The organism is Pseudomonas sp. Pseusp49, from assembly GCF_059491875.1.
The window spans coordinates 3797801-3855197 of sequence record NZ_CP168514.1 but is presented as its reverse complement, the minus strand read 5'-3'; the positions used below and the strand labels follow the sequence as shown (position 1 = coordinate 3855197).

The 57397-nt window shown below is 59.5% G+C and carries 53 protein-coding genes (1 of these 53 only partly in view); 38 read left to right on the top strand and 15 right to left on the bottom strand.

The annotated features are described in order from the left end of the window. Both ACEN83_RS17210 and ACEN83_RS17205 read left to right on the top strand, forming a co-directional pair. Positions 1-91, top strand: partial view of an oxygenase gene (locus ACEN83_RS17210; RefSeq protein WP_495577832.1) — the 3' end only. Its footprint begins 938 nt before the window's first position; the window shows 91 of its 1029 coding nt (coding positions 939-1029); the start codon falls outside the window, past its left edge; its stop codon occupies positions 89-91. 23 nt (positions 92-114) lie between these two features. Beyond that, a complete protein-coding gene (locus ACEN83_RS17205) occupies positions 115-894 on the top strand; it encodes an SDR family oxidoreductase (RefSeq protein ID WP_495577831.1) in 780 nt (259 codons plus the stop codon). Here the strand turns inward: ACEN83_RS17205 and ACEN83_RS17200 are convergent. Next, the gene (locus tag ACEN83_RS17200; protein ID WP_495577830.1) at positions 876-1298 is read right to left on the bottom strand and encodes a VOC family protein; all 423 of its coding nucleotides are present in this window, start codon (positions 1296-1298) and stop codon (positions 876-878) included. The two genes, ACEN83_RS17205 and ACEN83_RS17200, sit on opposite strands and share 19 nt — an antisense overlap. Before the next feature lie 194 nt (positions 1299-1492). On the opposite strand from ACEN83_RS17200, the gene ACEN83_RS17195 reads away from it, so the two are divergent. Genes ACEN83_RS17195 through ACEN83_RS17175 form a run of 5 tightly spaced genes read left to right on the top strand, consistent with a single transcriptional unit; the run spans position 1493 to position 7670 of the window. Beyond that, positions 1493-3730, top strand: coding sequence for a CoA transferase (locus ACEN83_RS17195; RefSeq protein ID WP_495577829.1), 2238 nt, complete (start codon positions 1493-1495; stop codon positions 3728-3730). A gap of 51 nt (positions 3731-3781) precedes the next feature. Then, a complete protein-coding gene (locus ACEN83_RS17190; protein WP_495577828.1) occupies positions 3782-4519 on the top strand; it encodes an SDR family NAD(P)-dependent oxidoreductase in 738 nt (245 codons plus the stop codon). A gap of 24 nt (positions 4520-4543) precedes the next feature. Continuing rightward, positions 4544-5839, top strand: a complete 1296-nt coding sequence (locus ACEN83_RS17185) for an acyl-CoA dehydrogenase family protein (RefSeq protein ID WP_495577827.1) — start codon at positions 4544-4546, stop codon at positions 5837-5839. After that, positions 5836-6888, top strand: coding sequence for a phosphotransferase family protein (locus ACEN83_RS17180; protein ID WP_495577826.1), 1053 nt, complete (start codon positions 5836-5838; stop codon positions 6886-6888). The genes ACEN83_RS17185 and ACEN83_RS17180 overlap by 4 nt, the downstream gene beginning before the upstream one ends. Positions 6889-6914: 26 nt before the next feature. Then, positions 6915-7670, top strand: a complete 756-nt coding sequence (locus ACEN83_RS17175) for an SDR family NAD(P)-dependent oxidoreductase (RefSeq protein ID WP_495577825.1) — start codon at positions 6915-6917, stop codon at positions 7668-7670. Between the two features lie 39 nt (positions 7671-7709). Here ACEN83_RS17175 and folE read toward each other — a convergent pair whose 3' ends face one another. After that, positions 7710-8267, bottom strand: a complete 558-nt coding sequence (folE, locus tag ACEN83_RS17170) for a GTP cyclohydrolase I FolE (protein WP_095967353.1) — start codon at positions 8265-8267, stop codon at positions 7710-7712. 61 nt (positions 8268-8328) lie between these two features. Continuing rightward, positions 8329-11892, bottom strand: a complete 3564-nt coding sequence (locus ACEN83_RS17165; RefSeq protein WP_495577824.1) for an indolepyruvate ferredoxin oxidoreductase family protein — start codon at positions 11890-11892, stop codon at positions 8329-8331. Between the two features lie 257 nt (positions 11893-12149). Here ACEN83_RS17165 and ACEN83_RS17160 point away from each other — a divergent pair, with 257 nt between their 5' ends. Together ACEN83_RS17160 and ACEN83_RS17155 are read left to right on the top strand one after the other, a co-directional pair. Then, positions 12150-13076 carry a quinone oxidoreductase family protein gene (locus ACEN83_RS17160; protein ID WP_495577823.1) on the top strand — a complete coding sequence of 309 codons (927 nt, stop codon included), beginning with the start codon at positions 12150-12152 and terminating at the stop codon, positions 13074-13076. 173 nt (positions 13077-13249) lie between these two features. After that, positions 13250-14161 carry a LysR family transcriptional regulator gene (locus ACEN83_RS17155; protein ID WP_095967342.1) on the top strand — a complete coding sequence of 304 codons (912 nt, stop codon included), beginning with the start codon at positions 13250-13252 and terminating at the stop codon, positions 14159-14161. Positions 14162-14331: 170 nt separating this feature from the next. Here ACEN83_RS17155 and ACEN83_RS17150 read toward each other — a convergent pair whose 3' ends face one another. Next, positions 14332-14781, bottom strand: coding sequence for a hypothetical protein (locus tag ACEN83_RS17150; protein ID WP_495577822.1), 450 nt, complete (start codon positions 14779-14781; stop codon positions 14332-14334). A 98-nt stretch (positions 14782-14879) separates the two neighbouring features. Here ACEN83_RS17150 and ACEN83_RS17145 point away from each other — a divergent pair, with 98 nt between their 5' ends. From ACEN83_RS17145 to ACEN83_RS17130, 4 genes are all read left to right on the top strand, one after another. Continuing rightward, positions 14880-15041, top strand: coding sequence for a hypothetical protein (locus ACEN83_RS17145; protein ID WP_495577821.1), 162 nt, complete (start codon positions 14880-14882; stop codon positions 15039-15041). Between the two features lie 143 nt (positions 15042-15184). After that, a complete protein-coding gene (locus tag ACEN83_RS17140) occupies positions 15185-16222 on the top strand; it encodes an amidohydrolase family protein (protein WP_495577820.1) in 1038 nt (345 codons plus the stop codon). Next, a complete protein-coding gene (locus ACEN83_RS17135) occupies positions 16219-17418 on the top strand; it encodes a phosphotransferase (protein ID WP_495577819.1) in 1200 nt (399 codons plus the stop codon). The genes ACEN83_RS17140 and ACEN83_RS17135 overlap by 4 nt, the downstream gene beginning before the upstream one ends. A gap of 2 nt (positions 17419-17420) precedes the next feature. After that, on the top strand, positions 17421-18206 hold the full coding sequence (locus ACEN83_RS17130) for a tyrosine-protein phosphatase (RefSeq protein WP_495577818.1): 786 nt from the start codon (positions 17421-17423) through the stop codon (positions 18204-18206). On the opposite strand, the gene ACEN83_RS17125 is transcribed toward ACEN83_RS17130, so the two are convergent. Both ACEN83_RS17125 and ACEN83_RS17120 read right to left on the bottom strand, forming a co-directional pair. Then, positions 18173-19087 (bottom strand): DMT family transporter, encoded by a 915-nt coding sequence (locus tag ACEN83_RS17125; RefSeq protein ID WP_495577817.1) that lies wholly within the window; start codon positions 19085-19087, stop codon positions 18173-18175. The genes ACEN83_RS17130 and ACEN83_RS17125 overlap by 34 nt on opposite strands. Positions 19088-19179: 92 nt before the next feature. Then, entirely contained in the window at positions 19180-20025 is an 846-nt protein-coding gene (locus ACEN83_RS17120) for an SDR family oxidoreductase (RefSeq protein ID WP_095967337.1), read from the bottom strand. A 421-nt stretch (positions 20026-20446) separates the two neighbouring features. Here ACEN83_RS17120 and ACEN83_RS17115 point away from each other — a divergent pair, with 421 nt between their 5' ends. From ACEN83_RS17115 to ACEN83_RS17080, 8 genes are all read left to right on the top strand, one after another. Continuing rightward, positions 20447-22108 carry a DUF1302 domain-containing protein gene (locus tag ACEN83_RS17115; RefSeq protein ID WP_095967336.1) on the top strand — a complete coding sequence of 554 codons (1662 nt, stop codon included), beginning with the start codon at positions 20447-20449 and terminating at the stop codon, positions 22106-22108. 30 nt (positions 22109-22138) lie between these two features. After that, positions 22139-23497: a DUF1329 domain-containing protein gene (locus ACEN83_RS17110; RefSeq protein WP_095967335.1), complete on the top strand. Its 1359-nt coding sequence runs from the start codon at positions 22139-22141 to the stop codon at positions 23495-23497. A gap of 95 nt (positions 23498-23592) precedes the next feature. Continuing rightward, positions 23593-24726 (top strand): YCF48-related protein, encoded by a 1134-nt coding sequence (locus tag ACEN83_RS17105; protein ID WP_495577816.1) that lies wholly within the window; start codon positions 23593-23595, stop codon positions 24724-24726. 35 nt (positions 24727-24761) lie between these two features. After that, on the top strand, positions 24762-27293 hold the full coding sequence (locus ACEN83_RS17100) for an efflux RND transporter permease subunit (protein WP_495577815.1): 2532 nt from the start codon (positions 24762-24764) through the stop codon (positions 27291-27293). A gap of 51 nt (positions 27294-27344) precedes the next feature. Beyond that, on the top strand, positions 27345-28316 hold the full coding sequence (locus ACEN83_RS17095) for a VOC family protein (RefSeq protein ID WP_095967332.1): 972 nt from the start codon (positions 27345-27347) through the stop codon (positions 28314-28316). Next, complete coding sequence (locus ACEN83_RS17090; RefSeq protein ID WP_095967331.1) at positions 28313-29131, top strand: enoyl-CoA hydratase/isomerase family protein; 819 nt, start codon at positions 28313-28315, stop codon at positions 29129-29131. The genes ACEN83_RS17095 and ACEN83_RS17090 overlap by 4 nt, the downstream gene beginning before the upstream one ends. Before the next feature lie 31 nt (positions 29132-29162). Then, complete coding sequence (locus ACEN83_RS17085) at positions 29163-29984, top strand: SDR family NAD(P)-dependent oxidoreductase (RefSeq protein WP_095967330.1); 822 nt, start codon at positions 29163-29165, stop codon at positions 29982-29984. A gap of 85 nt (positions 29985-30069) precedes the next feature. Further along, the gene (locus ACEN83_RS17080; protein WP_495577814.1) at positions 30070-31674 is read left to right on the top strand and encodes a phytoene desaturase family protein; all 1605 of its coding nucleotides are present in this window, start codon (positions 30070-30072) and stop codon (positions 31672-31674) included. A 135-nt stretch (positions 31675-31809) separates the two neighbouring features. Here ACEN83_RS17080 and ACEN83_RS17075 read toward each other — a convergent pair whose 3' ends face one another. Continuing rightward, positions 31810-32643, bottom strand: coding sequence for a TetR/AcrR family transcriptional regulator (locus tag ACEN83_RS17075; RefSeq protein ID WP_495577813.1), 834 nt, complete (start codon positions 32641-32643; stop codon positions 31810-31812). Between the two features lie 14 nt (positions 32644-32657). On the opposite strand from ACEN83_RS17075, the gene ACEN83_RS17070 reads away from it, so the two are divergent. The 5 genes from ACEN83_RS17070 to ACEN83_RS17050 all read left to right on the top strand — a co-directional run bounded on the left by ACEN83_RS17070 (position 32658) and on the right by ACEN83_RS17050 (position 37689). Further along, entirely contained in the window at positions 32658-33935 is a 1278-nt protein-coding gene (locus ACEN83_RS17070; RefSeq protein WP_172435752.1) for a cytochrome P450, read from the top strand. A 51-nt stretch (positions 33936-33986) separates the two neighbouring features. Then, complete coding sequence (locus ACEN83_RS17065; protein WP_095967328.1) at positions 33987-35018, top strand: hypothetical protein; 1032 nt, start codon at positions 33987-33989, stop codon at positions 35016-35018. 163 nt (positions 35019-35181) lie between these two features. Then, on the top strand, positions 35182-35970 hold the full coding sequence (locus ACEN83_RS17060) for an SDR family NAD(P)-dependent oxidoreductase (RefSeq protein WP_495577812.1): 789 nt from the start codon (positions 35182-35184) through the stop codon (positions 35968-35970). A 44-nt stretch (positions 35971-36014) separates the two neighbouring features. Beyond that, a complete protein-coding gene (locus tag ACEN83_RS17055) occupies positions 36015-37316 on the top strand; it encodes an MFS transporter (RefSeq protein ID WP_495577811.1) in 1302 nt (433 codons plus the stop codon). 22 nt (positions 37317-37338) lie between these two features. Then, entirely contained in the window at positions 37339-37689 is a 351-nt protein-coding gene (locus tag ACEN83_RS17050; protein WP_093224106.1) for a nuclear transport factor 2 family protein, read from the top strand. Positions 37690-37747: 58 nt separating this feature from the next. On the opposite strand, the gene ACEN83_RS17045 is transcribed toward ACEN83_RS17050, so the two are convergent. The 4 genes from ACEN83_RS17045 to ACEN83_RS17030 form a co-directional block, all read right to left on the bottom strand. Continuing rightward, positions 37748-38581 carry an oxidoreductase gene (locus ACEN83_RS17045; protein WP_095967325.1) on the bottom strand — a complete coding sequence of 278 codons (834 nt, stop codon included), beginning with the start codon at positions 38579-38581 and terminating at the stop codon, positions 37748-37750. 74 nt (positions 38582-38655) lie between these two features. After that, positions 38656-39891: an NAD(P)/FAD-dependent oxidoreductase gene (locus ACEN83_RS17040; protein ID WP_095967324.1), complete on the bottom strand. Its 1236-nt coding sequence runs from the start codon at positions 39889-39891 to the stop codon at positions 38656-38658. A 20-nt stretch (positions 39892-39911) separates the two neighbouring features. Next, positions 39912-40232, bottom strand: coding sequence for a 2Fe-2S iron-sulfur cluster-binding protein (locus tag ACEN83_RS17035; RefSeq protein WP_095967323.1), 321 nt, complete (start codon positions 40230-40232; stop codon positions 39912-39914). Between the two features lie 27 nt (positions 40233-40259). Then, positions 40260-41522 carry an MFS transporter gene (locus ACEN83_RS17030; RefSeq protein WP_204928854.1) on the bottom strand — a complete coding sequence of 421 codons (1263 nt, stop codon included), beginning with the start codon at positions 41520-41522 and terminating at the stop codon, positions 40260-40262. Between the two features lie 338 nt (positions 41523-41860). On the opposite strand from ACEN83_RS17030, the gene ACEN83_RS17025 reads away from it, so the two are divergent. The 6 genes from ACEN83_RS17025 (at position 41861) to ACEN83_RS17000 (ending at position 47309) form a co-directional block, all read left to right on the top strand. Then, entirely contained in the window at positions 41861-42097 is a 237-nt protein-coding gene (locus ACEN83_RS17025; RefSeq protein WP_007942510.1) for a ferredoxin, read from the top strand. Positions 42098-42147: 50 nt separating this feature from the next. After that, on the top strand, positions 42148-42906 hold the full coding sequence (locus ACEN83_RS17020) for an SDR family NAD(P)-dependent oxidoreductase (protein WP_095967321.1): 759 nt from the start codon (positions 42148-42150) through the stop codon (positions 42904-42906). A 67-nt stretch (positions 42907-42973) separates the two neighbouring features. Continuing rightward, on the top strand, positions 42974-43924 hold the full coding sequence (locus ACEN83_RS17015; protein WP_095967320.1) for a VOC family protein: 951 nt from the start codon (positions 42974-42976) through the stop codon (positions 43922-43924). A gap of 1 nt (position 43925) precedes the next feature. Further along, positions 43926-44810, top strand: a complete 885-nt coding sequence (locus tag ACEN83_RS17010; RefSeq protein WP_495577810.1) for a fumarylacetoacetate hydrolase family protein — start codon at positions 43926-43928, stop codon at positions 44808-44810. 38 nt (positions 44811-44848) lie between these two features. Beyond that, positions 44849-46435 carry an MFS transporter gene (locus tag ACEN83_RS17005; protein WP_495577809.1) on the top strand — a complete coding sequence of 529 codons (1587 nt, stop codon included), beginning with the start codon at positions 44849-44851 and terminating at the stop codon, positions 46433-46435. A gap of 88 nt (positions 46436-46523) precedes the next feature. Next, on the top strand, positions 46524-47309 hold the full coding sequence (locus tag ACEN83_RS17000; protein WP_495577808.1) for an IclR family transcriptional regulator: 786 nt from the start codon (positions 46524-46526) through the stop codon (positions 47307-47309). 9 nt (positions 47310-47318) lie between these two features. Here ACEN83_RS17000 and ACEN83_RS16995 read toward each other — a convergent pair whose 3' ends face one another. Then, positions 47319-48509 (bottom strand): thiolase family protein, encoded by a 1191-nt coding sequence (locus ACEN83_RS16995; RefSeq protein WP_495577807.1) that lies wholly within the window; start codon positions 48507-48509, stop codon positions 47319-47321. After that, positions 48509-48907 (bottom strand): Zn-ribbon domain-containing OB-fold protein, encoded by a 399-nt coding sequence (locus tag ACEN83_RS16990; RefSeq protein WP_495577806.1) that lies wholly within the window; start codon positions 48905-48907, stop codon positions 48509-48511. Before ACEN83_RS16990 ends, ACEN83_RS16995 begins: the two co-directional genes overlap by 1 nt. A 139-nt stretch (positions 48908-49046) precedes the next feature. On the opposite strand from ACEN83_RS16990, the gene ACEN83_RS16985 reads away from it, so the two are divergent. From ACEN83_RS16985 to ACEN83_RS16970, 4 genes are all read left to right on the top strand, one after another. Next, positions 49047-49748 carry an SDR family NAD(P)-dependent oxidoreductase gene (locus ACEN83_RS16985; RefSeq protein WP_495577805.1) on the top strand — a complete coding sequence of 234 codons (702 nt, stop codon included), beginning with the start codon at positions 49047-49049 and terminating at the stop codon, positions 49746-49748. Next, on the top strand, positions 49745-50743 hold the full coding sequence (locus tag ACEN83_RS16980; RefSeq protein ID WP_495577804.1) for a fumarylacetoacetate hydrolase family protein: 999 nt from the start codon (positions 49745-49747) through the stop codon (positions 50741-50743). Before ACEN83_RS16985 ends, ACEN83_RS16980 begins: the two co-directional genes overlap by 4 nt. A gap of 121 nt (positions 50744-50864) precedes the next feature. Then, complete coding sequence (locus tag ACEN83_RS16975) at positions 50865-52265, top strand: Rieske 2Fe-2S domain-containing protein (RefSeq protein ID WP_204928851.1); 1401 nt, start codon at positions 50865-50867, stop codon at positions 52263-52265. 82 nt (positions 52266-52347) lie between these two features. Continuing rightward, a complete protein-coding gene (locus tag ACEN83_RS16970; RefSeq protein ID WP_095967313.1) occupies positions 52348-52923 on the top strand; it encodes an aromatic-ring-hydroxylating dioxygenase subunit beta in 576 nt (191 codons plus the stop codon). A gap of 83 nt (positions 52924-53006) precedes the next feature. Here ACEN83_RS16970 and ACEN83_RS16965 read toward each other — a convergent pair whose 3' ends face one another. Beyond that, on the bottom strand, positions 53007-53747 hold the full coding sequence (locus tag ACEN83_RS16965) for a DUF2889 domain-containing protein (protein WP_095967312.1): 741 nt from the start codon (positions 53745-53747) through the stop codon (positions 53007-53009). A gap of 102 nt (positions 53748-53849) precedes the next feature. On the opposite strand from ACEN83_RS16965, the gene ACEN83_RS16960 reads away from it, so the two are divergent. Continuing rightward, complete coding sequence (locus ACEN83_RS16960; RefSeq protein WP_095967311.1) at positions 53850-54650, top strand: SDR family NAD(P)-dependent oxidoreductase; 801 nt, start codon at positions 53850-53852, stop codon at positions 54648-54650. A 186-nt stretch (positions 54651-54836) separates the two neighbouring features. Here the strand turns inward: ACEN83_RS16960 and ACEN83_RS16955 are convergent, their stop codons facing one another. Next, on the bottom strand, positions 54837-56468 hold the full coding sequence (locus ACEN83_RS16955; RefSeq protein ID WP_095967310.1) for an ATP-dependent acyl-CoA ligase: 1632 nt from the start codon (positions 56466-56468) through the stop codon (positions 54837-54839). Between the two features lie 183 nt (positions 56469-56651). On the opposite strand from ACEN83_RS16955, the gene ACEN83_RS16950 reads away from it, so the two are divergent. Beyond that, positions 56652-57383 carry a TetR/AcrR family transcriptional regulator gene (locus ACEN83_RS16950; protein ID WP_095967309.1) on the top strand — a complete coding sequence of 244 codons (732 nt, stop codon included), beginning with the start codon at positions 56652-56654 and terminating at the stop codon, positions 57381-57383. Positions 57384-57397: the final 14 nt, after the last annotated feature.

The window sequence follows — 57397 nt, the reverse complement described above, 5'->3', positions numbered from 1 at the left end:
GGCCGAACGCCAACGCGCGGGACAGTTCGCCTACGGCAGCGATGCCGAACCGGGTCGCAATATCAGTGCCTTGCTGGGCATGGATGACTGACGCACATACACGAGGAATATCGAATGGATCTGGGCATAACCGGGCGCACGGCAGTGGTGTGTGCCTCTTCACGAGGGCTGGGCAAAGCGTGTGCGCTGGCCTTGGCGCAGGAGGGTTGTGACGTGCTGATCAATGGTCGCGATGCAGCGACCCTGGCGCAATCCGCCCAAGACATCCTGCGCAGCACCGGTCGACTGCCGCGCACGGTGGTGGCCGATCTGTCCACGGCTGAGGGGCGTGCGGCGCTGCTGGCCGCGTGCCCGCAAGTCGACATTCTGGTGACCAACAACGGCGGGCCTGAGCCTGGGCGTTTTGAAGACTGGGATCATGCGGCCTGGCAGGCTGCCATCGAGGCCAACATGCTCTCGGGCATCTTGCTGATTCAGGCGGTGGTGGGTGGTATGCGTGCGCGAGGTTTTGGTCGCATCGTCAACATCACCTCGGCAATGGTCAAGTCGCCACGCTTGCCCTTGGGGTTGTCCACCGCAGCGCGAGCCGGGTTGACGGCCTTTAGCAAAGCCCTGTCGGTGGAGGTGGTGCGCGACAACGTGACCCTCAACAACTTGCTGCCGGAGCGCATTGAAACCGATCGCATGCGCTACATGACCGAGCAGGTGGCCAAGCACCGCCAACTCAGCATGGAGCAGGCACGGGCAGAAATGTTGAGGCCGATAGCGGCGCGACGATTCGGGCAGCCAAGTGAGTTGGCCGCCGCCTGTGCTTTTCTGTGTTCGGTGCAGGCCGGCTATATCACCGGGCAAAATCTGCAGGTCGATGGCGGCAGTTACGCCGGTTTGATGTAACCGCCTGCACGGGCCTTCCAATCGGCGGGCGGCACTTCGCTGGCGTCGAAATCCAGCTCGACTTCAACCCCGTTGGGGTCCTGCATGAACAACTGCCAAGTGCGCTGATCGCCGGGTGCCCGAATCACCTTGAAGTGCACGCCATGGTGTTCGAGGTGTTCCCACATCGTCAGCAAGCCTTCTGTATGGAACGCCATGTGGTCGAGCACACCCCGTCGCGGCTCTGGCATCTGTGTTACGCCCACCACGTGCAGTACAGGTTGATTGCCCGCGTATAGCCAGAAACCGGGGACCGGAAACGGCGGCCGTGGCCCCTCGACCAAGCCCAGCATGTGAACATAGAAATCACGTGTGGCGTCCAGTCGGTCGGTGACGATGGTGAAGTGGTCCATGCGCAGGATCATCTCGAGGTCCTCGGTGGTGGAAGTGCATATATGAACATATTCTATATAAGTGTTGAATTTAACTTATGATTCTATATTTGGAATACTAATCTAACTATGGAATATTTCCGTCATGGCTTAGGGTGAACCCATGGATGCGTTCTGCAGCTCTGCTGCAGAACGCGATGGGCAGAACAGACACTCGAAGGTACTGCATGAGCCAGGCAATCCTTGAAGGTATCCGCGTCATCAGCCTGTGTTCCGGCATTGCCGGTTCTGCTGCCGGGCTACAGCTGAGTGAAGCTGGCGCTGAAGTGGTGATGGTCGAGCCACTGAACAACCCTGCCAGGGATCACCAGGCATTGTTTGCGGTGCTCAACCGCGGCAAGCGCAGCGTTACGCTCAATCTGGAAAACGTTGCTGACCGCCAACAGTTGCAGAATCTGCTGGCCAGCGCCGATGTGCTGCTGCACGACTTCACGCCTGCGCAGGCGCAAGTCCATGGATTGGCGGACGAGCAGCTCGCGGCGGACTTTCCTCGCCTGGTCATTTCCGCCATCGGTGGCTGGCCGCAACGTCATGCGCTGGCCAATTCGATTCCCCACGAGACATTGATCCTGGCGCGCCTGGGCCTGCTGGACGAGCAACCGGCGCATCGTTTCGGTCCGGCCTTCGTACGCATGCCGTTTGCCAATTGGCTGGCCTGCTGGCTGTGTGTGATCGGGGTGATGGCGCGATTGCTGGCGCGTCAGCGTGATGGCCGGGGTGGCATTGCCCATACGAGCCTGGCCCAGGCCGCTCTGGTGCCCATGACCATGCATTGGAACCGCGCCCAAACGCCGACACCAGCCTTCGCCAAGGGCCTGGATAAACACATTCCGATTCCGTTGCACCAATGCGCCGATGGGCGCTGGTTGCATGTGCACTATTCGCCAGACAAATCACCCTGGATGGCCGCAGCGCTGAGTGAACTCGGAGAAACCGAAGTCGCCCGCCTGAACGCGTTATGGCCCCCCAGCCATGTGGCGCCCAACTTCGGCGCCAATAAGGCAATCATTGCCACTCGGCCTGCGCAGGAGTGGGTCGAGCATTTCTGGCAGCACGATGTTGCCGCACAGATAGCGGCGCCGTTTGGCGAGATCTACTTTGACGAACAAGCCCGCGTGAATGGCTATGTGGTCGAAGTCGACGACGTGCAGATGGGCAAGACCCTTCAGCCAGGGGCGGCCTGGAAGGTCCAGCCACCTGCGCGAACCGGCGCCAGTGCGCCGCTGATGGGAGAAGGGAACGCCGAACTGTTCGATGCAGTTGTTGAGCATCAGGCGCCGCAGTCCGGGGCGAGTCCCGCCCCCTTGCCACCCTTGCATGGCCTCAAGGTGCTGGACCTCGGCGCGTACCTGGCCGGCCCGTTTGCTTGCATGTTGCTGGCAGACCTGGGGGCTGAAGTGATCAAGGTCGAGGCGCCCAAAGGTGATGCGATGCGACGCCTGGAACGGATTTTCAGCGGCACCCAGCGCGGCAAGCTGGGCGTGGCGTTGCAGTTGGGTGATCGGCAAACCGAGCCCGCTGTGGAAGCGTTGGTGCGTTGGGCCGATGTAGTGCACCACAACATGCGTCTGCCGGCCGCGCGAAAACTCAAGGTCGATTACGACAGCCTCAAAGCGCTTAACCCGCAACTGCTTTATTGCCATGTCAGTGCTTATGGGCCGACCGGCCCGCGTGCCGATTGGCCCGGCTTTGACCAACTGATGCAAGCCGCCTGCGGGTGGGAAGTGGAGCAGGGTGGTGAGGGCCAGGCGCCGATGTGGCTGCGCTTTGGTGTGGGTGATTTTTTTGCCGGCCTGTCCTCGCTCTATGCCTTGCTGCTGGGCTTGTACGAGCGCAACCACAGTGGCGTCGGGCAGATGGTCAGCTCGTCATTATTGGGCGCCACGCTGCTGTCGATGAGCGAGGCCGTGGTGCTGGAGGACGGCAGCCTCACGCCGGTCGCCCACATGGATGCCCGTCAGACCGGGTTGAGTGACACCCACCGCCTGTACCGATGCAGCGATGCCTGGTTGGTGGTGGTCGCGCTGCAACTGGACGAAGTGCAGCGTTTCCGGGCGCTGACGAGTGGCCAGCCTCAAGCCTACTTTGCAGACCTCACCCGGGAGGCGGCGCTCGCAGCGTTAGCCATCGAGAGGGTCCCGGCGCAGCCGGTGCTTGAAGCGCAAATGGATGCCTTTCTCGACAGCCCGGAACATGCCGCCGCCGGCCTGCATGCCCATTACAACCACGCCGTCTACGGCGACTTGCAGCAGATCGGCGTGTTCTGGGATTTCGGCAATTTGCCGTTGTCGCTGCGTCGTCCACCGCCTGCCCTCGGCCAACATACAAGGCAAGTGTTGGAAAGCCTCGGCTTTGCCGGCAGCGAGCTTGAGCGCCTGGCCGCGGCAGGATTGGTGGCGCTGTAGCCGCCGATTTTTTTGATGGGCAGCCTTCATTGATACGCACAAGGAACACCTATGAACGAGTTGGATTTCAGCGGCAAGACCGTACTGGTCATCGGCGGTTCCAGCGGTATCGGCAACGGCATCGCACAGAGCTTCCGCCAACGCGGCGCCGAGGTTTACGTGTGGGGCACGCGTGCCACTGCAGCGGCGTACGAGGACTCTGCCGACTCTGACCTTGAGGGGTTGCATTACGCTCAGGTCGATGTCGCAAACGCGGCGCAGATCGAGGCTGTCAGCGTGCCTTTCACGCGACTGGATGTGTTGGTGCAGGCACAGGGCACGGTGCTCTACGACCGGCAGGAATTTCTCACCGAAGGCTTCAAGCGCGTGCTCGACGTTAACCTCACCAGCCTGATGGTGTGTGCGCAGAAGTTTCATCCGCTGCTGATGCAGGCGAAGGGTTCGATGATCACGGTCAGCTCGGCAGCCGCGTTCCACTCGACGCGTGGCAACCCCGCCTATAACGCTTCAAAAACCGGTGCGTTCGGGCTGACTCGCACCCTGGCCGAAGCCTGGGCCCGGGACGGTATCCGGGTGAACGGCATTGCCCCGGGACTGGTGGAAACCAAGCTCACACGGGTGACCACCAGCAACCCCAAGCGCCTGGAAGGGGCGCTGCGCGCCATCCCGCAAGGGCGTCTGGGAACGCCCCGGGACATGGCCAACGTTGCCTTGTTTCTCGCCTCGCCGCTGGCCGGCTATGTGCTCGGCCAAACCCTGTTGGTCGACGGCGGCATGCTGCTGGCCTGATCGCTATTTGTTAGGAGTACCACCATGGCCTGGGACTTTCAGACTGACCCTGAATTTCAAGTGGAGCTGGACTGGATCGATCGGTTCGTCCGCACCGAAGTCGAACCCCTCGATCATGTGCTGGGCAGCCCGTGGAACATCCATGATCCGCTGTTCAAGCAGTTGGTCAAACCGCTGCAGGCGCAGGTCAAGGCGCGCAAATTGTGGGCGTGTCATTTGGGGCCGGAACTGGGGGGCGCCGGTTATGGCCAGGTGCGCCTGGCCTTGATCAATGAGATTCTCGGGCGCTCGCTGTTCGGTCCGATTGTATTTGGCTGCCAGGCGCCGGACTCGGGTAACGGCGAAATCCTTGCGCACTACGGCACCCCGGCGCAGAAGCAGCGTTACCTGCAACCCTTGCTCGACGGTGACATCGTGTCCTGCTTCGCCATGACCGAACCCCAGGGAGGTGCGGACCCGGCCGTTTTTACCACTCAAGCGGTGCGCGATGGGGATGACTGGGTGCTCAGCGGCGAAAAATGGTTTGCCTCCAATGCCCGCTATGCCGCGTTTCTCATCGTGATGGCGGTCACGGATAAGTCGGTCTCGGTCTACGAAGGCATGTCGATGTTTATCGTTCCCGCCGACGCCCCCGGGGTTCACATTATCCGCAACGTGGGTATCGCCGATGATCCGGCGGCAACCCACGCCTACCTGTCATTCGATAACGTGCGAGTACCTGCAACCGACATGCTCGGTGCGCCGGGACAGGCGTTTGTTGTGGCCCAGGTACGTCTGGGTGGCGGTCGCGTGCACCATGCCATGCGAGTGATCGGTCAGGCACAGAAAGCCCTCGATGCGCTGTGTGAGCGGTCCCTTTCGCGCAGTACCCAGGGCAGCCGCTTGGCGGACAAGCAAATGGTCCAGGAAAAAATTGCCGACTCATGGATCGAGCTGGAGCAGTTTCGCTTGTTGGTGATGCGTACAGCCTGGCGTATCGACCACTATCAGGATTACAAGCGGGTGCGCAAAGACATCGCTGCGGTGAAGTCCATCATGCCCAAGGTGCTGCATGACATCGCCGCCCGCGCCCTGCACGTGCACGGCTCGTTGGGGGTCAGTGAAGAAATGCCGTTTACCGGGTACATCGTCCGCTCCTTCCAGATGGGCCTGGCCGACGGACCGACCGAGGTGCACAAAGTCACGGTGGCCAAGCAGTTGTTGCGTGATTATCAGCCCTGCGATGAGCTGTTCCCTGATTATCACCGACCTACCGCGGCAGCCCGTGCCCGGGAAAAGTACGCCGACGTGTTGGCCAGCCTGAGTGAGCTGGAGCCATGAGCGACTGGCAGCCACTGGTAGACCTTGAGCGTCTGGCGCAGTGGATGGACACGATGGGCCTGGAAAGCGGACCCATCGAGGCGCCCCGGCGCTTGACGGGAGGCACGCAAAATCTGCTGCTGCGCTTTCGTCGGGGCCAGCGTGACTTTGTGCTGCGTCGGCCTTCTGCGGAGCTGCGCGAAGTCGGCAGCAAAACCATTGCACGCGAAGCTCGTTTGCTCAGGGCTTTGGCCGGTTCCCGAGTGCCCCATGCCGGATTGATTGCCGATTGCGCCGACCAGAGCGTTCTAGGCGCGAGCTTCTACTTGATGGAGCCGGTGCAGGGCTTCAACCCCAATGATGCCGCCGGTTTGCCTGCGCCACACAGCGAACAACCGGCACTGCGCCGACGCATGGGCCTGGCCATGGTAGATGCGCTGTTACGCCTCAGCGAGATTGATTACGAGGCGGTGGGGCTGGCGGATTTCGGGCGGCCAGAGGGTTTTCATCAGCGCCAGGTGTCACGTTGGCTGGCTCAGCTGGACAGCGTCAAAGACTACCCGGGTTGGCCTGGTGCGGCCGGACTACCGGGCCTCGAACGCTTGGCCAACTGGTTGGACGAGCATTGCCCGCAACAGTTTCAGGTCGGCATCCAGCACGGTGACTTTCACCTGTCCAACGTGATGTTCCAATCCGGCAGTGGGGAGCTGGCGGCAATCGTCGATTGGGAACTGGCGACCATCGGCGACCCTTTGCTCGACTTGGCCTGGCTGGTGGTCACCTGGCCCGGTGCCGATGGTCGAGGCGCCGGCACAATCGAAGTGCACCCGTGGGACGGCTTTTGCAGCAGCGAAGAACTGATCGCCCACTATCGCGCCGGTAGTTCGCGTTCGTTGGCGGACTTTAACTGGTACCTGGTATTGGCCGGCTTCAAGCTCGGCATCTTCCTTGAAGTCAGCTATGCCCGTGCCTGTGCGGGCAAAGCCCCGAAGATCACCGGTGAAAAACATCATGCCTCGGCGCTACTCCTTTTCGAGGCAGCGTTGCAGCGCATTGATCAAACAGCCTGACAAAACCCAAACAAAAGGAACAGCACATGCAACTGGCCGGTAAGCGGATCATCGTCACGGGGGGCGCCCGCGGTATTGGCGCGGCAGTGGTCAAGGCCTTTGTGGAGGAGGGTGCCTATGTTGTCAGTCTCGACCTGGGCGAGACAGCCTCGATAACGGGTGACGGTGGTGGCTGGGCGCACACGCGAGTCTGCGACATCGCTGACAGCCAATCGGTGGACGCTGCCTTTGCCTGGGCCAACGAACAGCTCAACGGGCTGGATGTGCTGGTGCATGCCGCGGGCATCGCACCCAATGCCAGCGCCGACAGCATCACGCTGGACGAGTGGGAAAAGGTCTTTGCGGTCAATACCCGTGGCACCTTCCTGACCAACCGAGCGGCCTATGAACTGCTCAAGGGCAGCGGCGGACGGATCATCAATTTCGCCTCTGCCGCAGGCGTACTCGGACAGCCGGGCAAAGCCCATTACGCCGCCAGCAAGGGCGCGGTGCTGGCCTGGACGCGCACGGTGGCGCGGGAATGGGGCCCATTGGGCATTACCGTCAACGCGATCGCTCCGGCGATGTGGACGCCAATGTACGACGCCACCCGCGCGAGTATGAGCGCCGAGCAATTGCAGCAACACGATGCGTACATGGCCGGCCAAGTGCCAATCGGCGGAAAGCTGGGTGAACCGGCCCGGGACCTGGCGCCCGTGCTGGTGTTTCTTGCCGGCGATGGTTCGCGGTTTGTCACCGGTCAGACGTTGGTGATTGACGGCGGGATGATGATGCTCAGTTGAATGACAAGCGGTGTGCCTGGGTGAACCCGGCACACGTGCCTAGCGACCGCGGATCAGCTGCAAAAACTCCTGGCGGGTGTTGTACGATTCGCGGAACGCCCCGAGCATCACCGAGGTGCTCATCACCGAATTCTGCTTTTCCACACCGCGCATCATCATGCACATGTGTTTTGCCTCGATCACCACCGCCACCCCGGCGGCATCGGTCACCTGGGCAATGGCGTCGGCAATCTGGCGTGTCAGGTTTTCCTGAATCTGCAAACGGCGGGCGAACATATCGACAATCCGCGCGATTTTCGATAGCCCCAGGACTTTGCCCGTCGGTATATAGGCGACATGGGCCTTGCCAATAAACGGCAGCAAATGGTGTTCGCACAGGGAGTAAAGTTCGATGTCCCGGACGATGACCATCTCATCGTTGTCCGATTCAAACAGTGCGCCATTGACGATCTGTTCGAGGCTTTGCTGGTAGCCATGACACAGGTACTGCATGGCTTTTGCCGCGCGCTTTGGTGTGTCCAGCAAACCTTCACGTTCTGGATTTTCACCTACGCCGTGGAGAATCTCACGGTAATTTCTGGCCAGTTCTTCGTTCATGGTTTGACCTTGTTGAATTAACCAACATCCCGGGCTGCACAATGTGCAGCCCGGGCAAGGCTTACAGTTGAGTGACGGCGATTTTGCTGTTGCTCTGGCTGGCATCATGGAACTGAGCGGTTTTGCCATTACGCCACTGCACCAGCAACTGCGCCTGACGCTGTTGTGCGTGGTCGAGGAACCGCTCTTTCACCGGACCATACCCGCGAACGCTTTCAGGCAGCTCTACCAACTCTTGAGCCAGGGCCTGCTTTTCGGCAGTCAAACCCGTCAGCACTAGGTCGAGGATGCATTCGTAGTTCGCCAACCAGTTGCGTTCCACCTTGCGCTCATGGGTATGGCCGAACGGATCGAGCCAGGTGTTGCGCAAGAACTTGAGCTTGGCCAGCAGCTTGAAGCCTTGCAGCATCCATGGACCGAAACTGCGTTTTTTCGGTTCGCGGCCGGAGCCGTTATCGTTCAGCAGCGGCGGCGCCAGATGGAAGCGCAGGCGGTAATCGCCCTCGAAGCTGGCCTGGATTTTTTCCAGAAACTGTCCGTCGGTAAACAGACGGGCTACTTCATATTCATCCTTGATGGCCAGCACTTTGAAGTAGTAACGGGCAACACTCGCCGACAGCTTGCCGGGTTGTCCGAACAGTGCGGTTTCCGCCTTGATGAATTGCTCGACACGATACCGGTAGCGTTGGGCATAGGCGTAGTTCTGGTACGCAGTGAGAAACTCCACGCGCCGTGCCAGCGTTTCTTCCAGGCTTTGTGACAGTAAGCGGTCCGGGCTTTGCACCTTGCCGGCTTCCAGATTGCGTAATACCCGCGGCAGGTCATGGGCGCTGCACCGGCCCCAGTCAAAGGCAGAGAGGTTGAAGGGCACTGCCGTGCCGTTCAGTTCTATGGCCTGTAGCAGCGCTGCTTTACCCACCGGTAACCAACCTTTCTGGTAGGCATAGCCAAGCATGAAGGTGTTGGTGGCAATCGAGTCGCCCATCAACGCCGTGGCAATTTTGCTTGCGTCGATAAAGTCCGCCTGGTCCGAGCCCACCGCTTCGGCAATTTGTGCCGACATGCTTTGGGTCTGGAATTTCGGATCTGGGTGCTTCAGCAAATCACCGCTTTCCGCTTGCTGAGCGAAGGTGCGCACAAAGGCGCTGGTGATGCTTTCCTCGCTGTTGATCAATGCATGGGTAACACCGTGACGCAGCTTGGACAGGGTTTCGGTGTTGGCGCTGACCACCAGGTCGCAGCCCAGTAGCAAGGCCGCTTCACCTTCGGCAATCCGGGGTGCAAACAACTGTTCCTGGTGCGCGGCAATGCGAATGTGCGACCACACCGCACCGCCTTTTTGTGCCATGCCGGCCATGTCCAGATTGAGCGTGCCTTTGCCTTCGATGAACGCCGCCATCCCCAGCAGTGCGCCGATGGTCACCACGCCCGTACCACCCACGCCAGTGACCAAGATGCTGTAAGGCTCATCCAGCGCTACGGTCGCGGGCGTCGGCAAATCCCACGCGTCATCCTTCGCTGCCGCCAGGGCTTGGGGTTTGCGCAAGGAGCCACCTTCGACCGTGACAAAACTCGGGCAAAAACCGTTGAGGCAGGTGAAGTCTTTGTTGCAAGAGGACTGGTCAATTTCACGCTTGCGGCCGTACTCGGTTTCCACCGCCACGACCGACATGCAGTTGGACTTGCTGCTGCAATCGCCACAGCCTTCACACACTGCCTCGTTGATCACCACCCGGCGTGCCGGGTCCGGGAATTTGCCGCGTTTACGACGCCGACGTTTTTCCGCAGCACAGGTCTGGTCATAGATGATTGCCGACACGCCCTTGAACTGGCGCAACTGTTCCTGCACTTCGTCCATCTTGTCGCGACGCAGCACCGGCACGCCGTCTGCCAGATCACGGATGTGCTGGTATTTCTCGACATCGTCACTGACCACCACCAGACGCTGCACGCCCTCGGCCGCAAGCTGTCGACTGATTTGCGCCACGCTGAGGCTGCCGTCCACCGGTTGTCCACCGGTCATGGCCACGGCATCGTTGTAGAGAATCTTGTAGGTGATTTGCACCTTGGCCGCGATGGCGGCCCGGATCGCGAGAATGCCGGAATGGAAATAGGTGCCATCGCCGAGGTTGGCAAAAACATGCTCGGTCTTGGTAAACGGCGCCTGTCCGATCCACGCCACGCCTTCGCCGCCCATTTGGCTGAACGTCTGGGTCTGTGGATAGATCCATGCCGCCATGTAGTGGCAGCCAATACCGGCCAACGCACGGCTGCCCGCCGGGACTTTGGTCGAGGTGTTGTGTGGGCAACCGGAGCAGTAGTGGGGCACGCGCTCCATCAGGTTACTGAACTGGCCTTTACTGGCCAGTTGTGCGTCCAGCACCGCCAGGCTCACTTGCAGCGGACCGTTCTGATGCAGGCGCAAAATACGCTTGGCCAAAGCACGGGCGATCATTGCCGGCGTCAGGTCGTTTACCGCTGGCAGCAGCCAACCGGTGTGCGGCAGGCTCCACTCGCCCTTGTCGTCAAACTTGCCGACGATGCGCGGACGCACGTCTTCACGCCAGTTGTAGAGTTCTTCCTTCAGCTGGTACTCGATCATGTGGCGTTTTTCTTCCACCACCACAATCTCTTCCAGGCCTTCGGCGAACTGCCGCACACCTTCAGCTTCCAGCGGCCAGACCATACCGACCTTGTACACACGCAGGCCGATTTGCTGCGCCAGGGCTTCGTCGATACCGAGAATTTTCAGCGCCTGACAGACGTCGAGGTAGGACTTCCCGGACGTGATAATGCCGATTCGCGCTTTCGGTGAATCCATCACGATGCGGTCGATCCGGTTGGCGCGTGCGTAGGCGAGGGCGGCGTACAGCTTGTGCTCCAGCAGCCGCTGCTCCTGCTCCAAGGGAGGATCTGGCCAGCGAATATTCAGGCCGCCTTCCGGCAGCGGGATATCCGGGATAATGGGCTGAATGCGATGGATGTCGATATCGACAACGGCCGCGCTCTCCACTGTATCCGCGACTGCCTTGAGGGCGACCCAGCAGCCGGAATAACGCGACATGGCCCAGCCGTGCATGCCGTAGTCGAGATATTCCTGAACGCCGGACGGTGCCAGCACCGGCATCATCACCGCTTTGAAAATATGCTCGGTCTGGTGCGGCAGCGAGGAAGAGCGAGCGCCATGGTCATCGCCGGCAATCGCCAATACACCGCCAAATTGCGACGTGCCGGCAGCGTTGGCGTGACGGAACACATCGCCGCAGCGATCGACGCCCGGACCCTTGCCGTACCACATGCCGAATACGCCGTCGTAGGTGGCTCCTTCGAAGATGTTGACCTGCTGCGTGCCCCAGATCGACGTGGCGGCAAGGTCTTCGTTCATGCCCGGATGGAACACCGTGTGGTGTTCCTTGAGATAGTCACGGGCCTTCCATAGTGCCTGGTCGAATCCACCCAGTGGCGAACCACGATAGCCGGATATGAACCCGGCGGTGTTCAAGCCATTGGCCAGGTCGCGTTGGCGCTGCATCATGGGCAGGCGCACCAGCGCCTGAATCCCGGTGAGTAAAACTTTTCCGCTGTGCTGGATGTATTTGTCATCCAGGGACGGGGACGCACTCATGCTCATCCTCCAGGCTTTATTGTCGTGGCGGCGCCGGGAGAGTGGCGTTGCCTAGTTATTGAGCCGAGTCTAGGGATCGGTTTTGCCATCGTAAAATCACAAAAACTGCGTTTCGGTATTGGTTATTCAGATAAGGCTTTTCATGTTTGCAGGACAGTTCAAGCGCCTGTCAGAGTAATAATGTGGACATTTTCGTAAAATATGTTCAACTATTGTTCTGGGTGCAGCCTTAAAATAAAACAGACAAGGAGAATGCCATGCGTGCCGCAATCATTTCCGAGCGCAATGCGCCGCCAGTAGTCGGCGAGTTTCGCGAGCCGAAGCCGCAAGACGGCGCAGTACTGATCGATGTTGATACCGCTGGTCTGGGCGGCTGGGATGTACTGGGCGCCTACCGTCTGGGTGTTGAATATCCCTGTGTCATTCGCGGCGAAGGCGTCGGCCGTGCGCCGGATGGCCGCCGGGTGTACTTCGGCGAGCGCTCGGTATTGCCCTTTGGTGCCTTCGCGGAGCGAACCCTGGTGCCGCAAGCCGAAGTGTGGGATGTGCCCGACGATGTAGACGATAAAACCGCAATCAGCATGGGCATTGCCGCAACCGGTGCCATCGTTCCCCTGGAAAAAGCCGCGATCCAGAAGGGTGAAAAAGTCCTGATTCTGGGCGCCACCGGCACCCTCGGGCAGATCGCCTTGCAACTGGCCCGCGGCATGGGAGCGGGCAAGGTGGTTGGTGCGGCTCGGTCGGCTGATGCGCTGGGGCGCCTGAAATCTCGGGGCCTTGCCGACGCTGTAGTGACCTTGGGTGGCGCTGATGATGTGGCTGCACTCAAGGACGCCGCCGATGGCGGATTTGATGTGGTGTTGGACCTGGTGTGCGGTCAACCCATGTTGACGGCTCTGAAAGCCACCAGCTGGGGCGCGCGTATCATGACCATTGGCACCGGTGCCGGTCGCCAGCTCAATCTGGACATTGCCGATCTTCTATTCCGCAACCTGTCGTGCATCGGCACAGGCCAGCGTTCGCCCGCAGATCGTGAGCAGATCTGGCTGCGTCTGCTGAAGATCGCCAGGGAGCAGCAGATCGAGGTGGATTACCTGGATTTCACCCTGGACCAGGCAGCTGAAGCCTGGGCCGCTCAGGTCAATGGGCCCCACGCAAAAATTACCGCCTCGATTCGTCGTTAAACAGGGCAACACGCAAGGGCGCCCTTGCCGGGGGGGCCTTTCAGCATTGGTGCTGCGGGTGAAAATCCCCAGCCCAGATGCCCATTGCTTTGTGGCGTGCGGCACCGAAAGCGACGATTTTTTTGCGGCCCGCCACCTGCTTGATCAACCTGCGCCAGGTATCACCCAATCAGATGACAAAAGGCAAAGATATTTCAATGCGCCAGCTGCGTTATTTTGTGGCCGCCGCCGATGCCGGGCAGTTTTCCCAGGCGGCATTGAAGGCGCATGTCTCGCAGTCGGCGATCACCGCGGCGGTGTTGCACCTGGAACACTCCATGGGTGTCAGCCTGTTCGATCGCCTGCCCCACGGCGTGACCCTGACCGCTGAAGGCAACAAGTTTTCCCAGCATGCGCGGCACATCCTCGACACACTGCAGGACGCGCTCAGCGAGCCGCTGTTTCTGGGCCATGCCATGCAGGGGACTGTGCGCGTGGGGGCCTCCTACACCGTGCTTGGCTATTTTCTGCCGGCACTGCTGGCCCGTTTCAAACGCAGTTACCCGCAGGTCGAGATTGACCTCGTCGACATGGACCGCCAGAGCATTGAAGAAGCCCTGGGCAATGGCGATCTTGACCTGGGCCTGACGATTGTCTCCAACACACCGAACCTGGAGGGGCTGGCCCATCAGGTGCTGATTCGCTCCCGTCGTCAGCTCTGGCTGGCCAGCCAGCACCCGCTGATGTCGGCGCCCTCGATCAATCTCGAAGACGTCGCCGAGCATGCCTATATCCTCGCCACGGTCGACGAGGGAGAAATTTCCACGTCGCGCTATTGGGAGTCCCGTGGCCTGGCGCCCAAAGTGGCCTTTCGCACCTCTTCCATGGAGGCATTGCGCGGCCTGGTGGGCCATGGCTTTGGCGTGACCATTCTCTCGGACATGCTTTATCGGGCCTGGTCACTGGAAGGCAAGAAAATTGAAATCCGCCCGCTGGTGGATGTGATCCCGCCCATGGAGCTCGGACTGATCTGGTTGCCCGATACCCGTTTGTCCGCACCGGCCCAGGCATTTCGGCAGTTCATGATCATGGCTTGCGCTTCGTAGTCTTGCCCGCCGGCCAGGCGCACGGCATTGCCGGTTATTGGCCGGAATCGAGGGAGGAGGGGTCGTTAAATCAAGCGAAGTAGGCAGTGGTATTGGATATTCAGATACTGAAAGACACGGTGGTTCTTGTGACTTCGCAGAAGGGGCTGTCTACGCGTGGTACATCAATTTCAATTCACGGGTTGCTTGATATCTCCGCAGAAAATATCGACGTTGCCATCAGCCGGTGTCGTGGTCACGACCACTGAATACTCTGCGGAAAACAGCGCTGACATGGCCACAGGCGCACTTCGTGAATAGGTCCATCCACGGGTACCGGAAATGCGGCTGGTGTTGATCCGGTCATTCATCGTGTAGGCCACGGGACCGGGCTGTTTGCAGCTGCCTTTATGGATCGACGTGTAGAGATTCAAGGGACTGAGGGTGCCGCTTGGAACCCCACTGATGATGAAGGTAAAGGCGGTCTCCTGGCCTTGGCTGGCCAACGTCACATTGGCAATCTCGCCGGTGTTGCGGGGCGTAGCCAGCAGAGGAATGGTCACTGTCTGGCTTGATGAATGCGTACAGCCAAACATCATCACCGTGACCATCAGCGCCGCCGACCGGTTTCTCATGTTCATGATCAACCTCCTGCTCAACAAATGTAGTACGGGGGGATTTTGGTATAGCGCATCGAGCGCTATTGGGGGGAGATACTGACGGGAGGGCGGTGCCGTTTTTGCGGTTGTTGCTTGAACTGCCGGATCACCGTTCGAGCGTTCCGGCCGTTCCGATCATGGCTCGCGACCCTTTCCAGGGCCGGGCGATACATGTGGTCCAGCAGAAGTTCATGCGTGCGCTGTGGAGGGGAGCAGGGCATGGCGTTGACTGGATCATTTGAAATCGTGGATTCGCTCCTTAAATAACTGAACAGTAATTAAAAATATGTTTATATTTGCGCTGGGGCATTCCTACCTCAATTCAAGCCAATCACCCGCCAATCGGTGATTCGGCACGCTGGCTAATGACAATAAGGAGAACGCCATGCTGATTGATGTCCACGCTCATTTGCTGACCGAAGGCATGCTGAACCGCCACGAGTTCTGGGGACCTTTCATGAAGGTGCAGGGGCTGACCGTGGGGCACTTTTCCCTCGGCACCAAGCAACCGGCCAAGGCCGCGACAGATGCCGAAGCGCAGGCCAACATCCTGGCGCGCATGAGCCACGCCAGCCGTCGCAAGCTGATGGCCGAGCGGGGCGTCGATAAACTGGTGATGTCCACGCCGTCCCACTGCTTCATGTATTGGGCGGGCGATTTCGCCAATGAATATGCACGCATCTGCAACGACGAGTTGTCGGCATTCTGCCGAGCCGATCCCGACCATTTCGATTTCTGGTGCCACGCCAACCTGGCGGATCCTCAAAATGCTGCCAAGGAAATCGAACGTGCCGTGACCCAGCTGGGCGCCAAGGGTGTGTGCGTGGGTGGGGCCAACTTCAATGGTCTTGAAGCGCATGATGAGCGCTTGTTCCCTGTCTGGGAAAAGCTTACTCAACTCGACGTGCCGATCATGGTGCACGGCTTCAACCAGTCGATTTACTGGGGTGAAAAACACACTGACGACAAATTTGAAACCACGTCGATCGTCGGTGATTGCGTCGATGAAACACTGTTCTTCTGGTACCTGATCTGCGGCGGTGCGCTGGATGTTTTCCCTACCCTGAAAACCTACATCACCCATGCCGGCGGTATGGCGGTGTTCCAGTTGGGACGCTTGAGCGAACTCAACCGGGCCATGGCACCGGACTCTCGTAATAAACGGCCACTGATGGAGTACATGCAGAATTTCTACTTCGACCTCGACGTGCATGCGCCTGGCTTGCGTCGGGGCGTGGCGGAGGTGGTGGGAGCAGATCGCTTGTTGTACGGCACCAACTTCGGGGGCGCCTATGACCATGGCGACCTCACAGAAGGGTTGGGTCTGTCCAGCCATGACCGCGAGCGGATTCGCAGCGGTAACGCCATCGAACTACTCAAATTGAAAGTGCCGGCCAACGCCAATGCGGTGTTGACGCCGTGACGGGCAGCCTGCTGACTGTGCCCACCGGGCGGCCCTATCCGCAGCGTGACGGCCGCCTGCCGCGGCACCTCAGCGAGGTCACCGCGTCGTGGCTGACGCAGCTATTGCAGCCACGCTACCCCGGCATCGAAGTGCTGGCGTTGACAGCGGTGGAGGTGCGAAACGGGCACACCACCAAGTATCGCGTCAAACTGGAACTGAACGAGATCGGAAAGCGCGCGGGTATACCCGCGCATGTTTGCCTGAAGTCGAACTGGTCCGAGGGCTTCGAAAGCGGCGATATCTGTGAGCTCGAATCACGCTTCTATCATTTGGCGAACGGCTGGTCCGGCGCGCCATTGCCAAACACCTGGTTCACTGACTGGGATGCCGATGGCGGTGGCCGGGGTGTGGTGATGATGGAAGACCTGGGGCTTGCCGCCGGGCAGTTCGGCCATAGCACCGATCACCTCGGTGTGGACGGGGTGGCCCGGGGGCTGGAGTCATTGGCCTCGCTGCATGCGGCGACCTGGGGCCTGCGTGGTTTGCAGGCTCAGGGCTGGTTGCCGGTGTCGATGGCCAACCCGGTAGACAGCGACGGCCTGCTGCGCATGTACAACTACATCAAGGTCAATCTGCGCAAACCGGATTACCAGCGACTTCTGCCGAAGTGGATGTATGAGTCACCGGACTTGTTCAGCCATGCCTTCGATGAACTGGCGGCCTTCGAGCGGGAACAGATGTCGCCAGGTTGTGTGATTCATGGCGACTCGCATCAGGGCAACAGCTTCCTGCGCAGCGATGGCCAGCGTATCTGGCTGGACTGGCAACTGGCCCGGCGCGGCCGGCCATGGCGTGATGTAGCGTATTTCATGATTGGCGCACTGACCGTTGCGCAGCGCCAGGCTGACGCCGAGCACCTGCTTCGGGTTTACCGGGAGAAGTTGATCAGCCTGGGTGCCGAAGGTGTACTCGATCAGGACGCTGCGTGGGCGCAACTGCGCCGTTGGCCGGTATGGGGCATGCAGACGTGGATGTCGAACATGGATGAATGGGGGCAGGCAGGGTTGCCGATGGTGGAGCGTTTTTTTGCCGCCGCCGAAGATTTTGATACGGTGCGTTTGCTCACTCACGGTCGCAAGCCGCGCCGAACGCCGATACTGGGGCAGGGGGCACGGCCGTTGACGCAGGCCTATCAACATCTATTGGAGGATTGAGCGTGGTCCATCAGCAAATTTTGCAGCTGCAGGGTGCCGACAACTTTCGCAGCCTCAAAGGCACGGTTGCCCGCTGTGGCCGTCGAATTGGCGGCGACACACTATTACGGGCAGACCAGTTGCACAGTTTGACGGCTGAAGACTGGCAGGCGCTGAAACGTCTGGGGTTGCGCACGGTCTGCGATTTGCGCAGCGCCGGCGAACGCGATCGGTATCCAAATTGCGTACCCGACCCTACCATCGAGCAACTTCACCTGGAGGTGCTTGGCGATGTGCGCGCCGACCCGCGTGTCGCGGCCATGCTGGCAGACGATCCGCAGGCGGAGGACGCACGGGGCATGATGCTGGAGGTCTACCGCCAGTTGCCGGGCTTGCTGGCGCCGTTGTTGCCGACGTTGTTCACACTGTTCACCCAAGGCAACGGCTCGGTGCTGATTCACTGCACAGCCGGCAAGGACCGCACGGGTGTGGCGGTCATGCTGCTGTTGCAGGCCCTGGGTGTCTGTGCTGAACACATCATGGATGACTATTTGCGTTCGGCCCGGCGTTTCAGTGAGCTGAACGCCGGGCGCCAGGAAGCGATCAGTCACGCGGTGAGCCGGATGGCCGGCCGGTCGGTCAGCGAAGCCGCATTGGACGCGGTATTGGATGCCCGACCTGAGTATCTGAATGCCGCCTATTCGGTCATCGAGTCCGAGTACGGCGGGCTGGATCGATATCTGCAACGCTTCAGCGGTTTAAATACAGCGGGCCTTCAAACGTTGCGCGATTCCTTGCTGGTGGCCTGAGTCACTGCGCGGACCTTGGCCCGCGCGGGTTTCCACTGCGCCAAGGCAATCCCCAGCAAAATCAACCCGCCACCCACCGCGTGGTACAGGTGCAGTGTTTCCCCCAGCAGGCCGATGGCCAGGATGGCGGTAAACAGTGGCACCAGGTTCATCAACACCGCGGTTTTTTCTGCGCCGAGGTTTTGCAGGCCGCGCATCCACAGGCCAGGTGCCAGTGCCGAAGCGAACAGGCCGGCGAACAGGACCAGCGGGATGTTCCTGGCCGTCAGGGCAATCGATGGCGCCAGCAGGAAGGGCGGAACCAGCAACAGCGTGCCGCAGAGAATCTGCACATACAGGCTTTCCCAGGTCGGCAGGGGAATCTGCCAGCGTTTCACCAGCACGCAGTACAGCGCATACGACAGCGACGCCAGCAACATCATCAGCTCACCTTGGCCCACGCCCTGCTGCCAGAGCGACGGCAGGTCGCCGGCTGCCAGTAACCAGGCCAGCCCGGCAAACGAGATCAGGGCGCCGATCAGCAACATCGGCGTCGGGCGCGCGTTGAGGACCGGAAACGCCAACAGCACGGTAAGCAGCGGCATGGTTGCCAGAATCAAGCCCATGGAGGTGGCGGTGACGGTGTGCGCGGCAAAATACGCCAGTGACTGGTACAGCGACATGCCAAGCAGACCCAGCAGTAACAGCTTGGACAAATGAGGACGAATCTGGCGCCGTAAACGCCAAACCTTGGGTAATAACACCGGTGACAGGACCAGCAGGGCGGTCAGCCAGCGGTAGAAGGAAATCGCCGCCGGGTCGATAACCCCCACCGACAAGCGATTGACCACCGTGCTGGCGGCCCAGATCAGTGTGGCAAAAATAGGTAGCAGCAGGTTCATCGCAAGGCGCCGACGTGAAGGGTGCGCCGGGCGCACCGGGACCGGCAGCCGCTCACGCGGCCGTCGGGTGAATACCGCGAAGGGTGCGCAGGTTATTTGTCAGCCGCGTTGCGCGCCGCTATGGCTGCCGCAAAGTCACGCTTGAGCGTTGGGAAATAAGCAATCTGCCCGCCCATGCCACCAGCGATGTCGATCGAGGCGGCGCTGATGAAACTGGCGTATTCGCTGGCGAGGAACAGCGCCATGCCGGCGACGTCTTCCGGTTTGCCGTAACGCCCCAGAGGCACGACTTTCATCACCATGGCATCAAACTCTTCCCGACTGACACCCGGCCCCATTTCCTTGTAGTGACGGTCCCACTGACCCGTATCGATCCAGCCCATGTTCAGGCTGTTGACCAGGATATTGTCCTTGGGCAATGACATGCCCAGCGAGCGGGAGAGGGCGATACACGAGGCGCGGTTGATCACCGAGGGGATACCGTCAGGCGTCGGAATCGCCCCGGCCAGCGCGTTGATTTCGATGATTCGCCCCCAGCGTTGTTCACGCATGTGCGGCACCACGGCCTGGACGAAGCGGAAATGCCCCATCTGCAAAATGTTGGCATGTTCGAGAATCGCTTCCGGGGTCAGGGTATCGATGTTACCGCTGCGGCCCTGGCCTGCGTTGTTCACCAGAACATCAACGCCACCCCAAGTGGCCGCCACTTCCGCCACGAACGCCTTGACGCCTTCGCTGTCGGTCACGTCCACAGCCCGGGCAATGACTGCCTGGGCGTGTTCGGCAAGCAGTTCACCCGCTTCGCGGACGGCTGTCTCGCTGCGGGCGCAGATCGCGACCCGTGCCCCTTCAGCGGCGAATGCCCGAGCAATGGCCAGGCCGATGCCCCGCGAAGCGCCCGTGACGATGATGCGTTTGGCGCTCAAATCAATGTTCATGGTGGCTCCTCTTGTTTTTTTTCTAAGGATTTTTAGCGCGTTTTTCCTGCTGAACACCGCGTATTGCGTGGGTGTATGAGGGGCATTGAAAGCCTAAAGGTGAAAATCGTCAAAGTTTATTTGAACAATTATGAGTTATGTGTGCAGTATTAGGCCTGCCGTAACCCCTGATAGGACCTGAAGGGTACAGTTTTAAGGTTTTAATTCTGAATAGAGAATGCAAATCTTTATGTGGAATTTTGATCGATGATCCGCTAGGGTAGCTTTCAGCTGAAGAGGAAGGGGGTCCTGAGAGGGTGTCAGTCCTCGTGAGCGGAGTGTTTGGGCGGGTTTGCAACGATCCTGTGGGATTTCGCAGATCGCTGGAATGGATGTTTGTGTGCACTTAGCGACTGAAAATAAAAATAAAAGGGTAGTGTGTATGAAAAAGAAGACCAAACAGGGCCAGCGGGTACTGACTCAAGGTGCGCTCACACTGTTGATGGTTGGCAGTGCGCAAGGCTTGATGGCAGCCTCGTTCGACATGTCAAACCCAGACTACCGCGTGCGTTGGGACAATACGGTCCGTTACAACCTGGGTATGCGGACCGACAAGCAAGACAACAACATCATGAGAACGACGAACTTCGACGAGTCCGACGGGAAGTTCAACAGAAACGATATTGTGACAAATCGACTCGATGTGTTGAGTGAGTTCGATTTTTCTTACCTGAACGACTGGGGTGCACGCCTCAGTGCTGCTGGCTGGTTTGACCAGGCTTATGCTGACGACGACGTCCGCAGTAATGTCCCAGGCTTCGCGACCAGCTACCACAACAACAAGTACAGCGATGAAGTGGATCGCTACATGCACGGCCCATCGGGTGAAATCCTCGATGCGTTTCTCTGGCGCAACTTCAATATCGGTGACATACCGGTCAACGTGAAGGCCGGCCGACACACCAACTATTGGGGCGAGAGCTTGCTCTTTGGTGCGCATGCCGTGTCTTACTCCCAGGCTCCCAGTGATGGCGTAAAGGCCTCCACCAGCCCGGGTATCGAAACCAAGGAAGTGTTCCTGCCGGTCGGACAAATTTCGGCCAAGGCGCAGGTCACCGATAGCCTTTCGCTTGCTGCTCAATACTTCTATGAATGGGAGCCCACTCGAATTCCTTACGGGGGCACCTATTTCGGTGCGGCGGATCCGTTGTTCGAAGGCCCGGATCAATTGCCACTGGCCGCCAACGGGGCAACTTTGCAGCGTCAGGACTCCAAATTCGGCCGTGATGGCAAGAACTGGGGGGTAATGGGCAAGCTCAACGTCGAGGCAATCGAATCGACTTTCGGTGTTTACTACCGTCAGTTCGACGACTACCAGCCCTGGTTGGCTCCGGAGGTCAAAGCGGCGCTGGGCTCTTATCGGGTCGTCTACCCACGTGGTGTGAAGCTGGCGGGCCTGAGCTTTGCCCGGGTATTCAATACCGTGGCAGTCGGTTCCGAGTTGTCCTATCGCATGAACGGCGCGTTGAACGCCACTGGTGTCAGTGCTCTGGATGATGAAGGTCCTCGTGGCGACACGATCCACTTTATCGCCAACGCTGTGTACGGTGTGCCGCGTAACTTCATTTCGAACAACGCCACACTGGTTGGTGAATTCGCGTATAGCCATCTGGACCGAGTAACCGAGCACGAAGAGTTGTACAAAGGCGTGGGCGAGGCCGGTTGCGTCAATGGCAACACACCACGCATCGCCGGTTCCGGCAATGAGTCCGACGGTTGCTCGACGAGAAATTACTCCGCTGTCGCTGTCAACTACACCCCGCAGTACATTTCAATCTTCCCATCCTGGGATATGGACGTTCCCCTGACAGTTAACTACGGTCTGGACGGTAATGCGGCGACGGCCGGTGGCGGCAGCGAGGGCGCATTGTCGTACTCTGTCGGCGTCAAACTCACCTACGCCCAGCTGTATGAGTTCGGCCTGCGTTATGCCGATACCGATGCGCAAACCAAAACCCTGAATAATGGCACCGTTTCCGGCAACGGCAACGTCGGTGGCACTGACCGTGGCTGGCTGACATTTACCTTCAAGACCTCCTTCTGACAAATCCAATAAGAATCGGAGAACGTGTTCATGAAACGACAACTTGCCTTATCCATTGCCCTGATGAGCATGGCGACCTACACCCTGGCGGCAGGCGGTGATGTCTCTGACCTTGGTAAAACCCTCACCCCGTTCGGGGCAACCAAGGCGGGTAACGCCGACGGCAGCATTCCTGCCTATGAAGGTGGTCTGACCAAGGCGCCGGCCGGCTTCGTACCCGATAGCGGATTTTGGGTCGACCCGTTCAAGGAAGAAAAACCGCTGTTTCGTATCGATGCCAAGAACGTTGATCAATACGCGGACAAGCTCAGTGAAGGGCAGAAAACCCTGATCAAGAAATACCCGACCTATTACATTGACATTTACCCAAGCCACCGTACGGCCGCGTACCCACAGGCCGTACTCGACGCCACCGTGCGCAATGCCAGCAGTTGCCAGATTCAGAAGGACGGCCTGGCGGTCGATCCATCCTGCCGTGGCGGCTTGCCGTTCCCGATTCCAAAGACCGGCAACGAAGTCATGTGGAACCAGCAGGTGCGCTACAAGATCGGCACCGGCTACTCGACCACCTCGTCTTCCAACAGCTGGGTGGTCGATGCCAACGGCTCGATCACCAAGACTGCAGAGCAGGCGACGTTCGAAGAGACGCCGTACTACCAGGTGACCCAGCCGGATCGTGATTCGCTGATGTACGCCCGGGTGTTTTCGCGCAACGACTACCCGGCGCGTCGCTCCGGCGAGGTGGTGGTGCTGACCGACTTCCTCGACCCACTGGCCAAGGCGCGTCGCTCCTTCAGCTACTCCCCGGGTCAGCGTCGGGTCAAGTTAGCGCCGGAATTCGCCTTCGATACCCCGGTGGCCAGCCAGGGTGGCGTCACCCTGTTCGACGAACTGCAAATGTTCTCCGGCAGCCAGGACCGCTTCGACTACAAGCTGGTCGGCAAAAAAGAGATGTACATCCCGTACAACGCCTACAAGTTCTACTTCGGGACCAAGCAAGAAGACCAGTTCATGCCGCACCACGCCAACCCGGCGAACGAGCGTTGGGAACTGCACCGCGTGTGGGTCGTGGAAGCAACGTTGAAGCCGGGCATGCGCCACGTCTACAGCAAGCGCACCTACTACCTGGATGAGGACACCTTCGGCGTTGGCCTGTATGACGCCTGGGACAAGAGCGGCGCCCTGTACCGCTCGATCTTCCTCAGTGGTGTGCAGCTCTACGACAAGAACATTCCCTACAACGTGAAGAACGTCGTCTACGACTTCAACAAGGGCATGTATGCGTTGCTCAACGATGCGCTCAAGGGTGGTTACAAGTTCAACGACAAGCCGCTCAGCGAGCGCGATATGAACCCCGAAGCCATCGTAGCCCGGGTCACCCAGCGCTGACGTTTGCCGCCTGTCCTGCCCGCCGGTTTGCGCATCAAGCCAGGCGGGCCGGGCAGGGCGGTTTTATGCCGCGGGACGGATAAGGAATAAAAAAAATGACTAGCCCTTGCCCTGATTCTGTTTTTTTCTCTGCTTCGCGTCTGATGCTGGCGATCGCCTTGAGCGTTGGTGTGAGTGCATTGGTCACCACGACACCAGCCTTTAGTGCAATCAGCACGCCTGCTGATTCACTGGACGTGGCGGCACCACGGGTTGACGAGCACTTGCCCGCGCCCTTGTTGTCGGTCGCCAGGGCCGGTGAGGCACTGGTCAGTGTCGGGTTGCACGGCTTGATCCAGCGCTCCACCGATGCGGGTAAAACCTGGCAACAGGTCAACAGCCCGGTCTCCAGTGATCTGGTTCAGGTGCGTTTTCGCGATGAGCGCAATGGCTGGATCGTCGGTCACGACGCGATGATTCTGCACACCACCGACGGTGGTCTGAGCTGGCAAGTGCAACTCGATGGGCGCCGTCTGTTGCCACTGCTCAACGCCTACTACGGAGCACGCGCTGAAAAAGGCGATGAGTCTGCGGTAGCGTTACTCAAGGAAGTCGCCACGGCCGTCAGCACCTCGGCGACCCCTGGCGTGATGGCAGCACCCTTTCTCGATGTGATGTTCGATGCCCAAGGCAACGGCTATGCCGTGGGTGCCTTTGGCTTGCTGATGCACAGCACCGACGACGGCCAGCACTGGGAACCGTGGATCGAGCGCAGTGACAACGATCGGCGCATGCACCTGTACGGTCTGGCCGAGCGCGCGGGCACTTTTTATATCAGCGGTGAACAGGGCCTATTGCTGCGCCTCGATGCCCAGCAGCAACGCTTCGTGAAAATCGACACGCCCTATACCGGCACCTACTTCGGTGTTCGAGCCTTCGATCACCTGCTGCTGGCCTACGGGCTGCGCGGCAACCTGTTTGCCAGCCGTGATGACGGTCAGCAATGGCAACCGGTGGAAACCCACCTCAATAGCAGCCTGGTCAGCATTGTCGAGCTGGGCAAGGCGTTGGTCATCGTGAGCCAGGGAGGGCAGTTGGCCAGTTTGGATCGACAGGGTTTACAGGTCACCCCGCTGGCCGATGCGCGAGTGGGTGAGATCTACGCGGCCAGTGCCACCGAACAGGCTGGGAGCCTGGTTGTCACGCGCTTTACCGGCGCCAAGGTCATCGATATTGCCCTGGCCAAATAACGCCGTCGGTACGACTCCTCTACGAGAAAGAAAAAATGGTCGAGCAAAAATTCAACAGCGGGATGCCAGTGATTGCCAACCTTGAGGACTTCGACAAGAACTCCGGGGGCTGGTTTGAACGGGTGATTTTCCGGCATCGCATGTTGGTCGTCATTGCCTGCCTGCTCGCGACCGTGGTGTTGGGCTGTTTTGCGACAAGGCTGCAGGTCAACGCCAGTTTCGAAAAAATGATCCCCAGCTCCAGCCCTTACATCAAGAACTACCTGGCCTACAAAGACCAGCTACCGGGCCTGGGCAACAGCATTCGCGTTGTGGTGGAAAACAAGACCGGCGATATCTACGACGCCGACTACCTGCTGGCGTTGCAGAAGGTCAATGACACGCTGTACCTGATTCCGGGTGTCGACCGTTCCTGGATGAAGTCGCTGTGGATGCCCATCGTCCGCTGGAAAGAGGTGACGGAGGAGGGCATTGATGGCGGTGCGGTGATGCCTTCGGATTACGACGGCAGCGAGAAATCGATCACGGCCTTGCGTCGCAACATCATGCGCGCCGGCATTGTCGGCAACCTGGTGGCCAACGACAGCAAGTCGAGCATGATTGTCGCGCCACTGCTCGATACCAATCCGCAAACCGGCAAGCCGCTGGACTACGGTGATTTTTCCCGGCAGTTGGAACACCAGATCCGTTCGCTGGAAAGCGACAAGGTCGGCATTCATATCGTCGGCTTCAGCAAGCTGGTCGGTGACCTGATCGACGGCCTGTATTCGGTGATGCTGTTCTTCGGCGCCTCGGTAGTGATTGCCGGTCTGTTTGTCTACTTCTATACCCGCTGCCTGCGCAGCACGTTGTTGCTGGTGAGTGTGGCGGTGGCTGGCGTGGTCTGGCTGCTGGGTTTGATGCAAATACTTGGTTACGACCTGGACCCTTACTCGATCCTGGTGCCGTTCCTGATTTTCGCCATCGGTATTTCCCATGGCACCCAGAAGATGAACGGTATCCTTCAGGACATCGGCCGCGGTACCCACAAATACGTGGCGGCGCGTTACACCTTCCGCCGCTTGTTCCTCACCGGGCTGACCGCGCTGCTGACCAACATCGTGGGCTTTGCGGTACTGGTTATCATTGATATTCCGGTGATCCGCGACCTCGCCCTGACCACCAGCATCGGCGTGGCCGTTCTGATTTTCACCAAGCTCCTGTTGATTCCCGTCTCGCTGTCGTACCTGGGCGTCAGTAAAAAAGCCGCGCGTATTGCCATTGCCAAAGATCAGGCCGGTGAAGCCAACCGCGGTGTGCTCGGGCGTATCTGGCACAGCCTCGACCGTTTCACCGAGCGTCCAATGGCCACGGCGGTGATTGGTTTGTCGCTGTTGGTTACGCTGGCGGGCAGCGTGGTGATGATGCACCTCAAGGTGGGCGACCTCGACCCCGGTGCCCCTGAGTTGCGCGCAGACTCACGCTACAACCGTGACAACGCCTATATCACCGCCAACTATGGGCTCTCCAGTGACCAGTTCGTGGTCATCATGAAGACCAACGAAGACAGCTGCCGCCTGTACCAGTCCCTGCAAAGCATGGACAAACTGGCCTGGCGTCTGCGTCAGACTCCAGGTGTTCAAACGACCCAGTCGTTGGCCGAAACCGTGCGCATGATCAGCTCCGGCATGGCCGAAGGCAGCCCGAAATGGTTGAGCATCAGCCGTGACCAGGCCATCACCAACTCGGCGGTGGACGCGGCGATGATCTCCGCTCCGGGGATCACCAACCAGCAATGCTCGGTGACGCCGATCATTGCCTACCTGGCAGACCACAAGGCCGATACGTTGAGCCGGGTGCTGAAAGTCTCCGAAGACTTTGCCAAAGACAACAGCACAGCCGCGAATGCCGAGCAGCCGATGGAGTTCCTGCTGGCAGCGGGCAATGCCGGCATCGAGGCAGCGACCAACATCGAAGTGGAGAAGGGCATCATCACCATGTACCTGGCGGTGTATGGCGCCACGGCCTTGCTCTGCCTGCTGACCTTCCGCAGCTGGCGCGCCACCCTGGTGGCGCTGATTCCACTGTTGATGACCACGATTATCTGCAAGGCGCTGATGGTCTGGCTGGGGATCGGCCTGAAAGTGGCCACCTTGCCGGTGATCGCTGTAGGCGTCGGCGTCGGCGTGGACTACGCGTTGTATCTGCTCAGTGTGCAACTGGCGGTGCAGGAACGCGGTGGCAGCCTGGCCGTCGCGTATCGCCGCTCGCTGGACTTCACCGGTCGCGTTGTCGCGCTGGTCGGCCTGACCATGGCCGCGGGCGTGATTACCTGGGCCTGGTCGCCGATCAAGTTTCAGGCCGACATGGGCATCCTGCTGACCTTCATGTTCCTCTGGAACATGCTCGGCGCGCTCGTACTGATCCCGGCGTTGTCGCATTACCTGCTCAATCCAAAGGGCAACTCCAAGGAAGGGCTGACCCTCGATCTGGAAGACGCCCGCGCGCAGCAAGAGTCGCGCAAGCCGGCCGCCGACACCCCCCATCACGCATTGACTGAGTTTGCCTTACCCCGGCGCGCTCGCTGACTAACGCATAGCCGGGCACAGACCCGGGCTGACAACTGCAAGGAGAGGACGATGTTCGAGTTATTGATGAGTGCCGACATGATGGTTCCGGACCCGGACGGCATGACGGAAATGTTGGTCGACAAGCTCGGGATCTACAAACACGAACGCTGGCGCCAGGCGTTCGACAATCACCCATATATCGCGCACTTTCTGCGCGTACACAAATCCCTCGCGGTGTCGCCAACGCGCATCGAGCCGCAGTGGCACCTGGATCGTCCCAACCCTGGCGACCCGCTGTTCCATGACTTTCTGGAAAGCCTGAAAACCTTCCAGGGTCACCATCGGCCGATGATTACCCATTCCATCGTCCTGGCGCTGCACGGCGACAAGTTCAACGCGCTGGTAGACAAACTGATGCGTCGGCGCTTGCCGTTCCGCATGGCGCAACGCACGCCGGAGATGCCGTTCGACCGCCTGTGGCTGGGCGCGACTCCGGAGAAACCGTACTACCAACCTGACGTGGATGGCGGCCTGTGCATTGAAATCATGCCGACCGAGCCGCTGCAAATGCCGCCGGAAACCTACCAGTTGCCACCGATGCAACCGCGCGATCTCAAACCGGGCGACATGGTCCGCGTGACGGCACGTGGCTTTCTGGTTCGCAACCTCGACGAAACCCTGCGCAAAGTGTCGACCAACCTGGACTGGGAGCCGAGCGGTCCGGTCGAGCACATCCGCAGCGAAGGTTACCGTCGTGCGCGGATGGGTTTCACCGTGCCCAACAGCGCTACCCTGGATGTCATCGAGGCCACTTACTGGAATACCGACGCCGGCCATTACGTCAATAACTGGGGCCCGGGTCCGTACTACATCCGTATCGGCGTCAACGACCTGGCGGCCAAGGCAGAAGACTTGCGTGCCCGCGGTACCCGCTTCCAGTGGATCGAGTCCTCGGAGGCGGTGGGCGGTCGCGCATTGATCAAGATCGACCCGCAGGAACTCAATGGCCAGGTCTTCGAGTTCGAGGAGTGCCCTGCATGAGCACAGCGCAAAACCCGCAACTCCCTGTGGTGATCAACGAGGCCGTGCGCCTGGAGCGCGATGCCAAGGTGGGCTGGGTGGTTCTGACCCGACCCGGGCAGATCAACGCCATCAACGATGATATTCGCCAGGGCGTTCCGCAGGCCCTGGCCCTCTTGCAGAAAGACCCCGAGATTCGCGTAATCGTGATTCGCGGGGAGGGCGAGCGAGGCTTTTGCGCGGGTGCCGATATCAAGGAACGCCGTGGCCCGGAGTCCAGCTTGCAAGTGCGCCAGCGCATGGAAAACGTGCGCTGGATCGAATCGCTGGACCGCATCAGCAAACCGGTGATCGCCGCCATCCACGGCTATTGCATGGGCGGTGGGCTGGAACTGGTACTGGCGTGTGACATTCGTTTCGCCGCCCCTGACGCCGTGTTTGCCTTGCCGGAAACCGGTCTGGGGCTGATCCCCGGGGGGGGCGGTACGCAGCGTCTATCCCGAGTGGTGGCGCCGGGTCAGGCATTGGACATGTTGCTCACCGGTGACCGCATGGGCGCGGAACAAGCGCAACGCATCGGTCTGGTCAGCCGACTGGCCAGTGACAGCGCCAAGTTGCTGGAAGAAGTGCGGGCCTTTGCCCAACGCATCGCCAGCAAACCACCGACCGCATCGGCGTATGTCAAACAGGCGGCTCGCGCGGCACTGGAAATGGACCTGAAAAGAGGCCTGGACCTGGAGCTGGATCTGTTCGCCTTGCTGGCTCCGACCAAGGACGCCCGCGAAGCGGCGCAGGCCTTCAGCGAGCGGCGCGAACCACGTTTTACCGGCGAGTAACACGTCCCCCAAAAAACAATAAGGAACGGACATGAGTACAGGAAAACTGGCAGGACGGGTGGCCATTATTACCGGCTCCGGCGGCGGTCTGGGTGCCGAGTGCGCCCGGGTGTTGGCGTCCCATGGCGCGAGCATTGCGGTGGTCGACATCAATTTCGAGGGCGCCACAGCTGTTGCTCAAGCGCTGATTGCCGAGGGCCATCAGGCCTTGGCGATTGCCACGGACGTGTCTTCGGAAGACGCAGTGCGGGCGATGGTTGCGCAAGTGAAGGAGCGCTTCGGTCGTATCGACATCCTGCACAACAACGCGGCGATCCTGAATGCCGAGCAACGTCAGCTCGATCGTGATTTCGTCAACCTCGACATGCAGGCCTGGGACCGCGCCATCGCCGTCAACCTGCGTGGCGCCGTGCTGTGCACCAAGCATGTCATTCCGGTCATGCTGGAGCACGGCAAGGGCTCGATCATTTACGCCACCTCGGGCCTGGGGATGCAGGGCGATATGTCGCTGACCGGCTACGCCACGTCGAAAGCGGGCCTGATGATGTTGCCGCGCATGGTGGCCTCGCAATACGGCAAGCAAGGTATTCGGGGCAACGCGGTGCAAATCGGTCTGGCGCCTTCAGAGCATGCCATGCCCGAACCTTTGCTCGACATCCTGCGCGATAACCACTGTACCGCCGAGCTCGGTACGCCTCGGCAGATTGCCGATGTGGTGGCGTTCTTGGCGTGCGATGAATCCTCCTTTGTCACCGGCACCACGTTGGTGGCCGACGGTGGTTTCAGCAGCCACACCCCCTCCCTGGTCGCGATGCGCGCGTTGTTCGCGCAGATGGGCCGCACCGGCATGTAACGCTTGCCCCGGTTCGCCGGGGCGTATCTTCGCCACCACAGCCGCTGCGTGCCGCCGTGGTTGAATGACGTCATGGAAGCAAGTGATGAATCAGAACCAAACAGCGGGAAACACTGATTTCGATGTGATCGTGGTCGGTGGTGGCACCAATGGTTTGTCGGCGGCCTGCTACCTGGGCATGGAAGGCAAGAAAGTGTTGGTCGTGGAGGCGCTGGATAAAGTCGGCGGCATGGCGTCATCGGGTTATCTGATACCCGAAGCACCGCAGCACCTGGTTCATCCCTGCGCACTGGACATGATGTCGATGCGTGTCCATTCCCATGTGCCAGCAGAGCTGGGGCTGGAGCGCCACGGCTTCAAGTCGGTGGAGCTGGCACCCGGCTACGTGTATCTGCACCCGGATGGGCAGTCGCTGATTTTCTGGCGTGATCGCGAGAAAACCGCCGCCGAGATCCGCCGCTTCAGCAGCAAGGACGCCGAGGCGTTTCTGGCGTTCATGAAAGTCATCGACATGTTCCTCGACATCGCGTTGCCGATGATGCGCGTTGACCCGGCCAAGTCGAACCTGGGCGTCAAGCTGAAGATGCTCGGTACCGCGATCAAGCACAAAGCCCTGAAACCTGAATTGATGGCGCTGATGACCGGTTCCGCCCTGCAGGCGGCACGCGAACGCTTCGAGCATCCGGTGACCATTTCCGCGATGTGCGCACTGACGGGGTTGGCGGGCGATATCAGCGCCGATGGCGGTGGTATTTATTATGCTTTGTTGGGGTTCCTCCACCGTTTTGGCGTAGGCCGTGTGATCGGTGGCATGCAGCAATTGAGCAATGCCATGCAGTCGCGCCTGGAAGAACTCGGCGGCAAGGTGCTGGTCTCCGCCAGCGTCGGTGAAATCGTCGCCAAAGACGGCCAGATCAAAGGCGTCAAATTGGTCGATGGCCGCCAGTTTACTGCCCGGGCCGTGATCGCCGGGTGCCATCCAAAACCTGCGCTGGACATGGTTACCCGCGGCGAGATTCCCCAGCATTTGCTGACACGCATCGCCATGGCACCGGCCAATGGCAGGGGCTCGGGCCCGCTCAAGATAGACGTTGCCTTGCGTGGGCAGATTTCCCTGCCACGTTTTGCCGCAGCACGCGGTGATGGTGTGGACCTGCGTAAAACCGTGGTGTTGATCGGCACCGAAGAGGCTGTGCTGGAAAACTTCGCCGCCTGCGCCCGTGGCGAAGTACCGAAGCTGCCCTACATCACCGTAGCCGCACCGAGCGCCGCCGACCCCTCACAAGCACCCGCCGGCCAGGACGTGTTGTACATCTATCCGCCGGTGATGCCGGTGAACCCCAATGAGGGTTGGGATGCATTGCGCGAGCAGGTGGCGGATCAGGTGCAGGCGCAGTTGTACGACTATATCGAAGGGATCGAGGGGCAAGTGATCGGCCGCCGTATCGAGGCCGCTCCGGACTTTACTGCGCGCTTGAATACCGTCAATGGCTGCGTGGTGCACATCGACACCACCTCGATGCGCTCAAGCACCATGCGCCCTGCGTATGGTTTGGGCGGCGATACCTTGCCGGTGGCGGGGTTGTACCTGGGCAGCGCCGGCATTCACCCGGGCGGAGGGGTCAACGGCATGGCCGGACGTTTGGCGGCCAAGCGTGTGAGCAAATACCTGGGTAAAAAGGGTAACTGAGCCGGTCTGTAGGAGCTGGCTTGCCAGCGATGGCGGTATATCGCTAAACATCGATGTCGTCTATCTGATTGCTATCGCCGGCAAGCCGGCTCCTACAGATCCGTGGACCGAACCGAAGGAAAACGCCGGTAGCCGTCAAAGCCTGTCGGCGTTTTTTTCTGCACCCAGTGAAATGCTAGCCAAAACAAAATCCGCCGAATACTGGCGCCAGGTGGCCATGCCTTCCGCGGAGTCAGTATCGAGCCCTGCGAGCGCCGACATCGAGTAGCGATTGGTGAACCAGCCCGTGGTGACCAGCGATGCGCTGGCCAGCAACAGGCGCGGGTTGATACCCGCACGAAAATCGCCGCTGGCCGCCCCCCGCAGCAGGATCGCATCGAGTTTGTTGATCAGCGCGGGTGCCATTTCCAGAAAATGGTTGCGGGGTGTCTGGTGCGCGTCGTGATAACGAATGCCTTCCAGCGCCAGGCTGCCGAGAAAAGGGTCAAAGCGGTATTGGTCGAAGAAATGGTTGAGCACGGTCCGCATCGCCAGCGGCGGGGCCAGTTCCTCGACCTTGAGGTTGACCAGCTCCGACATGATATTGCTCGACGACTCATCCAGCACCGCCACGAACAAGCCTTCCTTCGAGCCATAGTAGTGGTAGACCAACTGCTTGGTGACCCCGGCCTCGCGGGCAATTTCTTCCACTCGCGCCCCGGCCAGGCCTTTTTTGGCGAACTCCACGCGCGCAGCCGCGAGCAGGCGATTCATGGTATTGCGCTTGCCCTGTTCGCCACCTTCTCCAGCCTTTACCGCCACCACGTACTCCTCATGCCTGAATGGTTCTGGCAATTCACACCTTGAAGCATTTTCCTGGAAGCCTTCGTTTGACCCCGAGTCAAACGAAGCGGACCACCCGTGCCGACACAACCGCATACCATGGTTTGGCCGCCGGGCAATCTTGGTGTGCAAGCAGAAGAAAAACAAGACTGGAGATCCTGATGAGCAACGAAAGCGCAGCACTGGACCTGGCAACCGCGTATTCCGCCGTATCGGAAATGTACCGTGGTACTGACCTTGATATTCACGCGGTCTGCCGCGAACAGCGCTTGAAATCGCCGATCTATGAGGGCGACTTCATCACCCAGTTCGGCGTTCCGACTAATGCCGGTACCCAGCAGGGCACTCGCCCGACCTACGCCTTGTTCAAATATCAGGACGTGATGACGGTACTGCGTGATGGCGCGACCTACACCAGCGGTTTTATTGCCGAAGGTCTCGGCGCGTTTTTCGATGGCTTGATCATTCTGGCCATGGACGGCGACGAGCACCGCAAGGTGCGTGCCTTGCTGCAACCGGCGTTCATGCCCGAGACCGTGAATAAATGGCGCCCGCAGATCGACCAGGTGATTCGCCAGGAGTACATCCAGCCGATGTTGTCGGCGAAGAAAGCCGACCTGATGAAGTTCGGCCTCGAATTGCCGATTCGCGTCATGTATGCCTTGATGGGTTTCCCTTCGGATGAACCGTCCAAGTACAAGCAATACGCCGCCTGGGCACTGGCCATTGTCGGTGGCAATCAGATTGATCCGGACAAAATGGTCGAGGCACGGCGTCAGGCCGGTATCGCCGTCAAAGGTTTGTACGACGCTCTGGAAGAAGTCGTGGTGCAACGACGCGCCGAAGGCAGCCAGGGTGACGACGTGATCGGCCGCTTGCTGCGCGCCGAATACGAAGGGCGCACGCTGGACGATCACGAAGTCATCACCTTCACCCGCTCGTTGCTGCCGGCCGCAGGCGAAACCACCACGCGCATGTTCGGTTCGGTCATGACCTTGCTGCTCACCACTCCTGGATTGCTGGAGCGAGTGAAGGCTGATCGTTCGCTGATCGGCAAGCTGATGGACGAAACCACGCGCTTTGAACCGGTGGCCACTTTCAAGGTGCGCGAGACCGCCAAGGAAGTGGAGTTTCATGGTGTGAAAATCCCCAAGGGGTCTTTCGTCCAGTGCATGGTGGTGTCTGCCAACCGCGACGAAGACGCCTTCGAAAACCCGGATGTCTTCGACATTGATCGCAAGCCAAAACCGTCCTTCGGTTTCGGTTTCGGTCCGCACATGTGCATTGGCCAGTTTGTGGCCAAGGTAGAAATCAGCTGCGCGGTCAACGCGATTCTCGACCTGTTCCCCAACTTGCGCCTCGACCCGAGCGAGCCCGTGCCGCAGATCGCCGGTGCACAGTTGCGCGGGGTTTCCAGGTTGCCGGTGATTTGGGACTGAGCAGGATTACCACTTCGTTTCCAAGCCTTAACAAAAACAACAGAGGGCACTATGAGAACGTTCAAAACCATTCCAGAACGCGGTGATTTCGGCTTTCAACAACTGGTCGGGCCGCACAAGGTGACCGGCGCTTCGATGTCGGCCGAACGCGGGTTCTTCGGCTTGCACTTGAGCAAAAGTTCGCCGTTCGGATCGGTGCGCGATGAGCAGGGCAACATCTATTCGTTCGTCCGGTCGCTAATGGCGCCCAATGGCACGCCCAACCCGACCAAATTCTTCTACCTGAACAACCACGTCGACAACGTCAATCTGCGCATGGACCATGAAAAAATGGCCAGGCAAGCGCTGACACCGTTGCCCGTGCACAGCCTGGAAGGCGATACCGCGCGTTGGGCGAGCCAACCGGGTGAGGTCGGAAACGCCTGGGAGATCACCGCCAGCAGCGAACGCCTGACCTGGAAAGAAGAAGGCCTGTTCCACCTCGAAGGCCGCCTGCTCGGCCCGGGTTTGCAGTGGTACTTGCCGGGCGTGGAGTGGGGCACGTTCTATGTTTCACAATTGTGGGACATCGCCGGCGTGTGCGAGGGGCGCCCGGTAAAAGGCGCCATGGCGCTGGATCAGTTCTACATGGCTGAAGGCGGCGCCATCCACTTCAAGAAAGACCTGGTGGTGAACAACAACAAGCACGTGATCTGGTGGTCATTTGTCACCGTTTACAAGGATGGCACTTGGGATACCGGATCCTTCATGGTCGGCCACGATCACTTGGGCTACGCCATTTTCAACAATGAAAAAGGCGAAGTGCGGGTCACCACCGATATCGAGGGTCAAACCGAACACAAGGACGGCAGCTACTTCCTGAAGTCGGCAAAAATCGTGCTGGAAGGCAAGGAAGAGTGGGAGTTCTTGCCGGACGAGAAGGGCGAGATGATCGACTTTGTCGGCGGTTTCCCGATCACCGCGCAGCAAGAAGGGCGCTGGCGCCGTGTGGGCGATACCCGCGAGCCATCGCACTGGCTGGGTTGGGGCGAGTCGGACCGGCGTAACGGTTCGGCGCGGAATGTGCCGGGCAAGGATCTCTAAACCAGCCAGGTTTCCTTGTAGGAGCAGCCGGTCGACGCTCGATTGCTCGCGATGGACGTGAACGATAACGCGCCAGGCCTGATACCCAACGGTGCTCTCGGGTTTTTCGCGAGCAAGCTCGCTCCTACAACGACAAAAACAAAAATAACAATGAGGAACCGCGATGAAATTCCGTGACAAAGTTGTGCTGGTCACCGGTGCCGGCCGAGGCATGGGGCGTGCCATCGCTCTGGCCTATGCCCGAGAGGGCGCCAAGGTCGTGGTATCGGCACGCACCGCTCGATATGGCGAAGAAACCATCGAACAAATCAAGGCTCTGGGCGCGCAAGCCTGCCTGGTCGGCGGCGACATCGCCGATCGCGACGCCATCAAGTCAATGGTGCAGGGCGGCGTCAAGCACTTTGGTGGCCTGGACATCGTGGTGCATTGCGCCGCTGATACCAGCCACGGGCTGATCGCCGAAATGGCCGACGACACCTTCGACCATATTGTTCGCAGCAATATTCAATCGTTGTTCTGGCTGGCCAAGGACAGCGCACCGTACCTGTCTAAAGCCGTCGACAAAGGCCGGCTGATCTTCATTTCCTCGGGTGAAGCCAACCGCAAGTACACGCCGCGACTGATTGCCTATGGCTCAACCAAAGCCTTCATGAATGCGTTTGCTCGAGGGCTGGCGGTGGAGTTTGGTGCGATGAATATCCTGGTCAACGTCGTCGAGCCAGGACTCATCGGCACCGACCACATGCTGGAAACACTGGGTAACGAACTGCCGCATAAACTTGCTGCGCATTTCCCGGTCGGGCGTCTGGGTGAGTCCGCGGACATTGCCAATGCCGTGTTGTTTCTGAGCTCCAACGAGGCTTCGTACATCACCGGTACTTCGCTGCTGGTGGACGGTGGCGCCACCATGATCGCGTTGCCCAAGGTCGAAGAAATCCTCAAGGGCCAATAATCATGTCGCGCATCCGCGATGGCGGTTGCGCCGGGAGTTAGGTCATGACAATCGAAACACGCAATGGCAATGAAAGGTCCCACGGGGGCAGTGATTTCTCCGAGTTCAAGCGTGGCTGGCAGGTGGTGCTTCTGGGGTTGTTCGGCATTTGCACCAGCATTACCGCTGCCTTGCTGTATGCCTTCGGCACCCTGGTCATTCCGCTGGAACAAGCCTTTGGCTGGAGCCGAGGCGACTTGCAGGCATCGATCACGTTTCTGTTCGCCGGCGTGGCGATTTCCACGCAACTGGTGGGGCCGCTCTATCGTCGCTACGGCCTGCGCCGGGTGGCGATTGTGTCGATCGTGCTGCAGATCATCGGCTACTTCGCCATTACCCGCATTCAGGGCTCGATTGGCTGGTTGTACCTGGCGTTTTTCAGCATGCCGATTGTCTGTGCAGGCACTATTGCGATTACCTGGACGCAACTGGTCAACCTCTGGTTCGAGCGCAATCGGGGCCTGGCGTTGGCGGTGATCCTGTGTGGCACCGGGCTGATGGCGATGATTCTGCCGCCACTGTTGTCGCGACTGATTGCAGCCTACGGTTGGCAAGCCGGTTTCATTGCCTTGGGCGCGATGCCTTTGCTGTTCACGCTGCCGCTGTCGATGATGTGGCTGCGCATGCCGGCACAGCGCGTCAACACTGACTCGACCGTGCCCAAGGCGCTCCCGGAACTGACCGGCATGTCTTACAGGCAGGCGTTACGTTCTGGCGTGTACTGGGGATTCAACATCGCCTTGATTCTGTCAGTGTCGTTGACCGTGGGCATGGTCACCAACATGGTGCCGATGCTGCAAAGCAAGGGTTTGAGCGCTCAGGAAGCCGCCCAGATCTTCAGCACCTTCGGCATTTCCATCATCGGTGGGCGTTTGCTGGTGGGGTACCTGCTGGACCGCTATTCGCCCTCAGTGGTGGCGTCGGTCAGCCTGGCGCTACCGGCGTTAGGCTGTGCGATTTTTCTGTTCGGTGGCGCGCAGAACACGCCGTTACTGGTGCTCGCCACCTTGTGCATCGGCGCCAGTGCCGGGGCTGAGTTCGATCTGGCAGCCTTCCTGATGGCACGCTACTTCGGCCTGAAAGACTACGCGCGGATCTTCGGTTTGCACCTGTGCCTGATCACCGTTGTTTCCGGTCTGGTGCCCATGCTGTTCGGTCATCTTTACGATGTGTACGGCAGCTACTCGGCGGTACTGGTGTGCTGTTTCTGCTGCGCAATTATCGGCCCGAGCATTCTGTTGTGGTTGAAGATGGAACCGGCCTTTCTGGCACATCAACAATCCCTGCAACCCCAACAACACGCCTGACTTATCCGAGGATGAATGTGCAATGAGCATGGACAAACACGCAATCGAACACTTCCTGCACGGTCAGATCGACTGCTGGAACCGCGGTGACAAAGAAGGGTTTTTTGCTCACTACCGCAGCGTATCGAGCAATGGCTTGAGCATCGAATACGTCGGCAAACCACAGCACGACGCCTGGCAGGTTCTGGAAGGCATGTGGGCGCAGCAGCAACCGAAGATTCGCGTCGAGGTGCGCCAATGCATCGTCAATGGCAATGAAGCGGCGTGCCATCACCTCAATGCCTTTCGCGAGCAGGAAGGCGGCATCGAGACGATTGAGTTGTATCGGTTCGAAGAGGGGAAGTTGTTCGTTCGCTACTTCATCAATCTGTAAGCATCGAAACTTTACATACACAAAGCGCAACCTCCTGGTTGCGCTTTTTTATGAGTCGCTACACACCATCGGTGGAGAAGGACAGATGTCGCCAGAGTTCGATTTCTGCGAGCATCTTGTTGAGCTTGTCGCTGACCTGCTGGTAGGCGTCGGAGCCCGCCAGGTAGCGCAACGGTGGATGTTCACTGTTGGCCAGCTCCACCAGCGCTTGACCCAGCTTCGCCGGATTGCCGGTTTGCTGGTGGTTGTAGGCGGCCGATGCACTTTTGATCTTGGCGGTGAACGCCACGTAATCCTCTAGCTCACGGGTGCCAAAGATCGCAGAGCTGGGGTCGAGGAAGTCGGTACGGAACACGCCGGGCTCCACCAGCGTTACCTTGATGCCGAACTGTGCCACTTCCTGGGCCAGTGACTCGGAAAAACCTTCCACGGCAAATTTCGACGCACAGTACAACGCCGCGCCGCCCATCCCCACCACGCCGCCCATCGACGACACGTTGAACACCTGGCCGCTGCGTTGCTCCCGCATCACGGGCAGTACGGCGCGGCAGACGTTGAATACACCAAACACGTTGGTTGCAAATTGCTGGTCGGCTTCACTGGCGAGATTGTCTTCGAAGGGCGCCAATTGGCCGTAGCCGGCATTGTTGACCAGCACATCGATGCGGCCAAAACGTGCCACCGCGGCCTCTACGGCATTCAGTGCCATGGCTTCGTCGGTCACGTCGAGCGCCACGGCCATGACACGGTCGCCGTATTCGGCGAAAACGTTTTCCAGTGGCTCGATGCGCCGTCCACTGACCACGACCTTGTCTCCGTCGTCCAGGGCGGCTTTGGCAATAGCGGCGCCCAAGCCTCGGGCCGCACCGGTGACAAACCAGACTTTATTCATTGCGTTGCTCCAGTCATTGCAAGAAAAAGCCGCACTCAGTGCTGGTGCGGCTGGCTTGGAGGATTCGTGCAGGGTCAGTCGCGGTTGGCCGCTTCCCAGGCTTTGAGATCGAAGCCTTCCGCTGAGGCTTCGGCTGCGGTCAGCCTGGGCGCGCGGGAGAGAATCTTGCGCGCGGCCATGTGGTCACCCATGCGATTACAGGACTCCACCGCCACCAGTCGATCATTGCGAAAGCACAGGACCGACAGTTGTTTGTCCTGGGCGGAACCCAGGACTACGGTGCTGTCGTAACCGCTGGAGAGTCCGGCAATTTGCAGCTTGAGGTCGCCCTGATCGGTCCAGAACCAGGGCAGCGCACCGTACGGCGCCGGTTTGCCCATCAAACGTGCAGCCACGGCGCGGGCCTGGTCAACGGCGTTCTGCACAGATTCAAGGCGGGTATGTTTTTCATCGTTTTGCAGGCAAGGGAAATTCGCGACATCGCCCAGAGCGGAAATCCGTGGGTCAGAGGTGAGCAGGTTGGCATCCACCTTGATGCCGTTCTCGATGGCCAGGCCTGCTTCTGTCGCCAGTTGCGCATTGGGGATCACGCCGATGCCAAACACCACCAGGTCGGCGGGCAGGGCGCGGCCGTCGGCGGTTTGCACCGCGCAGACTTTGCCGTTGTCGCCATCGATGCGGCTCAATCCCTCGCGGAAGTCAAAGTGCACGCCCCATTGTTCATGTGCTTGGCGGAACAGTTCTGACATCTCCCGGGACACCGCACGCGCCATCGGCCGCTCGGCCAGTTCCAGCACATGTACGTTCGCCCCTAGCGCCGCCGCTACCGCTGCGAACTCCAGGCCAATGAAGCCGGCACCGATCACCACGACATTGCGCGCTGCTTTTGCCAGCGGCGCCAGTGCATCGGCATCGGCTTTGGTCTTGATGCCGAATACTTGCGGCAATTCGGCCCCCGGCACCGGCAAAGGGCGATTGTGTGCGCCGGTGGCCAGGACCAGGTGGTCATAGTGGATGGCATCACCCGAGGCCAGGACCACGCGACGGTTCTGGCGGTCAATCGCGGTTACCTGGTCGTGCAACAAATCAATGCGCTGGGTGGCATAAAAGTCGGCAGGACGGAACAACAGGTTGGTGTCTTGGATTTTTCCGAGCAGGTACGCCTTCGACAGCGGCGGGCGTTGATAGGGCAGGCCGGGCTCATCACCGATCAGGGTGATTTGGCCTTCGTAACCTTCCTGGCGCAGTGAGCTGGCGACCTGGAAACCGGCTTGGCCAGCACCGACAATAACGACTGAGGCGAGGTTCATGACAACTCCTTGGGGCGTATTCAGAATTGCGATGAAGGCAGGTGCAACACCATGCCGTCCATCTCTTCGCTGATGATCAATTGGCAGCTCAATCGACTGTTGTCACGACGCTCGAAGGCGTACTCGAGCATGTCGTTTTCCATGCTCTCTGCGGCTTGTACTTTGCCCAGCCAGGCTTCGTCGACATAGGTGTGGCAAGTGGCGCAACTGCAGGCGCCGCCGCAGTCGGCGGGAATGCCCGGCACCGAGGCAAAGGTAGCGGCTTGCATGACCGATTGGCCGATGTCGCCTTTGACCTGATGGGCGGTGCCGTTGTGTTCGATAAACGTCAGTGTGGGCATGTTCTGCTCCGGTATTGTTGGCGTGGTTCAGGAATGACTGGGCAGCGCCTGCGCGTCGAAGCGCGGGACTCGGCCAAGAGTCAGTAAAAGCAGGGGGCCGATCAGGCAGCAAATAGCGCTGTACACCAGCATCGCGGTGTAGGAACCGGTAGTTGAAAGCAGGTAGGCGAAGAGCAGCGGCGCGAGTGCCGAGGCAACGGTGTTAAGGCCCTGATGCACACCAAACAGACGGCCGTATTCGCGCAGGCCGAAGTAGCGGGCGATCAGGAACGCGGCGATGTCGAACTCCGCCCCGGCACCAAAGCCGACCAGTATGGCTGCGAGCATGAGAGGCGCGAACTCGACGGTTCCGCTGAGGTAGACCAGGCATCCGACGGCCGGCAGTACCAGGCTAATTGCAGACACCGCCGGTGGCCACAGACGGTCCAGCAGATAGCCGATCAGCATTCGCCCAAAGATCAGCGACACGCCAAAGCAGCTGAAAATCGTAGTGGCATCGGCCGCTGAAAGCCCCTTGGCCTGCAGCATGGGAACGGTGCTGGTGACCATGCCGACAATCGACGAAATCACCAGGCCCAATGCCAGGTTGCAGGTCCAGAATTTCAGTGAGCCCATGCCTTCGCGAAAACTCACCCCCGGCAATTCCGTCAGAGCCTTGTCATCGTTGCTGTTGCCGGCTGCGGTGGGCAGTTTGAACCACAGCAGAATCAGCGGTAGCAGCACCAACAGGTTGAGCAACGCGAGGATCACAAAGGCTGCGCGCCAATCCCATTGTTCGATGCCCCAGGCCATCAGCCGTGGAATGGTGGCGGCGGTCACCCCGGTCCCGGACAGACCGATGGCCAGTGCCAGGCCACGATTGCGGTCGAACCACAGACTCAACAGTTGTGTCCAGGTGACGGCCAATGCACCCATGCCGACGATGGGCAGTAAGGTAAAGGCAATGTACATCGACCAAATCGAGTGGGTCAGTTGGGTGGTCGCCAGGTAGCCGAGGGACAGTAGCAGAAGGGAAATGACCGTCACGCGCTTGATGCCGTAGCGCAGGTTGAACCAGCCCACGAGCTGCAATGACACGACCGCACCACCAAACAGGAAGGTAATGCAGGCCTGCAGTTCGCTTTTGCTCCAGCCAAACGCATCGCCCAACGGTACGACCAATGTGCCGAAGCCATAGAGCAGGGCGGCGTTGATGCTGATGGCAACACCGGCGACCGCGAGGATGAGGATCTTCCAGCCCTGTCGGAACTCGTGAAGATCAATGGCCGCTTCGTTTTTTGAAGGGTGCATGGGGTTGGCTTCCTTATAGGTTTTGTTGAGCCAAGCACTGCTGCAAGGGAGGGGAGAGCACCACTTGCAGATTCTTTAAAACAGAATCAGATCTTTTATTCAGAATAAAAATAGGATTTTCGCTTTGTCCAGAACAGCTATCTGACTCATAGACAAACGAATTTCCTGCGTCGAACACACCTTTGAATCAATCTGTTCAACATCCCGTCGCCTCAAGCTCACCAGGGTGTTTTGCAAGCGCCGATGACTGCCAGCATATCCGCGCTAAAAATTAATTGCACATAAAATAAATAAGTGTTCATAATTTGCTGTGACTGGACCTGATAAGGAGAAAAAAAGTGAGTTCAGAAAAAGCGCAATTCAAAGCCGTGGCCGACCGTAGCCGCTGCTGTGGTTATGGCTTGTGTGCCGCGATCTGCCCCAGCCTTTACAAACTTGATGCCGATGGCCTGGTGTACATGGACGATGCCCGTGTACCGCCCGAGTTGGAGGAGGAGGCCCGTGAAGGTGCCGCCGCCTGTCCGGCGGAAGCCATCTGGCTTGAGCCCATTACCCCCGAAGACGAAGCTGTTTGAGGGTGTGAGCACCAGTCGTCACTGATAACCACAGAGTTGAGGATGTGTGGATGGGACGTTTACGTAATAAAGTCGCGTTGATCACCGGTACCGGTGGTGGCCAGGGCCGGGCCGCGGCACTGCGTTTTGCCCGCGAAGGGGCGATTGTGGTCGGTTGCGACTTTAACGCCGAAGGCCATGAAGAGACGGCCGCTTTGATGCGAGCCGAGGGCTTTACCCTGTATGGCTCGGCCCCCGTCGACCTGGGCGATCACGAACAGGCCAAGGCCTGGATCGATGCCGCCGTCGTCGAGCACGGGCGCATCGACATTCTGTACAACAATGCTTCCGCTGCACGTTTCGGGCTGGTCAGCGAACTCTCGATCGAAGACTGGCAGTTCACCATGCGCAATGAAATCGACCTGCTGTTCTACACCACCAAATATGCCTGGAACCATTTGGCCGAGCAGCGCGGGGTGATCATCAACGTGTCCTCCACCGCTGCATGGGGTGGCTCAAAAGTGGCGGGCATCTCCGCGCATTCGGCCGCCAAGGGCGCCGTGGTGTCGTTCACCCGGCAAGTGGCCGTAGAAGGCGCGCCGTTCGGCATTCGAGCGGTCAGCTTGAGTCCCGGGTTTGTCGCCACGCCGGGCACTCGACCGTTTCTGGAAGACCCGAAAATGCGTGCCATGTTGCTGGACGGTGTCTTGATGGACCGTCCGGGCGAGCCTGAAGAAGTGGTGGCGATGGCCGTTTTTATTGCTTCCGACGAAGCGTCATTCATAACCGGTTCGGACATCGTCATCGACGGCGGATTACTGGCGATTTAATACACACGACGTCAGGGCAGGTGCCATTGGCACCTTTTCATCTCGAACAATAACAAGGTGAAATTACGTGGACATCATTGGTATCGGTTACATGGGGTTCGAGACCCCCAACCTCGACGCGTGGCGTGAGTATGGCCCGCAGGTGATGGGCTTCGGCATTGGCAAGAACCCTGAAAGTGACCCTGAGTCGCTGTACTTCAGAATCGACGATCGCCGCCATCGTTTTGCGTTCCATCCAGGCAAAGTGGACAGAATTGCCTACATTGGCTGGGAAGCAGTAGGGCGCATGGCCTTCGAGGACGGTATCAAGAAGCTGGCGGCGGCCAATGTTGAATACACCCGTGGCGACGCGCAATTGTGTGAAAAGCGTGGTGTGCGCGAGTTGGTACGTTTTCGCGATCCGGTGGGCTACCAGCACGAATTGTTCTACGGGCAAAAGTGGTTGCCGCGTTCCTTCCAGCCCGGTCGCCCGCACAGTGGTTTTCTCGCCGATGAACGTGGCGCTGGCCACGTGGTGCTGATTACCCCGGACTACACCCCGGAACTGGAAGACTTCCTGCTCAATGTCATGGGCTTCAGCTGGTATGGCGCTGGCGCAGGCAAGGGTCGCACCGGTTTCTTCCGCTCAAAGCTCAACCATCACACCAGTCATGACATTGCCTATGGTCACGGCCCGGGCCGCATGGGCGTGCAGCATGTCGGACTGTTTGTGCGCAATGTGCGCGACGTCGGTGAAACCTACGACATTGTGCGTCAGCGCCAACTGCCGATGATGATGACCCTCGGTCAGCATGCCCAGGACCCGCACCTGTCCTTCTACCATTTCAACCCGTCCGGATTTGCCTTCGAGACCATTGCTGAAATTGAGCCGTGGCAGGGTGACCCCTACGAGTTGAACCCGGAGAAACTCAGCCTATGGGGTCACGAAATGGTGGGCCCGATTCTCGGTACCAGTGTCAAAACACCGGAAGAAGTGCTCGACCCTGAGTACCTGCCCATCTACCTGGCCAAGCACTGACATGCGCCTGGCACGGGTCGAGGTGGCGGGGCAGGCGTTTTGGGCGTTACTCGACGCGCAAACCGATCGCCTGCGCCGGATCAATGCGCCGTTCGCAAACTGGGCCGGGCTGGGCACGCGGCTGGTGGCGGACGTGCTTGATCTGGACGACGAGTGGTTGCCGCTGTCCGCGGCACGGCTGCTTGCGCCGCTGGAGCCGGGTGCCAGGGTGTTTGGTGTGGGGCTCAATTACCTCAGTCATCTCAAACGCCTGGGCAGCGATGTGCCAGCGCATCCACTGGCTTACATCAAGCCTGAATCTGCGCTGGTCAGTGCAGAGGACGAGATCGAGTTTCCGCCATTGACCCGTCAGCTTGATTACGAAGTGGAGCTGGTGGCCGTGGTCGGTCGGCCATTGCTCGCAGAGCCTAACGCCAGCGATTGTCTACTGGGGTACACGGTGGGCAATGACATCAGTGCGCGCGACGCCGGTAAACAGATTGGACGCCTGGACCTGTTGACCCAAAAAGCCATGGACCGCACCACCCCGGTGGGCCCGTGGATCGTGACGGCGGATGAGTTGGGCGTAGCGGGGCAGCCGGCACTGGATATGCACCTGAGCGTCAATGATGAATTACGTCAGCAGGACAATACCCGCCAGATGATTTTCGGTCTGGATGAGTTGCTCAATTATCTGGATGCACGCATCAGCCTGCGTCCCGGTGATCTGGTGTTTACCGGTTCCACCCACGGTGTGGGCCTGGAAAGCGGGCGCTTTTTGCAACCTGGGGATCGAGTCGAGGCTGAGATTCAAGGCATCGGTCGACTGCGTAATACCATTGCGCTGCCACGTCAGCTCAACCCGGCGCGTGCCGCAGGGCGGTTGGGCCAGCCGCTAGAAAACTAACCACTGATTTGAACCGGCTGAAACGCTGAGGAGTGATGATGAGCGAGGGCTCGGCGTGGGCGCCGTTTCGTAACAAGGCGTTCCGCGGCTTATGGCTCGCCGGCGCCATGGTCAACATGGCGATCTGGATGCAGACGGTCGCTGCGGCGTGGATCATGACCACGCTGACCCCCTCCGCGGCCATGGTCTCGCTGGTGCAAACCGCGGTGACCCTGCCGGTGTTCCTGTTTGCTTTCCCCGGCGGCGTGATAGCCGATCGGGTCGAGCGTCGTCGGTGGCTGATCATTACGCAGTGCATGATGCTGTTCGCCGCGCTGGTGCTTTGTGCACTGGCGTATAGCGCGCATCTGGAAACCTGGGGATTGCTGGCGTTTACCTTTGTGCTGGGCACCGGCAGTGCCTTGGGGATGTCGGCGTGGATGGTGACCATGGTCAGCGTGATTTCACGGGATCAGGTGCCGGCGGCGGTGTCATTGAACGGTATCGCCATCAATGCAACTCGCGCCTTGGGGCCGGCGCTCGCGGGTGCCCTGATTGCCTGGTGGAGCACCGCCTCGGTATTCCTGGTGATCGCGCTGTGCTTGTTCGCCGTATTGCTCTTCCTGTTCAGGCTTACGCCAAATCCGCCGGCCGTGGGCTTGCCGCCGGAAACCCTGACCGGCGGCATGCGCAGTGGCCTGCGCTATATCCGGCATTCAGCGGTGCTGTTCAACGCGCTCAAGCAGGTCTTGGTGTTCACCAGCAGCGCCAGTGCCTTGTGGGCCTTGATGCCATTGGTGGCCAAGCAGCAATTGGGCATGGAAGCGGGCGGCTACGGTTTGCTCATGGCATTTCTGGGGGCGGGTGCCGTGCTGGCCGCATTGATCTTGCCGCGTTTGTATCGCTCGGTGAGCATGCGTCACTTACTGATCTGCGGCACCGTTGCTTTTGCGGCCGCCAGCCTGACCGCTGCGCTTTCGCGTAATCGCTATGGGGTCTGCGTGATGATGTTGCTGGCAGGGTTTGGCTGGATGGCGGTCAACGCGACCATTTCCACTGTGGTGCAAACGTACGCCGCCAACTGGGTGCGGGCACGAGTGGCGTCGGTCTACGTATTGATCCTGATGGGGGCCATGGCAGCGGGCGGCGCGCTATGGGGCGCGCTGGCACAGGCGTTGGGCGTCAGTGAAAGCCTGCTATTGGCGACACTGTTATTGTTGGCCGGGATCTTGCTGACGCGTAATGGCCGGATCGAACTGGGGCAGGAAGCGGATTTTGCCGAAGTGCAGGTGGCCGACAATCCGCAACTGGGCAGCCCGGTGTGTCATTCCGAAGGACCGGTTTCGGTCGAGATCGTGTATCAGGTAAGCCCGCCTGACCGTGACGATTTCCTGAAAGTCGTGTACGCCGTAGGCAAGGCGCGGCGGCGCAACGGCGCGCAGAACTGGCGCCTGTACCGCGACATGGCGGACCCGCAGCTTTTCAGCGAGCGTTTCATTGTCGAGTCATGGCTGGATTACCTGCGCCAGCAAGTGCGGGTGACCCAGGCAGACCATTCCCAGGAATGCCTGCTTGAGCGTTTTCGTCGCGAAGACCTGCAGACCCGCCGGCTGATTTATCAGCCGCTGGAGAAACAAACTCACTAATTCGTTCGGATTATTCCCAGTTAAAACTTTTACGTTGCCGTTCATTCTCAGGTTAGAATGCTGGCACCTCAAAGTTACTGGATCGGGCATGGACTTCACTGACCTCAACGACACCACCAAATCGGCCGGCGCCACCCTCGTCAAGCCCGTTTCCAACGCCATACGCATCCTGCGCTACCTCAGTCAGGTGGGGACACCGGAACGCTCGGTGGACATCGCACGTCAGCTGAAAATCAACCCCAGCACCTGCTTCAACATCCTGCGCACACTCGTACAGGAGGACGTCGTCGACTTCAGCGCATTGTCCAAACGCTATTCGGTTGGCTTGGGCCTGGCACGACTTGTCGAACAGGTGGTGACCCAAGGGCACCGCGTGCAAATGGCCAAACCCTTGTTGCAAAACCTGGCTGCACGCCAGCGCGTGACTATTACCCTGTGGCGAAAAATGAGCCCCGACCGGATTGTCATTGTCGCCTCCGCTGCGAGCCCGACCGATGTGCGTATCGATATGGCCGAAGGTCAGCGCTTGCCGATTCTGATGGGGGCCAGTGGGCGCTTGTTCGCGACTCAGATCGACCTCGACGACCCGGAAGTACAGAGCAGTTTCGACACGATTCGCTGGGCCCAGCCTTTGCCGCTGGACGTTTATCGCGAAGAGGTGAGACAAGCGGCCGAGCGCGGTTGGGCGCTGGACGACGGGCATTTTTCCGGAGGGATCCTGGCCATTGCCGCGCCGGTCTACTCGCCGAGCAACAGCATCGACTTCACAGTGTCAGCGGTGATGTTCCGTGGACAACGGGATGAAGAGGGCCTTGCCGACCTGGGCAAGGCACTGATCGAGTTCTGTAACGAAGTGGCCGGCGTTCTCTACTGAGACGCTGCGTTACTCGCGCACCAGCAGCAGGCTGCCCCCCAGCGGGCCGCCACCGGCTGCCACCGTACTGACGCTGTGTTCACGGGTTTGCCGGCCTTCGGCACGCCCCCACAGTTGCAAACACGCCTCATGCACATAACCGAGCCCATGGGTGCGGCCACCCGAAAGCTGACCGCCGTTGGTATTGAGCGGCATGCTGCCATCCAGTGCAATGCGGGTGCCGCCTTCAACGAAGGCGCCGCTGCCCCCGGTCGGGCATAGGCCCAGGGCTTCCAGCCAGATCATGGTCAGAATCGAAAAGCCGTCATACAACTGTGCGGAGCCGACGTCCTGCGGGGTGTAGTCGGTGCGCGCCCACATCATCTGGCCGACGTCGAAAGCCGCCATTTTGGTCAGCGAGATCTGGTCCCATGACCACGGCTGATTCAACGCTGCGCCCATCGCCTCGATGCGGATGGGTTTGTTCGGCAGGTCCTGAGCGATATCACGGCGCGACAGCACAATCGCGGTTGAGCCATCGCAATGCACGTCGCAGTCGAACAGACGCAAAGGCGAAGAGATCACCCGCGAGGCCATGTAATCGTCCATGCTCATCGTCGTGCGAAACACCGCCTTGGGGTTGCGCATGGCGTTCTGGCGACACGTCAGGGCGATTTGTGCCAGCTGCTCCGGGCGAGTGCCGTATTCATGGAAGTGACGTTGGGCATACAGCGCCATCAGATTGGTCGCCGACAGCACATTGAAGGGCGTGAACCACTGCCAGGCGTAGCTGCTGTCGCGTCCCTTGGTTTTGTTGGTCAAGGCGCTCGCCTGTTTGTTAACCATCCGGGCTGACGCTTCGGTGATGGTGCGAAACACCAGTACGTGTTTGCACAGGCCCGCTGCAATCGCCATGGTACCGTTGATCACACCGGTGAGCGGGCCGGGCCCTTCATATCCGCCACCGAACCAGTTGACGTTGAGCCCCAGTGCGCTTTTCAGGGCGCTGGGGCCGACCGGCGAGAACGGGTCGCCATTGTTGTTATCGCCCGGCCAGCAAGCCACGCCGTCGATGTCGCTGCGCTGCAGGCCGGCGTCAGCAATGGCTTCGAGGCAGGCATCGAGGGTCAGGCGCATGGCGGATTTGCTTGACGGTCGTCCGATTTCCGATTGGCCGATGCCGGTGATGGCGACGTCTTTTTCATAACGATGATCGAACATCACTGATCCTTCTCGAACAGAGGCAACCAGACATCCTCGACATTTAGGAAGCTGACCCGTACCGGCATGTCGATGTGCACATCCTCGACCGGCATCCCCACCACGTTGCTCACGAATTGCAAGCCGGCTTGTTCCACCAGCTCAATGATCGCGACCACATAGGGCACCTCAAGGGCGGGGTTCCAGGCTTGGTAGTTGATGGTGTAGCTGAGCACTTTGCCCTTGCCCGATACCGCCTTCGGCGCCACCTCGAAGCTGGCGCAATGCGGGCACAGCGGGGCGGGCGGATGGAAATACCGGCTGCAGGCCGCGCAGCGATGAATGAGCAATTCGCCCTGTTCGCCACCCTGCCAGAAGGCGCGGTTGTCGGCGTTGAGTGCAGGAAGTTTTCTAGGCATCAGCGGTCCGCAGGTGAATGTTTGACTTGAGGTCATACGGTATCATTTGTACATATTTTAAAAAAGTGTCATATATTTACCCCGACAAAGGCACGGATCGACAGTTCGCGCCGCAAAACAACAACAAGAGGATTTCACGATGTCCCAGTTATTGCTGGACAAGAGGGTAGTCGTCACCGGTGGCTTTGGTGCCCTCGGCAGTACCCTTGGTAAATGCCTGCTGGCATGCGGCGCCCGGGTGGCCTTGCTGGATCGCGCCGAGGTCCCGGCTTCCTTGCTCGATACGGAGAATCTGCTGTGTCTGGGCGGTGTCGACCTGACGTCCACCGAGTCGGCCAGCGCGGCATTTGCTCAGGTCGCGGCGCAATTGGGCGGTATTGATGGTTTGGTCAATGTGGCGGGCGGTTTTGCCTGGGAGACCGTTGAAGGTGGCACCCTGGATACCTGGGACCGCCTTTATCAGATGAACGTACGCACCGCCGTGGTCAGTTCGCAGTCGGCGCTGCCGCAATTGCTGACCTCCGGGGCGGGGCGCATCGTCAATATCGGTGCGCTGGCCTCCGTCAAGGCTGCAACGGGGATGGGCGCCTATGCGGCCTCCAAGGCCGGTGTTGCCCGCTTGACCGAGGCATTGGCCGAAGAGCTGAAAGATCGTGGCGTCACGGTCAACGCCGTGTTGCCAAGCATTATCGACACCCCGGCCAACCGCGCCGACATGCCCGATGCCGACAGCAGCCGGTGGGTGACGCCGCAGGCGCTGGCGGCCGTGGTTGCGTTTTTGTTGTCGGACGACGCCGCAGCCGTTACCGGTGCGTTGCTGCCAGTGAGTGGCCGCGTATGAGACTGGTGACCTATACCGACGCCGACGGTTTTGATCGCGCGGGTGCACTGTTGAATCAGGACCAGCAAGTGCTGGACCTGCAAAATGCCTATCGCTTGCTGGAAAGTCGCGACAGTGTGGCTTTGAGCAGCATTCTGGCCCTGGTGGAAGCGGGGGAGCCGGCGTTGGAGCTGGCGCGTTCGCTGGTGGCCAAGGCGCCATCGGCGGCGGTGCTGGAGCGTTCCAGTGTGAAACTGCGAGCACCGATTCAGCCCCCGCCGCAAATGCGCGACTGTTCCTGTTTCGAACTTCACCTGCGCCAAAGCTTCGCGGCGGCCCGCCGTGCGCGTGCATTGCGCACCGAAGACCCGGAAGCCACCTTGAAGGCGATGAACACTCGCGCCGACGACCGGGTGATCGACACCTTCAACAAACAACCCATCTATTACAAAGGCAACCGCTTTGCCGTGATTGGCATCGACGATGAGTTCCAGTGGCCGAGTTTCAGTCGGGCGATGGACTTCGAACTGGAGTTCGGTTGCTACATCGGCAAGCGTGGCAAGGACATCAGCCGCGAGGCCGCCCGTGCCCATATCGTCGGTTACACCATCTTCAACGACATGAGTGCCCGCGACGCCCAGGCCCTGGAAATGCCCGGCATGCTCGGCCCGGCCAAGAGCAAGGATTTCGATACCGCCAACATCATGGGCCCTTGCCTGGTCACCGCTGATGAGCTGGGGGACCCCTATGACCTGAACATGATTGCCCGGGTCAACGGAGAAGAATGGGGGCGCGGTAACACCCGTGACATGCGTTGGAGCTTTGAAGACGTCATTGCCCATGTTTCCCGTTCGGAAACCTTGTACCCCGGTGAATTCCTGGGCTCAGGCACGGTGGGTAACGGCTGTGGGCTGGAACAACTGCGTTACTTGAAACCCGGCGATGTGGTTGAGCTGGAGATCGATGGCATCGGTGTGCTGCGCACGCAAGTGGGCACGGCGCCGGCCAAGGGCTGAGGGTCAGTCCATGACGGAAGGATTTGCTTACATCTTATGGTGAATTCTATGTACAGAAACACGAAAAGTGTCTTATATTTCGTCGCGACTACCGTTGTGACGCTCTGATCAGGAGGCAATCATGCTAACAAGAACAAGCCCCGTATTGTCTGATGGAACCAAAGTTTCAGATCTCATCTATACCTCCAGCCGGGAAGTGCAGATGCGTGTGTTGTCTGACCACGAAATCTACGACCTGGAGATGGAAAAGATCTTCGGCAAGATCTGGGTGCTCCTGGGGCACGAATCGGAAATCCCGAACTCCGGCGATTTCATGGTCCGTGACATGGGGTCCGACTCGGTCATTGTTGCCCGCGGCAAAGAAGGTGAGGTATTCGTAAACCTCAACGTCTGCCCGCACCGGGGCATGCGCATCAGCACCGCCGATTGCGGTAATACGCAAATTCACAAATGCATCTATCACGGCTGGGCCTTCCGTCCCAATGGTGACTTCATCGGCTCGCCGGTTGAGCGCGAGTGCATGCATGGCAAGATGCTGCCCAAATCGGAGCTGGGCCTGAAAAAGGCACGCGTCACCCTGTATGGCGGCCTGGTATTCGCCACCTGGAACGTTGATGGCCCGTCATTTGAAGAGTTTCTCGGCGATGCCAAATGGTACTACGACATGCTGTTCTGTCGTTCCGACAAGGGCATGGAAGTGCTCGGTCCGCCGCAACGTTTTATCGTCAATGCCAACTGGAAAACCGCTGGCGAGCAATCGGCGGCCGACGGTTTCCACACCCTGACCTTGCACCGCTGGCTGGGCGAAGTGGGCAACTACGCGAAGAAAGGCGAGGGCGAAACCGCTGATCTCAGCCCGGAAATGATCGGCGTCGAAATCAGCTCGCCCCACGGCCATGCGCTGCGCTGCATTGACCTGGCCCGCAAGATCAAGCGTTTGACCGGCCTCGACCCGGCGGAGCTGACAGTTCAACAGAAGCTCGAGGCATTGCCTCCGGCCGGCATGACCGCCGACATGGTGGAGCAATTGGCGCGCAACCTGACTGAAGATCAGTTGAAAGTGCTGACCAGCATGCCGCCACAAGTCGGCGGGATGTTCCCCAACATTCTCTTTGGCTTTGTCTACATCCCGCAGCCGGACGGCAGCGTCGTCGGCTCGATGACCCTGCACGCCTACGTGCCGCGTGGTCCCGACAAGCTGGAGTTCGTCAACTGGGTGTTTGCCGAGAAAGACGCGTCCCCTGAACTGCGCGACAAGATGCTCAAGCAGACCATCCAGTTGTTCGGCACCTCCGGCATGGTCGAGCAGGATGACTCCGATACCTGGCCGCACATGACCCTGGCCGCCAAAGGCGCGATGGGCCGCAAGAGCACGCTGAAATACCAGGCCTGCTTTGAAACCGGCGCCCCTGAGGGCTGGCCTGGCCCCGGTATCGTCAACGAAGGTTTCACCAAGGACGATACCCAGTGGCACTGGTGGTTGTACTGGCACGAGCTGATGACCGCACCGAACGAGCAATAATCGCCCGTTGGCCCTGGTTCGATTGCGATCCTCGCAGGCCGCAATCGCAGCATTAACAAGAATAAAAGTGAGGAAATGACTCATGGCTCAGGTTCAACAACGCGGTGTGGAGGATATCCAGCCGGGTTCTCCAGTAGGTACCAAACGGGTGCCGGTGGGCTCGCCGATCTACAACGACGTGGTGACCTTTCTCTACGAGGAAGCCACGCTGCTCGACCAGATTCGCCTGCAAGAGTGGGCCGAACGTCTGGACACCGACCTGGTGTACACCGTACCGCTACGCCAGACTCGCGTGGCGTCCGAGCTGAGAACCACCATTGTGCGCAGTGTTCAGCACTACCATGATGACTACCGTTCGATCATGGGGCGCATTTTGCGCCTGTCCGGCAAAAGCGCCTGGGCGGAAGATCCTCCCTCGCGTACCCGGCGTCTGGTGACCAACGTGTTTGTCGAAGAAACCGACAAGCGCGATGAGTTTGTGGTGACCAGTTATCTGCTGCTGACCCGCAGCCGTTTCAACGATCACCATGTCGATATCATCAGCGGTGAGCGACGTGATGTGCTGCGTCTCGGTGAGACGGGGTTCAAGCTGGCACGACGCGAGGTCATCCTTGATCAGGCTGTACTGGGCACTCCCAATCTGGCCGTCTTTCTCTAGTTTGCATCGGCGCTCGGGTTTAAACCCCGATCGCCGTGCATGCGGGCACTGGCCGCGCTGCTCTTGAACAAGGGGTAGCGCGACTAATCGTGCTGTCTTAGCCACTCTTGATCCTGGGCACACAGTTGCAGCGGTTTGTCGCTGAAGTCCAGGGTCGAACCCTTCATTCTTAGTGCCTGTTCGGCACGTTCCGATTGTTGGCTGTAGCACAGGCCCGTGCTCATCGCGTGGACCTGTTCGTCGAGGTTGTAGGCGCGTCCCATCGAAATCAGCGTGCAACGGCGGAGCAACAGCGCGGCTTCGGCCATTTCCTCAGTCAGGGTACTCAAGGCCCAGCGCGCCATGCCTTCGCGAAGGTTGATGCCCGTGTAGGGCGGTGGCCCTTCGAGCCGGGTGCCGTTGACCGCCCAGCTCAGTAATTCGTCGTGATCGCGGAGCAAGATGGCACGTGTGTGATTGTCGATGCGCTGGGCCACTTCAATGTCGTAGCGACGCTGGCGGGTGTCTCGCGCTGCAGCGGCGATGGCGAGGCCCGCGAGGTCGAGCAAGTGCGTGCATTGATGACTGGCATCGGTTTGCCGGGTGACTGAATGGGCAACACGGTTCAGCTTCATGCCCAGCAACTGCTGTAATTGATCACAGGCTTGCGGACACAGGGAGTAGGGATGACGCAGCGCTTCACCGCCGATGGCACTCACCACGCCTGCGCGATGGCGAACCCATACACGGAAGTGGTGAAAGTCATCTTCCAGGGCCGCGCGGACTTCACCTGCATCACTGGCACGGGTGGCCATAATCTCCACGCGGCGGCGAAATACACTCATCCTCAATATCCTTGTTTCAGTGCTGTTCAGGCGGTAAGAATCGGGTATATTTGAACACTATATCCAATAATGTTCACTAAAAAACAAGAAAAAGGGGTGGCTATGGCACTGTTAAACGAACAGGTTGCGTTGATCACTGGCGCCGGAGGCGGCATTGGACGCGGCATTGCGTTGAACTTTGCCAAGGAAGGCGCAGCCGTGGTGGTTGCCGAACTGGACGTGGTCAGCGGAGAAGCCGTTGTCGCTGAATTGAAAGCCCTGGGTGGCAAGGCTGTATTCATCAAGACCGACGTGTGCAACAAGGCGGACATCGAAGCGGCGGTGCAATTGGCCGTGGATCAATTTGGTGGCCTGGACATCCTGGTCAACAACGCCTTCGCCCCGACGCCCAATGTGCTACTGGAAGAAAAAACCGATGCTATGCTGGAGCAAACCTTGGGCTCCACCGTGTGGGCTGCCTGGTGGGCGATGAAAGCTGCACTGCCGCATATGAAAGCGCGTGGCGGTGGCAAGATCATCAACTTCTACTCCATCGATATCGAGATCGGCGCCTGGCTGCATGGCGACTACAACACGGCGAAATCGGCGATTGTCGGGCTGACTCGTAGCGCTGCCTCCGAGTGGGGACGCTTCAACATTCGCACCAATGCCATTGCGCCGACCGCAATGGGTGCGACCTTCCACAAGCTTGCTGCAGAAAACCCGGGTTTTGCGGAAATGTCCGCTTCGATGCGCCCGTTGGGTCGCTGCGGCGAACCCGAAGCGGATATCGGGCCGGTGGTGGTGTTCCTGGCGTCCGAGATGTCGCGTTTCATCACGGGCGAGACGATCCACGTTGACGGGGGCCTGCACCTGCCTGGTTACAACTCCCGTCCGAAAGGCGTTCCCGTTCGCGAGTATTGATTCGCCCCGTTCAATGTAGGAGCGAGCCTGCTCGCGATGGGCGTCAACGATAACGCGTAGGCTCTGGTTGAACGCGTTGTCCTTGAGTTCATCGCGAGCAGGCTCGCTCCTACAAAAAGGCAGGTCAGTCAGACCTTGGAAACAAGAAAGCCCGCTTTAAGCGGGCTTGTTTCGTTGGAGGGGCGATTACTTTTTGGAGACCACGATAGAGGTGGTTTCCAGATCCCAGGTGGTCTGGGTTTTACCTTCATCGCGCAGCAGGTATTTCAACACCCGACCCTGCGGGTTTTTCGGCAAACTGCTGCGAAACTCGATGTAGCGGGGCAGGGCATAGTACGGGACCGAATCGGTGGCCCATTGGAACAGTTCCTCTGGCGCAAGTGTCGCGCCCTCATGCAGTACCGCCGTGACCTTCACATCGTCCTCGCCTTTGTCCGATGGCACGGCATGCACCGCCACTTCGGCCAGCGCCGGGTGAACAGCGAACGCGGCTTCCATTTCAAAGCTGGAGATGTTTTCACCGCGGCGGCGCAGGTAGTCCTTCTTGCGATCGACGAAATAGAAGAACCCGTCGTCGTCGAACTTGCCGATGTCGCCGGTGTGGAACCACATGTTGCGCATCAGTTTCTGGGTGTCTTCCGGCCGGCGCCAATAGCCTTGGAACATGATGTCCGGGCGCAGCGGGCGTACCACGATTTCGCCGGCACTGTTGGGTGCTACTTCTTGATCGAGGTCGTCGACAATGCGTACATCAAAGTCCGCGATGCGTTTGCCCGAGGAACCCGGTGCCGCGTATTCACCGGCGGCCAGCGAGGTAATAACGCAGGCCTCGGTCAGCCCATAGCCGTTGCCGCCCACCAGCTTAGTGCCGAAACGCTCACGCCAGATTTTTTTGGTTTCTTCAGTGTAGGGGTTACCGCGCGCGGTATGGATCTGCCCGACACAACGCAACATGGCTTCGTTATCCGGAGCCTGGGCGAGCAGGCCACCCATGCCGCCCAGAATCGATGCGATGGTGGCGCCCGAACGCTCCACTTCCTGCCAGAAGTTGGAAACAGAAAAGCGCGGAAGAATAGCGGCCCGGGCACCCACCAGAATGCTGGCTATGATGGATACGCAAAGCGCGTTCATGTGGAACAACGGTAATGGCGTGATGGTGACGTCATCGGCGCTGGCCGGGCCGGCACGCAGCTGCAGGCGCGCAAGGTTGCACATGAAGTTGTAGCTGATCATGCAGCCCTTGGAAGGGCCTGTGGTGCCTGAGGTGTAAATCAGGCAGGCGAGATCCGAAGGCTGCGGTTTATTGGGGAGTGGCGTGGTGTCATGACCCCGGAATTCATCCAGTGGCGCCACGCGAATCCGGCAATCGGCCAAGGTTTCAGGTGTGCCGCGATAAAGAATATGGTGCACATCCTGTAACTGCTCAGCCAACGAGCTCACGCGTGGCAGGTAAGCCGACTCGCAGATCACCACCGAAGTACCGGTGTCGGCGATCTGGTGACGCAGGAACTCACCTTTCAGGGCGGTATTGATCGGCACGCTCACTGCGCAGAGCTTGTTGATCGCCAGCCAGGTGGTGACGGCATCGATATTGTTATCGAGCATGGTCAGCACGGTTTCACCGGCCTTGACGCCGAGGGTGGCAAGGGCGTTGGCCATTTTGGTCGAGAGTGAGTCAACCTGAGCGTATGTGTATAACTCGCCACTGAAATCTAGCAATATTTTGTCTGGATGCCTTGCTACCGCACGATCTAGCGCTTCGATGACAGTGTCTCGTTCTCCCACTGCCCAGGTCTCTGGATTGCCGCTGCTGCCCATGAATATTCTCCGTTTTAGGGACCAACAGCTGTTGGTGCGCCTGATTTTATTTTGAAGAGAGAATTGGATTCTAAATAGAAATTTTGCAAATGTCTTTAGGGATAAGTTGAACATATAACGTTATTTATGCACAGATCCTGTGCTAGTGTTGCTTATCTTTACTCTCAATGAGCCCATTAACCCATGCCAAAAGCCGCATCCCAGAAAGCTGAAGCGCCAATGCCAGCCCCTAAAACGAAAAAAAACGTGGTGCCGGACGCGGGTGCAGAAGCGGGTAAGTCAGTGGAACGACGCACCGGCCCCAAAGCAGTCGCAGGCGCCAAGGTCAAACCCAACCGACGTTCCGAAGAAACCATCGCCAATATCCTGAAGGCCACCGAAGAGGTGGTATTGATGTCGGGTGCAGACCGCATTTCGATCCTGGATGTGTGCCAGGTCGCTGGCGTTTCGCGCGGCACGTTTTACCGCTACTTCGCTTCGCAAGAAGACCTTCTGGACACCTTTTCGCGGCATAAACGCGAAAGTTTCCACAGCTCCCTGTCGCAGGAGCTGGGCCATATCAGTGACCCGGAAGCGCGCCTCAATGCGCTGTTTGCCTACCTCGACAACTATCTCGAGCAAAGTCGTGCGCGACGCTTGCTGGTCGTCGCCCCTGACTATGCGCTGGGTTTTTTCCGGCGGATCTTCCACGATTCTATCGTGCGTTTTCAGGACGGCCTGGGGATCGTTTTCGACGATTGGGACGATCGCCTCGGCGTACGCCTTGATCGGGAGCTGATCTGCGAAATGATCATTCGTTACGTGTTGAGTGAAATCCTGGTGCCGGAGGCGGCGGGTCGTCGCTTGTTCCCGGTGCGGGTGAAAAAGCTCCTCGGTGCGCTGATCATGGGTTCAACGTCACGCACTCGACGCTGACCTTCAAAAGTCCC

Coding starts and splice junctions, on each gene's coding strand:
- ACEN83_RS17205 (WP_495577831.1), top strand. CDS start 115: ATGGATCTGGGCATAACCGGGCGCACGGCAGTGGTGTGTGCCTCTTCA.
- ACEN83_RS17200 (WP_495577830.1), bottom strand. CDS start 1,298: ATGATCCTGCGCATGGACCACTTCACCATCGTCACCGACCGACTGGAC.
- ACEN83_RS17195 (WP_495577829.1), top strand. CDS start 1,493: ATGAGCCAGGCAATCCTTGAAGGTATCCGCGTCATCAGCCTGTGTTCC.
- ACEN83_RS17190 (WP_495577828.1), top strand. CDS start 3,782: ATGAACGAGTTGGATTTCAGCGGCAAGACCGTACTGGTCATCGGCGGT.
- ACEN83_RS17185 (WP_495577827.1), top strand. CDS start 4,544: ATGGCCTGGGACTTTCAGACTGACCCTGAATTTCAAGTGGAGCTGGAC.
- ACEN83_RS17180 (WP_495577826.1), top strand. CDS start 5,836: ATGAGCGACTGGCAGCCACTGGTAGACCTTGAGCGTCTGGCGCAGTGG.
- ACEN83_RS17175 (WP_495577825.1), top strand. CDS start 6,915: ATGCAACTGGCCGGTAAGCGGATCATCGTCACGGGGGGCGCCCGCGGT.
- folE (WP_095967353.1), bottom strand. CDS start 8,267: ATGAACGAAGAACTGGCCAGAAATTACCGTGAGATTCTCCACGGCGTA.
- ACEN83_RS17165 (WP_495577824.1), bottom strand. CDS start 11,892: ATGAGTGCGTCCCCGTCCCTGGATGACAAATACATCCAGCACAGCGGA.
- ACEN83_RS17160 (WP_495577823.1), top strand. CDS start 12,150: ATGCGTGCCGCAATCATTTCCGAGCGCAATGCGCCGCCAGTAGTCGGC.
- ACEN83_RS17155 (WP_095967342.1), top strand. CDS start 13,250: ATGACAAAAGGCAAAGATATTTCAATGCGCCAGCTGCGTTATTTTGTG.
- ACEN83_RS17150 (WP_495577822.1), bottom strand. CDS start 14,781: ATGAACATGAGAAACCGGTCGGCGGCGCTGATGGTCACGGTGATGATG.
- ACEN83_RS17140 (WP_495577820.1), top strand. CDS start 15,185: ATGCTGATTGATGTCCACGCTCATTTGCTGACCGAAGGCATGCTGAAC.
- ACEN83_RS17125 (WP_495577817.1), bottom strand. CDS start 19,087: ATGAACCTGCTGCTACCTATTTTTGCCACACTGATCTGGGCCGCCAGC.
- ACEN83_RS17120 (WP_095967337.1), bottom strand. CDS start 20,025: ATGAACATTGATTTGAGCGCCAAACGCATCATCGTCACGGGCGCTTCG.
- ACEN83_RS17115 (WP_095967336.1), top strand. CDS start 20,447: ATGAAAAAGAAGACCAAACAGGGCCAGCGGGTACTGACTCAAGGTGCG.
- ACEN83_RS17110 (WP_095967335.1), top strand. CDS start 22,139: ATGAAACGACAACTTGCCTTATCCATTGCCCTGATGAGCATGGCGACC.
- ACEN83_RS17105 (WP_495577816.1), top strand. CDS start 23,593: ATGACTAGCCCTTGCCCTGATTCTGTTTTTTTCTCTGCTTCGCGTCTG.
- ACEN83_RS17100 (WP_495577815.1), top strand. CDS start 24,762: ATGGTCGAGCAAAAATTCAACAGCGGGATGCCAGTGATTGCCAACCTT.
- ACEN83_RS17095 (WP_095967332.1), top strand. CDS start 27,345: ATGTTCGAGTTATTGATGAGTGCCGACATGATGGTTCCGGACCCGGAC.
- ACEN83_RS17090 (WP_095967331.1), top strand. CDS start 28,313: ATGAGCACAGCGCAAAACCCGCAACTCCCTGTGGTGATCAACGAGGCC.
- ACEN83_RS17085 (WP_095967330.1), top strand. CDS start 29,163: ATGAGTACAGGAAAACTGGCAGGACGGGTGGCCATTATTACCGGCTCC.
- ACEN83_RS17080 (WP_495577814.1), top strand. CDS start 30,070: ATGAATCAGAACCAAACAGCGGGAAACACTGATTTCGATGTGATCGTG.
- ACEN83_RS17070 (WP_172435752.1), top strand. CDS start 32,658: ATGAGCAACGAAAGCGCAGCACTGGACCTGGCAACCGCGTATTCCGCC.
- ACEN83_RS17065 (WP_095967328.1), top strand. CDS start 33,987: ATGAGAACGTTCAAAACCATTCCAGAACGCGGTGATTTCGGCTTTCAA.
- ACEN83_RS17060 (WP_495577812.1), top strand. CDS start 35,182: ATGAAATTCCGTGACAAAGTTGTGCTGGTCACCGGTGCCGGCCGAGGC.
- ACEN83_RS17055 (WP_495577811.1), top strand. CDS start 36,015: ATGACAATCGAAACACGCAATGGCAATGAAAGGTCCCACGGGGGCAGT.
- ACEN83_RS17050 (WP_093224106.1), top strand. CDS start 37,339: ATGAGCATGGACAAACACGCAATCGAACACTTCCTGCACGGTCAGATC.
- ACEN83_RS17045 (WP_095967325.1), bottom strand. CDS start 38,581: ATGAATAAAGTCTGGTTTGTCACCGGTGCGGCCCGAGGCTTGGGCGCC.
- ACEN83_RS17040 (WP_095967324.1), bottom strand. CDS start 39,891: ATGAACCTCGCCTCAGTCGTTATTGTCGGTGCTGGCCAAGCCGGTTTC.
- ACEN83_RS17035 (WP_095967323.1), bottom strand. CDS start 40,232: ATGCCCACACTGACGTTTATCGAACACAACGGCACCGCCCATCAGGTC.
- ACEN83_RS17030 (WP_204928854.1), bottom strand. CDS start 41,522: ATGCACCCTTCAAAAAACGAAGCGGCCATTGATCTTCACGAGTTCCGA.
- ACEN83_RS17020 (WP_095967321.1), top strand. CDS start 42,148: ATGGGACGTTTACGTAATAAAGTCGCGTTGATCACCGGTACCGGTGGT.
- ACEN83_RS17010 (WP_495577810.1), top strand. CDS start 43,926: ATGCGCCTGGCACGGGTCGAGGTGGCGGGGCAGGCGTTTTGGGCGTTA.
- ACEN83_RS17005 (WP_495577809.1), top strand. CDS start 44,849: ATGAGCGAGGGCTCGGCGTGGGCGCCGTTTCGTAACAAGGCGTTCCGC.
- ACEN83_RS17000 (WP_495577808.1), top strand. CDS start 46,524: ATGGACTTCACTGACCTCAACGACACCACCAAATCGGCCGGCGCCACC.
- ACEN83_RS16995 (WP_495577807.1), bottom strand. CDS start 48,509: ATGTTCGATCATCGTTATGAAAAAGACGTCGCCATCACCGGCATCGGC.
- ACEN83_RS16990 (WP_495577806.1), bottom strand. CDS start 48,907: ATGCCTAGAAAACTTCCTGCACTCAACGCCGACAACCGCGCCTTCTGG.
- ACEN83_RS16985 (WP_495577805.1), top strand. CDS start 49,047: ATGTCCCAGTTATTGCTGGACAAGAGGGTAGTCGTCACCGGTGGCTTT.
- ACEN83_RS16980 (WP_495577804.1), top strand. CDS start 49,745: ATGAGACTGGTGACCTATACCGACGCCGACGGTTTTGATCGCGCGGGT.
- ACEN83_RS16975 (WP_204928851.1), top strand. CDS start 50,865: ATGCTAACAAGAACAAGCCCCGTATTGTCTGATGGAACCAAAGTTTCA.
- ACEN83_RS16970 (WP_095967313.1), top strand. CDS start 52,348: ATGGCTCAGGTTCAACAACGCGGTGTGGAGGATATCCAGCCGGGTTCT.
- ACEN83_RS16965 (WP_095967312.1), bottom strand. CDS start 53,747: ATGAGTGTATTTCGCCGCCGCGTGGAGATTATGGCCACCCGTGCCAGT.
- ACEN83_RS16960 (WP_095967311.1), top strand. CDS start 53,850: ATGGCACTGTTAAACGAACAGGTTGCGTTGATCACTGGCGCCGGAGGC.
- ACEN83_RS16955 (WP_095967310.1), bottom strand. CDS start 56,468: ATGGGCAGCAGCGGCAATCCAGAGACCTGGGCAGTGGGAGAACGAGAC.
- ACEN83_RS16950 (WP_095967309.1), top strand. CDS start 56,652: ATGCCAAAAGCCGCATCCCAGAAAGCTGAAGCGCCAATGCCAGCCCCT.